Below are 49,182 nucleotides of genomic sequence, written 5' to 3' on the forward strand. Positions count from 1 at the left end.
CGCTTGCCACTGGCGTATCGTCCCTTTCGGTACATTCAGTTCTTCTGCGATTTGAGGCAGTGTCTTCGTCTGCTCCTGAATGTACCGAACGACTTGCTCTTTGAATTCTTCACTGTAATGCTGTCTTTGCTCCCCCATACCGGACACCTCATTTTCTTGTTGTATTCATTATCTGTCTGCTCTTATGAGGTGTCCACTTTTTATTCTAGCTCCAGGCAGACCGTTAGACCCAACCTCCGGGCGGGTCCCGACCACTTAACGGTCTCGCAGACCGTTAGACGCTGCCTCCCGGCGGGTCCCGACCACTTAACGGTCTCGCAGACCGTTAGACGCTGCCTCCCGGCGGATTCCGACCACTTAGCGGTCTCGCAGACCGTTAGACGCTGCCTCCCGGCGGATTCCGACCACTTAACGGTCTCGCAGACCGTTAGACCCAACCTCCCGGCGGGTCCCGACCACTTAACGGTCTGGCAGACCGTTAGACGCTGCCTCCCGGCGGGTCCCGACCACTTAACGGTCTGGCAGACCGTTAAGCACTACCTCCCGGCGGGTCCCGACCACTTAACGGTCTGGCAGACCGTTAGACGCTGCCTCCCGGCGGATTCCGACCACTTAGCGGTCTGGCAGACCGTTAGACGCTGCCTCCGGGCGGATTCCGACCATCTAACGGTCTGGCAGACCGTTAGACCCAACCTCCCAGCGGGTCCCGACCCTTTAACGGTCTGGCAGAATGTTAGACGCTGCCTCCGGGCGGATTCCGACCATTAAAAAAGGTCCACAGGAGGCAGCTCCAGCCGCCCTGACGGACCTTTTTTATTATCCTTTTACAGCGCCGGCGACGACGCCCTTGACGATGAACTTCTGAAGGAAGATGAACACGATGATGGACGGCAGCACGGCCATGACCATAGCGGTCATCGCATATTGCCAGTCGGACGTATACTGGCCGACGAACGTGTACGCCGCAAGCGTCAGCGTCTTCGTGGACGGAGAGCCGTTGACCATTAAGAGCGGGAGCAGGAAGTCGTTCCAGATCCACATGACGTCGATGATAATGATCGTTGTCGTAACGGATTTCAGCAACGGGAAGATCACGCTGAAGAACAAGCGGAAGCCCGATGCGCCGTCGATCGTCGCGCTTTCGTCGATCTCCTTCGGAATTCCCTTCACGAAGCCGTGGTAGATGAACACCGCCAGCGGAGCGCCGAAGCCCCAGTAGAGCACGCCGAGTCCCCATGTGCTGTTGTTGAGATGGAGATCTTGAGACAGACGAAGCACCGTCAGCATGATCGATTGGAACGGAATCAACATCGGCATAATGCAGATCACGTACAGAATCGCGCTAAATCGGCTTTTCGTCCTGGAAAGCTTGTAGGCGGCGATAGACGAAACCAAGATAATCCCGACAAGGCCGACTACCGTGATGATCGTATTGTTCAAGAACAACCGCGGGTAGTTAATGAACGACCACACGTAGGAATAGTTGTCGAACGCGAGCTGTTTCGGAAGAGCGACCACGTCGCTCATCACTTCGCCGAAGCTCTTGAGCGAGTTGTTGATTGCCAAAAACAACGGATATAGGAACACAAGAGAGAGGAGCACCATAACGATTTCCAGCGCGATGCGTCCTGCTTTGTTGGTTTTCATTAGGCTTCAACCTCCCGTCTCTTGAACAGAGTCAGTTGAATCAAGGTTACGATCAGAACGGCAACGAACAAGATAAGCGCTTTGGCCGTTCCGTATCCGAACATATTGTTCTGGAACGTATCTCTATAGATATCGAACGCGATACTGTAAGTCGTTCCGCCAGGGCCTCCGCCCGTTAGGGACAGGATGACGTCGAATACTTTGATGGAGTTCGTCAAAGCCATGAACACGGATATCGTAATCGATGGCGCAAGCAGCGGCAGCGTGATGCTGATGAATCTGCGGAACGGGCTGGCGCCGTCGACGGTTGCCGCCTCCTTCAGGTCTTCGGGGATCGACTGCAAGCCGGCGATGTAGATGACCATGTAGAATCCGATCGACTGCCAGATGGAGACGAGCACGATGGAGATGAAGGCGAGCCCCGGTTCCCCTAGCCAGCTGAGCTTGAAGATTCCCCACCCCGTGCTGGCCCCTAGCGATTCGAAGCCTTGCATGAAGATGAATTTCCAGATGAATCCGACGATAACGAGACTAAGGATATACGGAATGAAGAATGCGGTTCTCAACCAAGTGGAGCTCTTGAGCTTCATGTCCAGGATGACGGCAAGCAAGATCGCCAGCACGTTAACGAGCACGATGTAGAGAATCGCGTATTTTACCGTGAACCAGGCCGAATTCGTAAAGTTGGCGTCGCCCATGAAAATTTGCTTGAAGTTATCCAATCCGATGAATTTCGGATTTTTGGATATCCCGTTCCATTTCAACAAGGAGTATCGAATCGTCATGGCAAACGGAATATAGAAGGCAACGGCGATACAGATAAGCACCGGCAACGTGAATAGGCCGAACTCCAGCTTTTCGCTCCATTTTCTTCCTAACGATTTGAACATTACTAAACACCTCTCTCCGCCCTGCTTCACAAAATGGCTATATCGTCCGAATAGGACATGACGGTATGATCTCAACTATACTGTGTATTATAAAATAGACCTTTTACCGCAAAAATGGATTTAAGAAATCAATTAAGGGTAAAAAGGTGAACGGAATGAGGTTGCGATTTACGTATGGGCAATGTCGCTAAACGGCTTTTCAGATCGGGCTCCTCCCTGATCGAACGAATTTCGCGGAGGCTGGTAAACAAGCTCATCCTGTTGTTTACCTCGATTATCATTCTTGTGGTCGCGTCCTTGACGATCATCTCGTATCAGATTCTCCAGAAGGAATCCGTGGACAATAGCATCTCCAGCACGACGAACAATTTGCTCTTGGTGAATCGGAACCTGGAGAGTTATCTAAACGGAATCGAGCAGCTGTCCTTGCCGCAAATCCGGTATGACGAGCTGAACAATGCCTTGGTACATGAGGAAACGGACTATGCTTCAAGAATTTATTTGGAGGACTATTTGCGCGAGCTTTATTTTTCCCGGAAGGATCTCGAGACGATCTCGCTCTACTTGGTCGATCGGCAGAAGTATTATTCCATTACGAAGGAGAATTATAATATCACGGTACGCACGGGCTCGATTCCTGTCATAGAGGACATGCCCTGGTACAAGCAGGCATTGGACAGCCCCTCCAACAGCATCTTCCAATCGTTCGTCGGCTCGGCATCGGAGACCGGCTACGCGATCGATACGAGCAGGAGCTTCATGGCGTACCATCGGGTTCTGCGAACGATCGCGACCCGGCAACCGCAAGCGATCCTCTCCTTCTATTTCAATAAGTCCGCCGTCAACGATATCCTAAAAGACGTCCCGTTCGACGAGGGACAGCATTTGTTGTTCTTAAGTCCGGACGACGAGGTGTTCTACTCGGACGATCTCGACTATTACTCCAAAGTGAAGAGCGCCGGGTACATTGAACGTTTACCGCCCGCGCCGACCGGCCGCTTGACTTGGGAGCAAGGGGATCATAAAGATCTCGTCGTCTACAACGTTGGCGAATCGATGGGCTGGAAGCTGATCAAACCGGTTCCTTACAAGCAAATCTACGAAGCGGCGACGACAACGCGGAATTTGAGCTTCATGATCGGACTTGTGTTCTTGGTGCTGTCGGTCGTTCTCGTCACCTTCACCTCGAATGCGATTACGAGACCGCTTAAGAAGCTGTCCCACCAGATGAGCCGCTTCAGCTCCGGGGACTTCGATGCGGAAGCGAAGGTGGAAGGGCGGGACGAGATTGCTTATCTTTCCCGTCACTTCAACCAAATGGTGAAAAGAACGAACGACTTGATCAACGAGCGGTACAAAATGAAGCTGGTCGAGAAAAACGCGATCCTTAAGGCGCTGGAAGCCGAGATTAATCCGCATTTTCTCTACAATGCGCTTCAGGCGATCTCCACCAAAGCGCTGAAGAACGATCGTTACGATATCGCGGATATGGTCGATGCGCTGGCGATGACGCTTAGATATTGCATAAGCGGCAAAGACGTCGTGTACGCGAGGGAAGAGCTGAAGCATATCGAACGGTATTTGGGGCTGCAGAAGGCTCGCTTCGGCAACCGGCTGCAGGTCGCGTACGACTGGGACGAAACGCTGATGGAGCTGCAGCTTCCGAAGCTGTCCATCCAGACGCTCGTCGAGAACGCCATCAAGCATGCCTTGGAGAAGGTGTCGAGCACGGTAACCCTTACGATAACGGCCCGGATGGAACCCATCCATTTCGTCATAACTGTGCAAGACGACGGGCCGGGATTCGCAAGCGGCAAGCTCGGAGAAGTGCTGCAATCGTTCCAAGAAGGCTGGGGCGAGCGCGATCAGCACAACGAGAGTATCGGACTTGTTAATTTGAACACCCGTTTGAAGCTGCTCTATGGGGAAAATGCGGAGTTGCGCATTCGCACCGATGAATCGGGGACGGAAATGGAAATGCGGTTACCGCGGGGGAGTGGACATCATGGTTAATGTACTGATCATCGACGACGAGGAACCTTTGCGCGAAGCCATTCGCATATTGGGGGATTGGAAAGGCTTGGGCGTCAAGCAGGTGTTGGAGGCTACGGACGGGCAGATGGGTCTGTCGATGCTGGCGGAGCACAAAATCGATCTCGCTATCGTCGATATGAAGATGCCCGTCATGAACGGAACGGAGCTGCTGCAAATCATCGAGAGGGACTATCCCGATCTATTGACGATCGTCATTAGCGGATACAACGATTTCGAATATACGAGGCAAGCGATACGCTCCAAGGTCGTCGACTACTTGTTGAAGCCGGTCAATAGGGCCGATTTGAACCAAGCGCTCGTGAAAGCGGTCAATGTGCTCGAAGCGAAGCGGAAGATGGAGAACGAGTCCATCAGCAAGAACATCACGCTGAATATGTCATTGCCGAAGTTGAAGGAAAAGATCTATGTCTCGATTATCGAACGAAGCAACAACAATCCGCTAAGCGATGCCATGCTCCCTCTGATCGGGGCCGATGATCCGGCCAATCGCTTCTCCGCGGTCGTCATCCGGGTGCTGAATCTAGAAGAGATCAGCATCAGCCGGTTTCATAAGGATGTGGACCTGCTGCATTTCGCCACCGCGAACGTCATTAACGAAATCGCGGGCGATCAATTTCAATGCTTCAGCTTCGCCAACCCGAAGCAGGAGCGGGAGATCATTACCGTCGTCACGATGAACGGCGGGTATCGGGAAGATATGGTTTACCGGTCCGTTCACCGGATGAAGAAAGTCGCTACGAAATTGGCCGAGCTGTTCGGTACGCTCGTCGTCGTGGGAATCGGCGAAATCTACGACGACGTGATGGGGCTCTCGGCATCGTATGAGTCCGCCAAATCGTTCATTAACGGAATCGACCTGTTAACGCTGAATAAGGCGGTCGTCGTGAATTCCGTTACGGAGCAGACCGCGAGCCCGGATAGTCATTCGCTGGTCGGTCGCATCCCGCTTATTCGGAGCGCATTGGAGAGCGGAAGCCTGTCCCACGCGAAGAGCATCCTGATCGATTGCGTAGGAAAGTGGCGAACGAGGGATAAGATCAGCATCGGCGAAGCGGATCGGGCCCTGCAGGAATTCGTCATTCTGATGAATGACGTGGCCATTGAACTGAAAGTAGCTCCCGAAAGATTGCCGATTAACGGACGGAACGCTCTGAGGGAAGTCGGAATCGGAGCGGACTTCGCCACTTTCGATCAATACGAACATTTGTTGATGCGCTTGCTTGATTATTACGGGAACGAGATACGAGGTTCATTGACTTCCAATCGGCCTTTCGAGGCGGGGGATATTAAGGCGTATATCGACAATCATTACTTCGAGGACATTAAAATTTCTTTATTTACGGAGAAATATTTTCTAAGCAGGGAATACTTGATGAAGCTCTTCAAGCAGCAGTTCGGAGTCGGGATTCACGAATACGTACAGAAGGTGAGAATGGATAAGGCCAAGCAGCTGTTAGACGACCCGACCCTGAAGATCCAAGACATCTCGGCCATGCTCGGCTACAAGGATAAGAATTACTTCAGCAAAGCTTTTCGCAATTATTACTCCGTATCGCCAACGGAGTATCGCGAAGGACATACGACAACGGATAAAAAGTGAACAGGACGCATCCGACCACTTTTTTACCCTCAACTCTTCACTTATGTACCTTCTTATCCTTCCGCTTATTCTTTAGAATAGGCATCGTAGTCGATCATTCAACCTATGAAACGGGGGCATCACAATGTTAAAAAGATTTGGCTCGCTGTCCATGAGCTTAGTGCTGATGGCGGGGATACTCGCCGCATGCGGCGGCAGCAACAACGAGGCCAACAACGGCGCCGCAAGCCCGACCGCTACCGGAACAGCCGAAGGCGGCGCCTCGAACGAACCGGTTACGATCAACATGTTCACTGCCTCTCCCGAATATACGGACGCTTTCAACGCTTATATCGCGGAGTACAAGAAAGTAAAGCCTAACGTAACGATTAATCTTGAGATCATGCAAGCCGATTACAACACGGTCCTCAAATCGAGAATCGCTGCCGGCACTACGCCGGACGTATTCCAAACGACGGCTGGCGGAGATATCGACACTTACGCGGAATATAGCGCCGACTTGACGAACGAGCCTCTTGCGGCGGCCATGACCGATGCGGTTCGCTCGAACATGAGCTCCTCCGACGGCAAAGTCCTCGGACTTCCGGTCAAAGGCAATCTGTTCGTCTTAATGTACAACAAGAAATTGCTTGCCGACGCAGGGATCGCGAATCCTCCGAAGACGACGGCCGAGCTTGCCGACGCGATCGCGAAACTCGAAGCCAAAGGCATTACGCCGTTCGCGAACGCGTACAAGGAATGGTGGGTATGGAAGCATATCGCCCAACATTTCGTAGACGCGGCCGCCCAAGACGCCAACATCAGTCCGAAAGAGCTTGTCGATCAGTTCATCGCGGGCGACACGACGTTCAAAGACCACCCGGTTCTGTATAACAACTTCTTCGATTTCATCGATACAACGGTAAAACACGGTACGGACAAGCCGCTTGAACGCGACAGCAACGCCGAAGTAAGCGACTTCGCTTCCGGCAAAGCGGCGTTCATGACCGGTAAAGGCGCGTGGGACGAAGAAGCGATCAAGAAAATCACTCCCGACTTCCAATTGGGAATCATGGGCTACCCTGTAAGCGACAAAGCCGAGCAATCCCAGATCATCACGGGCGCCGATCAAGCGCTGCGCATTAACAAAGATTCCAAAGTCGCGAAGGAAACGATCGAGTTCTTCAACTGGCTGTACACTTCGGACTACGGCAAATCATGGTTCTCCAACGTAGCGAAAGTTATCCCTCCGATCAAGGATGCTCCGATGCCGGATCTGGATATGCCTAAGCAAATGGTAGAAATCCTTAAAACCGAAAAATCCGGAGACCTGTCGGTTAACTACTCGCTCGATACGTTCCACCAGAAGTTCGGCGAATTGATGCAAGCTTACATCGGCGGAAGCAAAAAGAAAGACCAAGCCGTCGACGAAATTCAAAAAGCATGGATTCAATTCGGTTCCTCGCAATAAACCGTTCGACTCGGCCTCCAATGCCACATAACCGTGGGGTTGGAGGCTTTTCGTTATCACATTCGTAAAAGGAAAGGGCGTAGAGGAAACGATGAGCAAACGGATCGATGTAACGGAGAACGGGCTCCACTTGAGCATCGAGATCGCGGATTCGGGGGATGTCAGACTGCTGCATTTCGGGCCGCGGCCTATGGAAGAGGGAGGGATCAAGGAAAGCCGGAAAGCGGGGTTCCGTCTAATGGAGCTGCAATTGACCGGGGAGGATCGCGCGGAGTATCATGGGCGGACGCACCGGGCCACATACCCGGGCTTGCGAATGGTTTATGAACGGCATAGCGATACCCGCAACGAGATTGGGCGCAAGTTCGAGCTGTTCCTGAAAGACCCGGTAACCGGGCTGCAAGCGGCGCAGCATTATCAGTTCTACGACGGAGTTCAGACGGTTCGTTGTTGGGTCGCGCTTAAGAATACGGGCGTAGAGACGGTGGGCGTAGAGTATGTTTCCTCCTTCGCCTTGACCGGATTGGACAAGGAGGGGGCTTGGGATCGCGATGACAAAATGGAGCTTTCCATCGCCCACAACGGTTGGCAAAGCGAGCTGCAATGGAGAACGTACAAGCTTCCCGAGCTGGGGTTATCCCATGTTATCGATAGAGGCTCCAAACGGGTGAGCTGCAGCAATACCGGCTCATGGTCCGCATCGGAGCATATTCCAATGGCGGTGCTGGAGAACAAGGAAGCGGGCGCGAGCCTATTCTGGCAAATCGAGCACAATGGATCGTGGCATTGGGAAATCATCGATCAAGTCGATTGGCTCACTTTGCTGATCAGCGGGCCTACCGAGCATGACAACCACTGGTGGAAAAAGCTGCAGCCGGGAGAGGAGTTTCTCACCGTACCGGTAGCGGTCGGCGCGGTAAACGGCGGATTCGAACAGGCCATTGCGCAGTTGACGGCTTACAGACGCCGGATTCGCAGGGATAACGCCGATAATCGCGAGCTTCGGGTTATTTTCAACGATTATATGAATTGCTTGTGGGGATCGCCGACTACGGCTAAGCTGCTGCCCTTGATCGATGCGGCGGCAGAGGTAGGCTGCGAATATTTCTGCATCGATGCCGGATGGTACGCGGCGGGAGAATGGTGGGACGGCGTAGGCGAGTGGATGCCATCGGCGGAAAGATTCCCGGAAGGAATCAAATACGTCCTCGACTATATCCGCGGCAAAGGGATGATTCCGGGCTTATGGCTGGAGCTTGAAGTGATGGGCATTAACAGTCCGAAGCTCGCGGATGCCGATGATAGCTGGTTCTTCATGCGGCACGGAGCGAGGGTCAAGGATCGCAGCCGTTACCAGCTCGATTACCGCAACCCGGCGGTTATTGCCCATTCGAACGAGGTCATTCGGCGGTTGGTCGAGGATTACGGAGTCGGCTATATCAAGATGGATTACAACATCAATGCCGGCATCGGAACCGAGATGGCGTCCGATAGCTGCGGAGACGGGCTGTTGCAGCACAATCGCGCTTACTTGGCTTGGCTCGACGGGATCTTCGAGCGTTATCCCGAGCTCGTCATCGAGAACTGCTCGAGCGGCGGCATGCGCATGGACTATGCGATGCTGAGCCGGCATAGCATACAGTCCACCAGCGACCAAGAGAATTACGCGAACTATGCGGCTATCGCCGCGAGCTCGCCGGCTGCGCTGACGCCGGAGCAATCGGCTATTTGGTCTTACCCGCTGCGGGAGGGCGATGACGAGGAGGTCGTCTTCAATATGGTCAACGCGCTGCTCCTTCGCGTGCACCAAAGCGGCCACTTGGCGGAGCTCAGCCCGCGGAGAAGGGAGCTCGTCAAGGAAGCGCTCGATTATTACAAGACGATTCGCGAAGATATCCGCGAGGCGTTGCCTTTCTGGCCGCTAGGGTTGCCTACGCAACAGGATGAATGGGTCAGCTTGGGACTCCGTCATGAGAACCGCGTTTACTTGGCGGTGTGGAGAGTCGGCGGGGACGAAGCGGAGATCCGGCTGCCGCTCGCGGATCTGAAGGCACGAGGAGCGGAGATTCGGTGCGCGTATCCGCAAGCCGCGGACACCGAATGGAGTTGGGATAACGAGCGCGGGGAGCTGACGGTTCGTCTTCCTTCGGCGAAGACTGCGCGGTTATTCGAGTTGGTCTTGAAGTCTGGCAGGCCGTTATACGCAACCTCCGGGCGGACTCCGGCCACTTAAACGGTCTGGCAGACCGCTATTGCGCGAGGCAAGCGGCCTGCCCGGAGCGGCCTGCCCGGAGCGGCCTGCCTCTCCCGCCTTCAGCTTTCCGCAATCCAGCCGCCGGCCGCTCCCCCCGAGCAGCCGGACAGCTTACGAAGCTGCTGGGGGTTGGCATTGTGCACCTTCTTGAACATTTTGGCGAAGTAGGAGAAGTTGCTGTAGCCGACCGACTGCGCGATGTCCGAGATCGGGAGCGTCGAGCTCTCGATCAGCTCCCTGGCGATCCGCATCCGTTCCTGCAGCAGGTAGTCGGTGATGCTCATCCCTTTCTCTTTACGGAACAGTCGGGAGAGGTACGCCGGATTCAGGTGGACGTACCCGGCCAGCACCTCGCGCGTGACGTTCTCGGCCAGATGCTCGGAAATGTACGCGCACAGGCGGTCGATCGTCGACTCCTCCTGAAACAAATACCGGTGCACCGTGCGAATCAGCCGGACGCCCCAATCCTCCATCTGCTCCAGCGTGCGGGGAGCTGCCTCGGCCGGGATGCCCGCGTCCTGCAGCAGCCGATACGCCGACAGCCCTTTCTTCTGCAGCAGATAATAGACCATCTGCAGAAATCCGAGATAATACGCCTGAAGCGCGCTCGCTCCGAACCGGCGATCCGCGGCCAGCTCCCGCAGGCTCGCGCCCAGCCGGGCTCCCAGCTCCTCCGCCTTGCCGTTCTCCAGCAGCAGCGTCCACGGCCCGAAATCCGGCAGACGCGGATCTGCCGCAGGCTCCGCCTCCTGCTTGCTCAGCCAGTTGAGCCGGTTCGATTCGCTCAAGTTGTTGTACTCGAGCGCGAGCAGCGCCTTGTACCTATCCGTCAGCTCGTGCAGCGGGACCGGCTCTCCGATATAACAGGATACCGAGCAGTTCAAATACGCCCCGCAGGCTTCGATATACCGCCCGCATCGCTCCCCGACGCAATCGCGCAACGCGCCTTCTTCCTCGGCAGAGACGTACAGAATCGCCGCCGCGACCCCATGCTTTGTCTGCACGACCTCTCCCCGGGAGTCCGCGACGACCATCTCCGCCACCGACTGGCGAATCGCGTACTCCATCACTTCCTCGTCCCGCGTGCTGAGCTCCCGCTTCCAATTTTCCACGCTGACCACGATCGGCAGCAGCTTCGCATCCGCCTGAAGCGCAATGCCGTACTCAGCTGGCAGACGCTCCGCGTCCCCGGGACCGGCCACGATTCGTTCGGCAAGCAGATCGTACCAGAATTTCTCGCTGAGCACCGTCTTCTTCTTGTTCCACAGCTCGTAATACGGCTTATACTGCTCCGTCAGCGCCAGCTCGGCCTTCTTCTTCTCCACCGCTTCCAGCGCCCTGCGGATCGTCTGCTCCAGAACGTCGAACTCCACGGGTTTCATGATATAGTCGAAGCTGCTCAGCTGTATCGCCCGCTGCATGAACCGGAAATCCCCGTGCGCGGTCAGGAAAATCGTCTCCAAGCCAAGAGACCGCTCGTTCACCCACTCCAGCAGCTCGATTCCGGTCCCCTTCGGCATCTCGATATCGCAGATCATGACATCGACCGGCAGACGCTCGAGAATTTTCACCGCTTCCCTCATATTGTAAGCCTCGCAGACGTCGGTTACGCCCAGTCCTCGCCAATCGATCGCATCCTTGATGCCCATGACGGCGTACATCTCATCATCCACGATAAGCACTCGCAAGCTTGTCACCTCCGGCATTATCCGCTCCGGCTTATTAGCCAATCCGACTGTTCCTTGCTCTCCGCGGGAATCTCCAGCTCCACCCATGCCCCCGAATCCTGCCCGTTGCCCAGCGACAATCTGGCTCCGATGCCGTACAGCAGATGCAGGCGGTGGTAGCTGTTGCGCATCCCCAGGTGCTGGTCGTCATTTCTCTCGAAATAGCTCCCGCTCTGCAGCTCCTCCAGAACCTCCTCCGGAAATCCCGAGCCGTTGTCGGCGATCCGGATGAGGCAGCTCTCCCGATCGATCCGCGCCTGAATATCGATATGAAACGGTTCGTCCATAAAATCGAATCCGTGCTTGACGGCGTTCTCGATGAACGGCTGAACGATCAGCGGAGGAATCGGAATGTCCCCGGCGTTGTCGCCCACCTCGATTCGGTACGTAATTCTCCCCGGAAAACGAAGCTGCTGAATGCGCAGGTAACTGTCCATATGCTCCATCTCCTCCGCCAGGGCTACGAAGGGTTGACCGGTCTTGGTCGCGAAGCGAAAATATTTCACGAGATTCAGGCACATCGCCTGAATGACGCCGTAATTTTTGATCTGGGCCAGGTTGTAGACGACGTTGATGCTGTTGAGCAGAAAATGGGGATTGATCTGCAGCTGCAGATGCTTCAGCTCCGCCTTGTGCGTGCGAATCTGTTCCTCGTAGACGTGAATCTGCAGCGTCTGGATCTGCTGGACCATATCGTTGAAGCTCTCGTTGACCGAATGAAACTCCCTGGACGGAGAGCCCGCGAGGCGGAAGGCCCAATCCCCTCTCTTGAGCGTCCTCATCCCTTTAAGCAGCTCGTTCATCGGCCGGATAATAATATGGTTCAAGTAGAGCAGGTAGAGAGACAGCAGCACGACGACGAACACCGGAATCCACGAGATGAACTCGCGGAACCGCGACAGATTTTGCAGCATCCCCTGCTCGGGGATAAAAGCGGCCAGCTTGACGTCCGTCGACGCGACCGGATGGCTGACGACGACGTAGGTGTCGTCCTCTCCCTTCAGCCTCTGGTAGTTGGCCGCGGAGTCGATGACCGGCCATCCGCTCAAGCCGCTGGCGGCCGCCCCTCCGTGGAGCAGCTCGCCCTCCAGACTCGCGAAGGCGGCAAAGCCCTCCCTGCCTAATTGAATCAACTCCAGCGGCACCATCAGATGATCGAGCCTGACCCACGCGCCGAGGTATACCCCCGAGCCGGAATCGACGATTCGCAGCAAACCGTACGTATCGCCGCAGGAGATGGCTTTCCACTGCGTAAAATAGGGGCTGCCCGGCCGCGCCTCCTCCAGACGCCCCTCCAGACACTCCCGAATTCGCAGCATCTCGTCGTAGCTCCCGCTCCGGATCTGCGTCGGAATAAAATCCCGGTGCGCGACCGAGTACGCGAACGGCGTGTCGACGCTGCTGTCGAACCGGTTGTAGCGGCTCAGGCTGTTCAAGATCCGCACCCTCGTCAACGTGTACTCGCTGGACTCCCCGTCCAGCCTGCCCAATGACAAAATATCGGCGTCGTAAGAAGCCAGATCGTACAAATAGTTCGTCTCGACGGCCAGCGCCGACTGAATCTGATTCGAATAGAGAGCGATCATGCTGCGATTCGATTCCGCCGCCTGCTCCCGCACCGAATTCGAGGCCATGTAGTTGCTGTAGAGCAGCAGGCAGACGAGCGGCAGCGCGATCGTGACGAAGCCGACGATTAGTTTGTAGCGCAGAGAGCGTTTGGGATTCATCGTTCGGCCTCCTCGATGGATCGGGAAACTAGATTTCTTATGCCGTAATTATGTCATACTCCGCCCCTGCGAGAAAAGGAAGGAGGAGCTGGAAAACTTGCTCCAGCCCCGCTTTCAACCTTGTTTATTTTCCGTTGGCCTTCGCCCATTCATCCAGTTGACGCTGCGTCTCCTGCAGCACCTTCTGGTAGCCGGCCGCGTCGCGCTTCGCCTTGAACTTCGCGATTGTCTCCTCTACGTCGACCGCTCCGGCGCGCAGCACGGCTCCGAACTCCTTCTCGACATTGCCGATCGCCGCCATCTCCGCCTTGACCGGAGTCTCGTCGAACGTAAAACCAAGTGCGATAGAACGCTCCGCGCTGTCGTTGAATTTGCCGAACTGCTCCCATTTGTCCGGATCCTCGTTCGCCCAGAGGTAGGAGTTGAACTGGTTGCCGAACATCCAGCCGCCCGGGCTCGGGTAGCCTTGGCTTTCCGCGGTGACGCCTTCCGGATAATCGATCACGTTATCGGTCACTTTGACATAGTGCTTGCCTTCGATCCCCCAATCCAGCATATTGAGCAGCTTGGCGTCGGTATACAGCAGGTTCAGGAACATCATTGCGCGCTCGGGATCTTTGGACGTGCGGGAAATCGCCAGCATCGCTCCTTGCGCTTCGCCCGTCGTCGTGTACGGCAGCGCCGTCTCCACCTGCACGAGCGGTACGCCTGTCGTAACGGTCATCTCCTTGTCCTTGCCCGGCTTCAGCGATTGGCCGATGGCGAAGGCTTTGCGGGCTTTGATCATGTTGATTGCCTGGTCGCTGTCGTCGGAGGTGACGACGTCCTTGTCAAACCAACCGTTCAAATTCCACTGACGCATCCGCTTGAGGAAATCGATGAACTTCGGATCTTCCAGATCGTCGACGACTTTAAGCTCTTTGCTGTCGCGGGAGATTTTACCGTCGTAGTTGGACGCATGCCACGTGTTGGAGAAACGGTTGCTGACGATCGGCACCACGTCAGGCTCGTTGGCCTTGATCGTCTTGAAGATATCCTCCATCTCCTCCAGCGTCTTCACGCCGGAGATGTCGAACTTGTATTTGTCGACCAGATCCTTGTTCAGCAGGAAGCCGAAGCCCTGCGCGAACTCTTTCTTCGTCGGCACGCCGTACAGCTTGCCGTTAATTTGCGCGCCTTTGATAAAGTCGTCGCCCAGCACTTGAGGAATGTCCTTCCCGTGGCTCGCGACCAGGTCGTTCAGCTCCAGGAATTGTCCCTTGGACACGTCCTGGGCATATCCGTACCAGCCGGCGGTGAAAATCAGGTCGAACGTTTCGCCCGATATTTTCATCAGATTCGTCTTGTCGGTCCAGGAGCCCCAGTCGATCGGTTTCAGTTCAACGGTAGCGTTGATTTTCTCCGTCAAATATTTGCTCATTTCCTCCTGAACGTCAGCCATATCGCGCTGGGCCGAGCCCGGATAGACCAATGTGAGCTTGTACGGCTCCAACCCCGCAGCTCCCGAGGATGCAGATGAGGACGGATTGCCGGATGCCCCGGCTTCCTTGGACGGCTGGCTCCCTCCACTGCTGCTTTGTCCGCACGCGCCTAACGTCAATGCGGTTGCCAGAACCAATGAGCCCCCGGCGATCAGTTTCTTCTTCATGCCCCATCATTCCTCTCGTCTCATTAAGTAAGTCCTCTATATTGAAACTGAGCAGCCGCGCTATCAGCCTTTCACAGCGCCGCTGGTAATGCCGCTAATGTAGAACCTCTGGAAGAACGGATATGCGAGCAGCAGCGGAGCGACGCCGATAATGGCCAGCGCCATGCGCACCGTCTCCGTAGGCATCTTGGCGATCAGATCGCCGACCTGGCTGGAGGTATCCGCCTTCATAATCAGAAACTGCACATTGTTGAGCGTCTTCGTCATCAAGTATTGAATGTTCATGAGCTCCGGCTTGTCGATGAACAGCATGCAGTTATACCAGTCGTTCCAGTAGGCCAGCAGGTTAAACAGCCCTATCGTCGCTATAATCGGCGCCGACAACGGCACGACCAGCTTGAGGAAAATCGTCAGCTCCCCCGCCCCGTCGATCGTGCCCGATTCGATGATCGACTCGGGAATCGTATTAGCGAAAAAGCTGCGCATAAGCAGGACATTAAAGGCGCTGAGCATCAGGCCGGGGATGATCATCGCGAGCAGCGTGTTTTTCAGCCCGAACATCATCACGTAGGTCATATACCACGGAACCATCCCGCCGCTGAACAGCATCGTAAAAAACAGGATAAAAGACAGCGTACGGCGCATGGGCAGCCCTCTGCGCGACAGCGGGTAGGCGAACAGGGACGTAATCAGCAGGCTGACGGCCGTTCCGATCAGCGTGACCGCAATCGTCACGCCGTAGGAGCGAGCGATCTGCGCGAAGTCGTTGAACAGGAACGAATAGGCGGCGAAGTTGATTTTGCTTGGCAGGATGGAATAGCCGTTCTGAACGATTGAGCTCTCATCCGTAATAGAGACCATGAATACTAGCAGGAACGGGAATATCGATACGATCGCGAACGCTCCGAAGAACAGATGAATGAAGGAAACGCGCGCAAAGCTCATACGATTCATCTAAAGTGCGCCTCCTCGGATTAGAATAGAGCGTCGTTCTTGCTGATTCTGCGGACGGCGAAGTTCGCGCCCAGGATCAGGAAGAAACAGACGACGGATTGATAGAATCCGGCCGCGGCCGACATGCCGATGTCGCCCAGCTTCACCATCGCCCGATAGACGAACGTGTCGATCGTATTGGTCGTCGGCATCAATGGGCCCGAGTTCATCGTCACTTGATAGAACAAACCGAAATCCGAACGCATAATCGAGCTGATCGCCAGCAGCGTCATAACGATAATAACGGGAGCGATCAGCGGCAGCGTGATGCTCGTCATCTGCTTCCATTTGCCGGCTCCGTCGATGATAGCGGCCTCGTAATATTCCTTGTCGATGCCGATAATCGCGGCGAAGTAAATGATCGCCAGAAACCCGACGCCCTTCCAGGCGTTCACAATCACGAGAATGTACGGCCAGTGCTGCGGTTCGTTGTACCACGAAATGGAATCGAAGCCGAACAAGCTGGAAAGCTGCCGATTCACCAACCCGTTGTCCGCGTTCAGAAAGCTGTAGACGAGATACGCGACAACAACCATCGAGATGATGTGAGGCAGCAAGAAGGTGCTCTGATAGAAGCGGGCGACCACTTTCTCCTTGATCTCGTTGATCAGCAAGGCAACGGTCAAAGCGAGCACAAGGTTGACGATGATAAAGGCGACGTTGTACAAAATCGTATTGCGAGTAATCAAGTAGGCGTCCGGAGAGTTGAACAGAAACTTGAAGTTATCCGTTCCGACCCACGGGCTGCCCCAGATGCCTTGGACGTAATTCAAGTTTTTGAAAGCCAGAATGACTCCGTACATCGGAATGTAGTTGTTCACGAACAGGTAGACCAGACCCGGAAGCGTCATCAACAGCAGCATCTTGTACTTCTTTATTTGTCTCAGAAAATGGCGCGAACGGCTCGCAGTTGCATGGGTTGCCGCAGGTTTCGTTCGACTGGCAGACGCAAGCGCTTCCATCAGGTTCATCCTCTCTCGTTGCGTAACTCATGAGCCTATTATAGGGATGCTTCGAGGCCGGCCACTACTAAGATGATGACTTCCCGATGAAACGGATGTGACTTGTTGCGCAGAATGCGAAAGCGCTTGTTGACGGGCAGATTCGCCGCTCTTATGCTTAGGGTGTCGCAAGCGGCTGAACCTTGGTTCACCGGATATAGATTCCTATAACGGACGCGAGGAGCGGATCATCACATGAAACTCTCGGACCACGTAAAAAGAGTATTTATTTTAGGAATGGACGGGGCGGGCAATTTCGTACAGCAGGCCGACACCCCTTATCTGGACGCATGGCTGAAGCGCGGTGCCTATACTTACAATGCTCAGGCCGAGATGCCGACCATCAGCGCGGAGTGCTGGGGCTCCGTCCTGCACGGCGTAACGCCCGACAAGCACGGCCTTGACAACGATAAAGCGGCTTCGGAGGCATATTCGATCCAATCCCCCTATCCTTCCCTGTTTCGGTTGGCTAGGGAACAGCTGCCTGACGCTAAGCTGGCCGCCTTCTCCGCATGGGCCCCGATCAATTCGGGGATCATCGAGGATAACATCGGCGTTCATAAATTCTCTCTGTCGGACGAGAGACTGACCGAGGAGTTGCTCGCCTACATCGGCGTCAACCCCGACGTGCGGCTGCTGTTCCTCCAGCTCGACGAGCCGGACGGAGCCGGTCACTGCTACGGCTACGGCCCGGATTCCCCGGACTACCTGGCCGCGATCAAGGGCTCGGATGAACGGATCGGGCGCGTGCTGGAGAGGTTGGAGGCGCTTGATCTGGTCGCAGACAGCCTTATCGTGCTGCTGACCGACCACGGGGGCGGAGGCGAAAACAAGCACGGCCACGGCAGCCCGCATCCGATGGACCGCAACGTGTTCTGGGGCTGCATCGGCCCGGGCATCCGTCAGGGGGTTCTCCCTGGCAGAGTGTCCATTACGGATACGGCGGCAATCGCGGCGTTGGCGCTGGGACTAGAGACGCCGGGTTGGGACGCGCGGCTGCCGGAAGGGCTTCTGGACGAAGACGCGGAGGCGGACGGCGGAAAGGCGGAGACCGACAATGGCTAAAGCTCTGCGCTTTCGCGAGGACGGGACCTTTAAGATCGTGCAATTCACCGACCCGGAGTTCTCGGCGGAGAGCGAAGAAGAGCGCGCGATGGAAGCGATGATGCTCTCCATCCTGGAGGCGGAGCGTCCGGATCTGGTCGTCTACACCGGCGACGTCATCGCCTCGGCGGGACATCCCGACCCGGCGGGCGCGTTCCGCCGCGCCTGCTCGGTTCCGGAGCGCGCGCAGATTCCGTGGACGGCCGTCTTCGGCAATCACGACTCCGAAGGCGCCATCACGCGGGAGCAGTTGCACGCCCTTCAGCTTACTTATCCTTTGAACTATGCCAAGCCCGATCCTCAGGGCGTACACGGATCGGGGAACTACGTACTGAGCGTGAAAGGGCGGGACGGGAGGGACTCCGCGGCCCTGTACTTCCTGGATTCCGGCAGCTATTCTCCGCTGGAGTACAGCCGAATGGGCTTCTACGATTGGATACGCCGCGACCAGATCGACTGGTACGCGAGGCAGTCCTATCGGCTGACCGACGGCAACGGAGGCGTTCCGCTGCCTGCGCTCGCCTTCTTCCACATTCCGCTGCCCGAGTACAACGACGTCTGGGACTTTAGCGTCTGCTACGGGGAGCGTCACGACATCTGCTGCGCCCCATGGATCAACTCCGGCTTGTTCGCGGCGATGATCGAGATGGGCGACGTCATGGGCACCTTCGTCGGGCATGACCACGGCAACGATTATTGGGGCGATTGGCGGGGCATCCGCCTCTGCTACGGGCGCACGACGCGCAACGCCTATCTGGATCGCCCCTTTATGCCGGGAGCCCGCATTATTTCTCTGCGCGAAGGCGAGCGAAGCTTCGATACCTGGATCCGCCTCGCCGACGGCGCCGTGCTGGCCGACCAGCCTCTCCACCAGCCGACGGGACGTTTGCCTGGGCAGAGGTAATTCATTTCTTTAATTCTGCTGCGCGGCGGGCCAGACGAACCCCCTCATAGGCAAAGAGAGCGCCGAAGCTTCGACGCTCTCTTCTCTTTATTGCCCCGTAATCGCAATCATCATAATTCCCGTCACGACGGCTGCCGAAGCGACGAGCCGGCGGGCCCCCTGCGACTCTTTCAGCACGAGCAGCCCCAACAGCGTCCCGAATACGATTCCGACCTCCCGGAGCGGAGCTACCGTGGAAACGTCGGCCGTTCTGGCCGCGAACAGGAACAACAGATAGGAGCCCGGGGACAAAATCGCCCCCAGCCAGAGAATGTTCCGATGACGGCGGACAACCGCCTTCAGCCTGCTCGGCTTCAATACGGACGAAGTCAATCCCAACAAAAACCCGATGTTCGTCACCTCAAGCAAGGCAAGCGGGGACATATACCCCAGATTCACCTTGTCGACCAGCGTATACGTCGTAATGCATAACCCGACTCCGACGGCCAACAGAATGGGTCTCACGGAAGACGCCCCCGCACCCGTATCCTGCCGCCGCCCGACCATGACGACAAATCCGATCAGCATGCAGCCGATTCCGATCCACCCCCACATCGGCAGCGATTCTCCAAGCAGCAGCACCCCCGCCGCGGGCGTAAGCAGCGTCGGCATCCCGCGCATGATCGGGTAGACTTGCGACAGATCCCCCGCCTTGTACGTTTGCGCGAGCAGAAACGCATAGATGCTCTGCATCAGCAGCGACACGCCCATGAACAGCCATTCGCGCGGTGAAAACTGGTTTCCGGACAGCTCGTTGATCAGCACGGGCAGCAGCACGATCGTCGAAGGAGCGTAGATCGCCCATAGAAACACCGGTTTGTCCGTGCTTTGCTTGGCGAACATATTCCACACAGCATGAGCGAGTCCGGAGCATAGGACGAGAACGATGGAGACTGCAACCATGATGCATAACCCCGCCTTCAACACTTTTGTTAACGCTATGTTAACACATAAAACAAATTAAAAACAATATAAAGCAAGCAAATACAAGTTCATAAGTGATATAAACTTCTTGGGTCGATTGCGCAGCATACTAAAAGCCCCGGCATTTACCGGGGCTTGTCCATCTTTTTCTGTTTTGCGATTTCCATATGAGTATGAATGGTTTCCATAATCGTAAAGAGATCGTGATGACCGAAATTGGGATATCGCCGCTCTTCCGTTACCCCGACGGGTTTATGGTGCATATGGTCGGGTTCTGTTGTTGTCTGAAGCTGCTTTTGCCCATGGGGTTCATTATGCCACTTCCATTGATTACCCCGCTGGTATTCCCAATCGTACTGATACTTCTTTTTTCTGCCCGTCTTGATATCGATGAGTTCAAATACCGTCATATAGGTGTTGTCAACGAATTGGATTGTCTTGCGAACGAACGCCCCCTGCTTGGCTCCTCTCCGAAAAACCCATCCTCGATCGAAGCGATCAGATCCGGGAAAGACCGCTTCAAGAACTCGAAATTCGTCCCATAGAGATCAGCGTTATTTCGCTTCATTGATTTCCCTCAACTCATCGAGAAGCGCAAGCCAGATCGAGGCATCTCGTTCCTCTGGGGCGGTACGCTCCGCTTTTGCTCCCAACGTCATCTCGTACGTACCGCCATGCTTCTTCATCAATCGCGAGATTTCATCCAGTACAGTATCTCGGTGGTTGCCTGCGGCCCCTTCTCCCGATTGTTGCTCTTGCTGTTGCCGCTCGTACATTGCCACGACTTCCTGGAGCCGAAGCACCTCTCCGGTACGCATCACGAAAGATAATGACTCCGGAATACGATTGTGACGATTCTTACCCTCCCGCTTGTAGCCGAGAAATCTGCCCTCATCAATCCATTTGTTGATAGCTTGAACTGATACGCCGAAAATTCTGGCGAGTTCACCGGTCGAGTATGCTCGCACTGGTTGTGCTTGATCAACGGTTTCTGCGATGAAACGAATCAGTTCAGGAAGATCCTTTCGGTATTCAACTCGCTTTCGCGGGTTAGTTACTAGAATATAATCATGCAGCATATTGCTGAAGGCTCGGTAAAATTCGGGGTCCGCTTGTTTGATCGCACGCTCCAGCACTTGTTCACTCTTCTCTATGACCAATTCACGTTCCTGTTTTGTAGACATGAACATCACCTCGTACCCCCATTTTACAGAAGTTAAACCAAAACTTCAACATAACTTAAATCAAAACTTAAACCATTCTATGCAACATTATCCCCAGAAATGATTCAAGTATGATCCTTCGATACGATCAGCTCGTTTAACCGCAAAAAAAGAGCCGCTCCGCCAAAGTTGCGGAAGCAGCTCTTCTTCGTGCAATATGCCCTAGTCCCGGCTGGCGATCTTGGCCAACAGGCGAAGCATCTCGATGTACAGCCAGACGAGCGTCACCATCAGACCGAACGCTCCGTACCATTCCATATATTTCGGTGCGCCCTGTTGCGAGCCGTTCTCGATGAAATCGAAGTCGAGCACGAGGTTAAGCGACGCCACGACGACGATGACGAGGGAAATCCCGATGCCAATCAAGCTGTTGTCGTGCAAATACGGAATCGTGATTCCGAAGAAGCCGAGCACGAAGCTGGCCAGATACAGCAGCATGATGCCCGCTGTCGCCGCGAATACGCCGAGCTTAAAGTTCTCGGTCGCCTTGATGATCCGCGCCTTGTACGCGAGCAGCAGAGCGACGAAGACGCACATCGTCAGCAAGGAAGCCTGCAAAGTAATGCCGTTGTACAGCGACTCGTAGTTGGCGGACAACGCCCCGAGGAAAACACCTTCAAGCGCCGCGTAGACCGGCACCAGATAAGGCGCGGTCGTTGCCTTGAAGCTGATGATCAGCGCGACCGCCAAACCGCCGATCGCTCCTCCGATCATGTACGGAACCACGTTCTGTCCGTTGAAGAACATCGACCACGTCACGAAAGCGGCGCCGAGCAGAATCGCCAGCGTAATGAACGATTTGTTCACCGTGCCGTCTATCGTCATTCGGTCCGTTCCGCCGTAATGTCCCGTTTTCTCGAACGCTTTATCGCTTAAAGTCGGATTCCCGCTGCGTCCAATCATTCCAAACCCACCTTTTCCGTAAGATTATTCCAATTATAGCACTTGTCCCCGTTCGGCTTCCATAGCAAAAGCACTTGAGCCGGCAGCCTCTCTCCAGTACGCGTCTAGGCGATAATCTTCGTCTTCTTCGCGTTCTCCGTCGACCTGTGGATGATTCCGCTAAGCGGACGCTTGAGCGCAAGCGCCAGAATCAGGCTGAGCGCGATGAAGACGACAAGCGCGAGAATATCTTTCAGCGCCGTCTCCCACAGAATACCGCCGACCGCCTCCCTCAGCAGGCTGATCGCGTAAGTGAACGGCATGAACGGGTTCAATGCCTGGAAGAACGGAGAAGTCGTGCTGATCGGGAACGTGCCCCCTGAGCTGGAGAATTGGAACACCATGAACACGATCGCGATGCCTTTACCCACATTGCCGAACACGGACAGCAACGTATACGTGATCGTGACGAATACAAGGCTCACCAGCATGGCGAACAACACGAACTCGGGCGGGTCGGCCACATAAGCGTCCAGAATGAAAATGTCCCCCAGCGTAATGAACAGCGCCTGGCAAAGTCCGATCGTCGCGAAAGTCCCCAAGCGTCCCACGAATAGCTGATACGGTTTATAGCCCTCCCGATTGTCCGGCTCCGTCTTGAGCAAGGAGATGAGCAGCGTCGCGCCGACCCACAGAGACAATACGCAGTAAAAAGGGGACATCGCCGAGCCATAATTCGGAATCGGATATTTGCGGTTCTCCTTGATCAGCACGGGATTAGCCAGAAACTCGCTCTCTTTCCGAATGTCGCCCTTCAGCAGCTTAGCCAGTTCCGCGAAATGGTTGTCCTCCTCCACCTCGCGCAGCTTGTCCGCCGCCGTGCGCACCGCACGTTCCAGCTCCGGTAAGTCGTCCCTGACCAGCCCGGCCACCCGGTGTACGCCGGACTCGATCTCCGGCAGCTTGACGCGAACGAAGTCGGCCAGCTTGGACAGCTCCCGCTCCGCTTCGGGCAGATCGCTGCGAACGAACGCGGCGGCTTGATCGAGCTTTCTTCCGATAGCCGGAAGCTCGTCTCGCACGAACGGAGCCGCGAGGTTAACGGCCTGCTCGAATGCCTCCGCCTTCCGACCGAAAGCTTGCGCCAGCTCGTGCACCTTCTCCCGAATCAGCGGCAGATCCCCTTGCAGCTTATTCAGCTCCCCTTGCCCGAAGTTCAGCCCGGCCTGCGCGTCCGCCAGAATCGCTTCGATGTCAGGAAGCCTTGCCTGCGCGTCGCGCAGCAATTCGGCGGACGTCCCCGCAGCTTCCGTCAGCTTGCCGAGCCCTTGCGCGATCACCGGAACGATCTCGCTGTCGTAACGGGCCAGCACGACGCCCAGCGCCTCGCTCGTCTCCTTGGACAGCGCGTTCAGCCGCTCAACGGGCTCCTTCATCGGAGCTTTGCCGTTCTCCAGCCCGGATGCGATCGCGCCCAGAATTTCCGCCTGCCGGTTCATCCGCTCCGCCGCGGACCGAATGCGCTGCGACGCATCGCTCAGAGGCTGCCCCGGCAAGTAGCCGTTGATCCGCTCCAGCAGTTCCGCCGTCCGCCCGAGCGCTCCGGACGCCGCAGCCAACCGGTCTCGGACCGCGCGCACCTCTTCCGCGGTCGGCAGCTTCTCGGGATCGACGGCGAGCAGCCGACCCGTCAGCAAAGTCACGGAATCGGCGGCTTGCTGCGCCAGCATCAGATTCTGCTTCACGAGCGGAGCAACCGTCTCGAACGCCCCGGCGTTCGCCGCCAGAAACCCGTTAAGCGCGTCCGCGAAAGCGACGCCCTTGCCGGCAATCTCCGCCGCCCGAGGCAGCGCTTCCTGCGCCGCAGCGACGATGTCCATTGCCTGAGCGGCTTTGTCCGAAGCGAGCGCGATCGCTTCCGCGATCCGGTCGAAGTTGCCTTCCAGCCCGGCCACCCGGTCCGCCGCTTGCCGGATCAGCGGCAGCTTCTCCTGGATAGCCAGCACCTCCGAGGCTAACGCTTCGACTTTCGGCCAGTTGCTCTGAAGCTTGAGCAGATGATCCGCGGCTTGTTCGATCTCCGGCAATCGGGCTTCAACTTCCGTAATCATCTGCGCTTTATCCCTTATATCCGGGAGTTTCCCTTCCAGCTCCAGCACTTTCTGCCCGGCTGCCCGAATTTCCGGAAGCTTGCTCTCCAGATCGAAGATGCCTCCCTCGATTTTGCGAATCGTGGGCAATTGCTCTTCGACCTGGACGCCGACCTCCTGAAGCTTCGTCAGCAGAGCCTCGCTGACCGCTTCCGCGAAGCTTTCGTTGATCTGCTCGGCGATCGCGGACACGCCCGAAGACGTAATCTTGGGCGCGACCGCATTGATTTTCTCGTTGACGGTATAGACGACCTCGGGCCTGTCGAGCCGGCCTTGGGCGATTCCCGTAATCCGTTCGGAGAAGTCGACGGGCACGAGAATGCTCGCGTAATACGTTCCCTTATCCACCCCGCGCTCGGCTTCCTCGCGGTCGACGAACGTCCAACCCAGCTTCGGATTGCTCCGCAAATTGTCGACCAGCCCTTCTCCGATGTTCATGCTTCTGTCCAGCACGGTCGCTCCCCGGTCCTCGTTCGTGACCGCGACCTTCACGCCGGAAGTGTTCGCGTACGAGTCCCAGACCGACTTGATGTTCACCCAGCTATACAGGCAAGGAAGCAGGATGATCGCCACAATCAGCAAAATCCCCGTAGGCACCTTGAAAATGTTCAGCCAATCCGTCGAGTAAATTTTCCATATGGCACGCATAGACTTGTCTCCCACCGTTTGCATTCTCATGATGTTCTGACTTATCGTACCATATTTTGCTTCTTTATAACCCGGTCGCCGCAGATCGTTACCCGGAAGCCCCCCGCTCGATCAGATTCCTGGAGGAGAAGGCAAAAAAGAGCAGGAACGCTCCGCACATCGCCGCAATAAACCCGAACCCGCCGAAAATATCGTATTGCGAGGAGTAGTAACCGAATCCCAGCCCGGACAGCATCAGCACGGCGTTTTCCCCCAACGATTGAAAAGATCCCATCGTCGCCCGCATGTCGGAACCGATCCTGTGCTGCAAATACCCCGACGCGATCGGCTCGATCATTCCCGCGAACAAGCTGACGAGAAACAGCGCCGCCAATCCGTCGTAATCCCTGGACCAAGCCAGCCAAGCGAAGCTGACCGTCATCGCGCCCAGAATCGTCAACAGCATCGGCCGCGTGCCGAACCGCTCCAGAAGCTTGTAGGCGAACAGGCTGCCGGGGAGCCGGAGCAGGAAAATCCCCGCCGAGAATACGCCGAACAGAACGACCGGAATGCCCAGCCTGTCGAGGTGCGTCTGCCAGAACTCGTCGACGTAATTGACCGCCGCTCCCATCGTCATGCCCGACAACAGCACGAGAGCGACCCCCGGGTTGGACCGGAAAAAGCGCAGAGAGGTCGTCACATACTCCCCGATCGGAATCGGACGTTCCGGCTTCCGGCTTTCCTGGACGGGTTCGGCCAAAGCGGCCGTCAAGAACAAGGACACGGCCATCGCGCCGAGGGACAGCCAATAGTTGAACTCGAAGCCGAACCGATCGGCCAGCAGGCTTCCGCTTAATGCGGCCAAGATCGTCGCGGCAATGTCCAGCGCGTTTAAGCGGCCCAGGATTTTCTCGAACTCCCGCTCCCTGCGCTCAGCAAGCAGCGTGTCATACAGCAGCGCCGTCTCCGCTCCGCTAGTCGCCGCGTTGCCGATCGCAGCCAGAAACACAACAAGCGCGAAATGCCAAAATTCCGTCGCGAAAACAAGAATCAGAAACTCCAGGCAGCCCATCAGCGCGGTGACGACGATCAGGCGCTTACGTCCCCATTTGTCGGCGATAATGCCCGTCGGCAGCTCGGATAGAACGATGGTCGCGGCGAAAATCATCTCCGCATAGACGACCATCTGGATCGTCATGCCTCTTTGTTCCCAGAACAGTCTCTCTATGACGTAGGCCGGAATCAAGTGTTGAAAAAAGCGAATGGCATACAGTAAATGTACGTTTCCTATGCGCAGCATGGCCGCATTCCTCCTGTTATTCGGTTCGAGTCTATACAAGCTCTCGCCGAATGGAGGGGCGCGCGCGGCGCATCCGGTTAATGATTAACAGGGAGGTCTGGCGTATACCATAGGATCACTCCTTGCTTGTTTGAACTTCTTCGTTGCCTTTATTATACTCTTAGCTGCTTGGCTGCCCAAGCCGTTAGCGGGAAATTGCGAATGCAAATGAACTCCGCCGGCTCCACAAAAAACAAAGCCCCGGAAAAACCGGGGCTTTGTCAAACGAGCTGATCTCCTCGGAAGAGGTGATTTATGCCAGTGGAAACCGTACTCCATCCGCTCCCGTTAAGCAGAAGCCATTGCGTGGGCTTCGAGAGCGAGAAGCTCGGCTTGCCCGCCTTCAACGAACCATTCAGCCTCCATGCCGCTTCCTTCCGGGAAGATCAAGTCGGTCATCGCGATCTCCCCTTCGCCCGCGATAGCCTCGACCGAGCATCGGTCGATGAGCAAGCGAATCTCGACGCTACCGCCTTCGGGCAGCAGCGCGGCTTCGTGCCGGCAAGCGAATTGCGGATGAAAGTCCGCCGCACCCGATGCGGTACGATCGATATACAATGCCTGTTTGCGGGCGTCGTAGCCGATGATCGTCTGGCCGCCGCCAGGATGCCGCAGCCGGATGCCCATGACATCGGCGTCATTCGGCTTCCAGACGGTCCGGATGTCCAGCCCTTCGCCCCTTACGCCCGGAGCGAAGGGCTGACCCGGAACGAGCCGGATATGCCGCCATTGACGGCCGTCCCGCCGCAACCGCAGCAACTCCCGCGCCGGGGATTGGAAGAGGCGGATTCCCTCCTCGCCGCGTCGCAGAGACAGCTCCCGCGGTACGGTCATCGCGCCTCTCCAGCCCTGGGTCGGCGTAAGGTTCGCGTATTTCCAATTGCTCATCCAGCCGATGAGCAGACGTCTTCCGTCCCCGACCGGAACGTCGGACCAGGTCACGCCCGCGTAATTGTCTCGGCCGTGATCGAGCCACAGCACCCGCTCCGGCAATTCATCGTTTGCGAACGTGCGGCCGTCGAACCTTCCGATGAAATATTGCGTTCTCGACCCTTCCGGGCAGTCGGGATGATCGCCGATGCTAACGATGAGCACCCATTTCCTCTCTTCCGATCCTTCCACGGGGAGTTCGAAGAGATCGGGGCATTCCCAGACGCCGTCATGGGAACCCTCTTTTTCTCCGAAGGAGCCCGTATAGGACCATTCGAGCAGATTCGTGGAAACGTAAAATCGTACATGATCGCCAGCGGCAATCACCATCACCCAACGTCGGCTTCCCTCGTGCCAGAAGATTTTCGGATCGCGGAAATCGGGCAGCGGTTCCGAAAGCACCGGATTTCCCGCGTACTTGCTCCAACTCCGCCCCTTATCCCTACTGTAGGCAATGCTCTGTCTCTGCCTGGGGTTGCCGGTTGACGGGTCCGAGTCGTGATGCGTGAAAACCGCGACCAACCCCGAGCCGCCGCCGAACAGCCCCGAAGTGTCCTCTCGATCGACGACCGCACAGCCTGAAAAGACAGCTCCCTGTTCGTCCGGTTCAAGGGCGATCGGAAGATGGCTCCAATGCACGAGATCTCGGCTGACCGCGTGCCCCCAATGCATCGGCCCCCAAGTCATCCCACCCGGGTGATGTTGATAGAACAAATGATACTCGCCCTCATAGTACACCAAACCGTTCGGATCGTTCATCCAATGGGACGGCGGCGTAAAGTGAAACAACGGCCTATACGAATCCTCATGCATCGGCTGCGACACCGTTAATCCCCCTCTGCCCTTCTTGCCTGCGTATTCGTTTACCTGGATGGCTCCAGAATGCCGAATTCGGCGCACCGGACCTCCCCGCTCTCGACGAACAGCCCCGCGCTTCCCGGCTCGAAGTCGTAGGCTCTGGCAGCGAGCGCCGTATCGTTCGCGTAGATGACGATGACGTTGCCGCTTGCGATAATCGTAAGCTCCGCTTCGCGGACGTCGCCGCAATCGAAATACCGCTCTTCGATGAAATGGTGATCGTTGTCGAACTTGTTCGAGCGGTCGAACACAAGCCGCCGGCGCCGGGGCTCGATTCGCACTTGGCACCATTTGTTCAGCTTGTCGCCGGACGTCCGAAGCATGAGGCCGCAAGCGATCGTCTCTTCGGACCAGCTTAGGCGTGCCCGGATCAGGCATTCGGCCGGCATCGGCCCAAGCTCCAGCCAGCCAAAGCCGTAGGGCTCCCTGCCGATCGTCTCTGCATTGACCGTCCATTCGCCGAGCCTAGGCGTCGGCTTCAGCTCCGACATATGCCGGAAATGTCCGCGAATCGTCTCCGGCGGCTTCACGCCGAGCAGCCCGTCATCCCGTTGAATCAGTTCATGCACGAGGACGCTTCCGCCCCACTGATAATGCTGCTTGTCGTCCATGTTCGCCCGAATCGCCTGCCAACCGACCAAGTACCGGCGACTGCCGTCGGACACGGTTTTGGCCGCATAGAAGGCGCGACCGTCGAACATGTCGTCCGGGGCGGGCGTGATCCAAGGCCCCTCTGGGCTGCGAGCCATTCGGTAGCGGGTCTCCCACCAACGCGTATAGTTCGAGAACACCATGTACCACCAATCGCCGATCCGGAACAGATCGTGGCATTCGTGGGTTTCGAACGTCCGCGGCGCGTAAATCGTATCCCCATGACGCCAATGATCCAGATCGTCGGACCGCATCACGTGCGTACAGCCGCCGCGACGGAACAGTCCGTCTTTCTCGGTCGCGGTGACGACCAGCCAATACTCGCCCGCTTCCTCGTTCCGGAACGGTTGCGGATCGCGCCAGTGCAAGTTGCCGTAGCATTGCTTGTCGGGCCTTACGAAAAATCCCGGGTCCTTGCTCCAATCCTTCAGGTCGCTGCTGATCGCGCGCATGAGCACCTGCTCGTTAAGGTCGCCCTCGCGATGGAGGTTGCCCTCGTTGAAGCCGGTATAGTAAAAGTGGAACACGCCGTCCTTCTCGATCACGCCCCCTGTGCCGATATGCCAGTCCTGATCTTCGGGGCTTCCGCAAGCGATTGCCATCCTCGGCTCGCTATATTGGATGAAGTCTGTCGTCGTCACTTCGTAGATCGAATATTTATGCAAATAATAGAGATAAAAGACGCCTTCGTGGTAGAACGGCATAAAGTCGCCGCACGTGTCGAGCCCGAGCATTTTCGGGCGTTCCGTTTCCGGCATGAAAAACAGCTGTCGGTTCCCGCTCATCGTCTTGTTCCTTCCGGTTTGAAATGGTTTCGATCTGCGCTACGGATGTTACTGACCAAACGTTTCAGTATACCACTCGTTGACTTCCGCGGTAATCTGATCTCCTCCGAGCTTATGCCAATCCGCCACGAATTTGTCGAAGTCGGACACCGGCGCGCTTCCCGTAATGATTTTCACGAAGTTCTCCGCCTGAAGCTTGTCCAACGTCGCCCCCTTGCGGCTCATCGTGGCCGTCGGCAGGCCGTACCAGGCCGAATGCTCCATCAGGTCGTTGCTCCGGTAATGGTCGATGACCTTCCACGAGCCTTCGGGACCGAGAAACTTGTAGTAATTCCAGCCGAGCGGATCGCTTTTCTTATCCCGTCCGTTATCGATAAAATGCTTGATCGTGTCGTAGTACCGGATCGCTTCCGGATGAATGTTCTCCCGCTTCTCGGCGCCCTCGATGACCGACTTGATCTGCTGGTAATACATGTTGGGCTTATCCACCGAGGGATCGAGGCCTCCGAACGCATACGCCGCGAAGTTGATGCCCGAATCCGGATCGACCCCGAACTTGTTCAGCGTTTCCAGCGTCGTCGACTTGTTGTTGATTTTCTCCTGGAACAAATTGATGATCTTTAGCAGCGCTTCGGGATGGTGCACATTGGCGCTGATGGCAAAATAGCGCTCCAACGTGACGTGCGTCGCGGGCTTAGCCGGACGTGCGTCGGCGGACACGATCGGCACGGAAATCCATTCCGCGTCGGGGTTGTTCACGATTGAGTCCTTCAGGGTTCCCCAAGGAAGTCCCTCTCTGCCGTATAGAAGGCCGATTTTCCCGGAGGCAATATCTTCCCCGACTTTCTTCCAGTCCTTGACCCCGAACTCCACATCGATCAGATCTTCCTTGAACATCTCGCGCAGTTTAGCCAAGGCTTCTTTCATGCCGGGTCGGACCGCCCCGTATGCGATTTTGCCGTCCTCTCCTTTCACCCACGCCTTGGCATACGCGTGGTAGGCGGCCAGAAACCCCTCGAAGCTGCCCGTTCCGCTTTCCAAATCCTTCTGGAAGCCGATGCCGAACGTATTCTTGACTCCGTCGCCGTCCGGATCGTCGTTGCGAAAAGCTCGGGCAATTCGGATGACGTCGTCTAAAGTCCGCGGCTCGGACAAGCCCAGCTTCTTCAGCCAGTCGGCACGGATCCAGATCATATCGGCCGTACCGTCCGAACCTCCCGTCTGCGGTATGCCGTACAATTTGCCTTCTACGTAGGCGGTTTTCAACTGCATTCCGCCGTCCGCATTCAGGGTGGACTTTAGCGTGTCGGACGCGTACTTGTCGAAGTACGGCGTCAGATCGGCCAGCTTGCCCGCTTTGGCCAAGGCGAAGTAATCCTTCGCCGGCAGCGTCATGAGGTCCGGCAGATCATTCGAGGCGATCGTCATCGTCACCTTCTGCTGGAAGCCGTCTCCGGCCACCGCCCAGTCATAATGCAGCTTGATGCCCAGCTCTTCCAGGTAGGCTCTCGTCCATACGTTGTTGCCGATATCCTCTCCCGGCAAGAATCGTTCGTCACCGTACAGGTTTTTCATCGCGGACAGTTCGATCGGAGGATCGTATTTGCCCAAAGGCCCATCTTCCCCGGCGACCGGCTTAGCCGCCTCTCCCGAAGCTATGGAAGGCTCCGACTGCCGAGCTTCTTCTTGTTTGCCCGAACATCCCGACACTACCGACGCCAGCATGGCGGCCGTCAGCAGTAATGCCCACTTGTTTGACCCTTTTTTCGCCATTCTGCTATCCCCTTTATCTCTTATGTGATGATTATCCTTTCACGCTTCCCAACAGCATGCCTTTGACGAAAAAGCGCTGCAGGAACGGATAGACGAACAAAATCGGAACCGTACAAGCGAAGATCATGGCGGAACGCAGCGAGCGGCCCGTCAATTCCAACAAGGACGGATTGTTCGCGAGCGAAGCGGAACCGAGCTGCGATAGGTCCAGGTTCGTCACGATCGTTTGCAGATAAGTCATTAGCGGGTATCGGTCCGGGAGGTTCATATAAATGAGCCCGTCGAACCAAGCATTCCAATGGCCGACCAGAATGAATAGCGTCACGGTCGCCAGGGAGGGCAGCGACAACGGGAGATAGACGCTCGCGAGAGAGCGAAGCCAGCCCGCTCCGTCCGTCAAGGCCGCTTCCTCGATTTCTTTGGGAATGCCGCGGAAGAAATTCAGCATGAGCAATACGTAAAACATCTGAACCGCTTCGGGCAGGATCAGCGACCAGACCGAATTGATCAGTCCAAGTTCGTTGACGACCAGATAAGTCGGAATCAGCCCGCCGCTGAACACCATCGTCACCAAGAAAAACCAGACATAAACCCCCCGGAACCTGAACACGTTCTTTTCTTTGGACAGCGGATACGCGACGAGTATCGTCAAGCCGATATTGACCGCCCAGCCCAGCGCCACCCTTTCAACGGTCATGCTCAGGGATTTGTAGAACTGCGGATTGTCGAACACGTACCGGTACGAGGCCAACGTAAACTCCTTGGGCCAAAGGCCGACCAGATTGGCCTCCACGACGGAGCGCGAGCTGAAGGACACGGCGATCAGATTGATGACGGGCACCAGGCACAGAAACGAGGTTGCGGCCAATATCGCGACGTTGAATACTACGAAGACTTTTCTGGATAGTGAGGATTTCATCGTTCGTCCCCCCCTTTTTTCGTCCTAATGGATTTTAGAAAACACGGTAACCAGCCAGCTTGTCGGCGAGCCGGTAGCCGGACACGATCAGGACGAAAGAGACGGCCGACTTGAACAGTCCTACCGCGGTAGCCGGTCCGAATTGAACGTCGACAATCCCGATCCGGTACACCAGCGTATCTAGAATGTCCCCGGTGCTGTACACCTGCGGGCTGTACAGATTGAAGACTTGATCGAATCCCGCCTGCAGCACGTTGCCGATGCCAAGCACGGTGAGCAGGATCATAACCGGAGCCAGCGCCGGGACGGTAACATGAAGCGTCTGCTTCCATCTTCCCGCTCCGTCGATAATCGCCGCCTCATACTGGGTCTGGTCGATATTCGTAATCGCAGCCAAATAGATGATCGTCCCCCAGCCGAATTCCTTCCACACGTCGGTAACGACCAGCGTGTACGGGAAGGAGGCCGGATCGCCCAAGAAAAAGACAGGCTTGATCCCCATGCTGCTCAGCACGTTATTAACGATACCCGAGGACGGCGACAGGATGTCGATGAGGACGCCCGCGAGCGCCACCCAGGACAGAAAATGCGGCAAATACATGACGGTTTGCACGGATCGCTTGAAGACGCGTCCGCCCAATTCGTTGAGCAGAAGCGCGAACGCGACGGGCACGATCAGATTGCCCGCGATTTTCATCGTGGCGATGAAAATCGTGTTCCAGAGTACGCCCCCGAAGCCGGGCAACCCGAAAATATAGGTGAAGTTGTCCCAGCCGACCCATTCCTGCCGATAGAAGCTTTCTACCGGATTGTAGTCCATGAACGCGATCGAGATGCCGCCGATGGGAATATACTTAAACAGGATCGTAATGACGACCGCGGGCAGCAACATCAGATGGAACGGCATTTCCTTGAGCGTTTTTTTTCTTGTTCTCAGTCCTCCCCGATTCATTGGGTTCACCTCACTTTGCATGGAATGACGTCTTTCCGTCTTTTATTATGAAACCACTTACATGGGCTCGTACATTCAACAATAGCGACCTTTGCTGTCATTTCTTTACCTTGCCGCAAAAAAATAAACCCCTCTCGAAGAGGGGAGCAAAGCTAGAATGGTCGATCCCGATACTCCTGCGGCGTTTGTCCGACCGACGATTTGAACGTTTTGACGAAATAGGTGGGATTGTCGTAGCCGCATTTGGCCGCGATCTCGTAGATTTTCAACCGTGTCCCGGAAAGTAAGGATTTGGCCAGCTCTATCCGGCATTCCGAGATGTATTCGTGCAGCCCTACGCCCGCGTGCTTCTTGAACAGGCGGGAAAGATAGGTCGGGTTGAAGCCGGTAGCCTGAGCCAGCGCAGACAAAGACAAGTCCGAGGACAGGCGATGGTGAATATGCTCCTTGATGCGGCCGACCGTCGCTTCGGCGCTCGGCGGCTTGCGTTCCTCGTCCAGCCTGCCCAGCCGACGGGCGATCGCGAGCAAATAATCGGCTTTCTCCTGCCATCCGGAGAGACGGTCCGGAGCGAACAGCAGCGACAGGTCGATCTCGGGCGTGAGAAGCGGCATCCGTTTCGACCGGTTCAGATGAGACAAGATCGCGCGAGCAACCGCCAAATACAGCTCGAGCGCCTGGAAGGACTGGGGATATCGAACTTTGCGCAACGACGCGCACAGCAGCTCCATCTCGCTCTCGAACCGATGGTACTGCCCTTGCTCCAGGTACAGCTCCAAAACATCGATCTTGCGGTACAGAGTGGCAAGCATCGTAGACAAATCGTGCTCTTCCTCCGACGTCATCCTCTCTTCGCGAAAGTCCCCTTCTACGACGATGCCCTCCCGTTCGGCAAGCGCGTGATTGGAGAACGCCCTCTTCAATGCTTCGTATTTGGCGTGAACCTCAATCCAACCGACTGGCCCGGAGGCGACCGCGAAGGATAACACGCAGCCAGTCTGTTCCTTGAGTGCAGCCCGGGCATGCTCAAGCAGATGAACGAGCCGCGAGGAACGGTCGTCCGGCTCCCCTTCGAGCGCGACATACCAGAGAAAATCCTGAGAATGGGTCACGCTAGCGATCAGCTCAGGCCGCAGGTGGTGATCCAGCAGACGCTCGACGACCGACTGAACCGTCTTGTCGTTCGGCACTTCGGTGCCGCCGCCTACGACGCGTCCGAGCAGCAGAACGACCCTCTGCTTTGGACTCAGCTCTTCGCCGATGCCGGCCAACGCCTCTTCCAGCTTCACCGGATCGGTCAGATTGCCTACCGCCGCATCGAGCAGAAACCGGTGCCGCGCGCTAGGGAGCACGGCGGACAGCCGGGAACTGACTTCAAAGTATTCTTCCGATTGCCGCCGCTCCCGCTCCATCCGTTCGATGGCGCTCTTGACCGTCTGGACCACCTTGCCGTCCCCTTCCGTCTTGAGGATATAATCGACGGCCTCCTGCTTGATCGCCTGATACGCATATTCGAAATGGTCGTAGCCCGACAAGAAAATGAGCTTGACCTCCGGGTTTATCGCCTTGAGCTTTTCCGCCATCTCCAATCCCGACATCTCGGGCATTCGTATATCGGAAAGCACGATGTCCGCGGAATCCTGCTCAAACTGCCGCAAAGCGGCAGACACCGTATACGCAGTCCGTACATCCAATTGAAGCTGCGTCTCTTCCTCGAAGAGGAATTTCAGCCCATCCGCGATAATCGGTTCATCGTCCACGATCAGCAAAGTATAGTGCCGCTCCCCCATAGCTGCTCCCCCTCTTCCAAATTCGGTATCGATATGGCCACGCATAGTCCGCCCAGTGCCGACCGGGACACTCGAAGCCCCGACTGGCCGTCAAAGTAAATGCGCAGCCGCTTGTCGATGTTCGTAAGCGCCGACACCTCGCCGTTCGGCCCGCCCTCCCCGAGCAGCGCATCGATTCGCTCCAACGCCTCATCTTCGATTCGGCCGCTGTTTTCCACCAGGATCACGAGACAGCCTTGGCGCCGCTCGAAGCCTACGCGCAGCCGGCCGGGCTCGTCCGGGGTCACGTGCTCGAAGACGTAGTTGAACACGTTTTCCAGCAAGGGCTGCAAAATAAGGCGCGGCAAGCGCACTTGCGCCCATTCTTTCGGAAGCTCGCCGAATTCGGTGACGATCCTGTCCCTGAACCGATAGCTTTGGATCGCCGCGTACACTTTCGCGTGCCCGAATTCTTCCGAGAGCCTCTTATCGTCCTGCCCGTCCCTCGTAATGTACTCGAAAAATTTGCCCAGATGCTCACAGAAGGTAATGCTGTTCTCATAGTCCTTCATCTTGATCATCCGGTACAAGACGTAATAGCTGTTGTAGATGAAATGAGGGTTGATCTGGGCCTGAAGCTGCTTCAGCTTCGCGTGGCTGAGCAGCAGTTGATGCTTCAGATCGTTCTCCACCAAAGCGTCGATGCGGCTGACCATGTCGTTAAAACAACGGTACAAGGACACAAAAGGTCCGTTGCCCGCGATCTGGATCCGATGCTTCAGATTGCCGTTCCTGACCTGCCAGAAGGCGTCCTCCAGCAAGATTTTCAATGGATAATAAGCGCCCCGATAGGAAAAGAGAACCCCGATCCCTATCAGCAACAGGACGACGCCTAGAAAGCAATATAGAATAACAAAGGTTCGGTTCATCAGCCCTTCGTTCACATTGTCGATATACAACCAATACAGATCGGCGTTTAGCGCGTTGGACGTGCTTGCGATCAGCTTGTACGATTCGTCGCGAAGCAGCTCGCCCTTCGAGATTCTGTCGCTTTCCGGCAGCCGAATCTTCGAAGAGTTTTCCGTCCGGGACAGGATCTGGCCGCTTCCCAGATCGACGAGCACGACGACGTCCTCGTTCGTCAACTGCGCGTACTCCAGATTCTGAACGATCGCTTCCTTATCCAGCTCGACGACCAGCAGACAGTCCGTGTCCGCTCCAGTCGATCCGGCATCGGTTGTCAGCGCTTCCACCATGAGCAGGCGTCCCTTGTCGGAAAATAGCAAGCCGTGCCCCACATAGCGGCCAACCATCGAATCCCATCGCTTCCGGTCGAGCGGATCGATGCCGTCCGACCCGATCGACCGTTCGATCGAGCGAAAATAAAGGGAGACGTCAGCAACCAGTCGGCTGCTGCCGCGAAGCGTATCGAGCTCTTTCTTGACTCCCTCGATCATCCGGTAGCGATCGAAGACGGAAGCGGTTTCGTAAAAGTACCGGATTTGATCCACGTTCTCGTTCAACATGACCCTGTACTGCATTTGTTTGATCGAGCCGATTTCCTTCTCGAAGCTGTCGGTGACGAACCGCAGCCTGTCCACTTGCTTATCGTGAATGACTGCAGAATAATATTGCTGGCTGCGCCAGAACAGAAGCGAGCCGAACAGGATGCTGACGACGAGCAGCGCCGCCGCGAAAATCAATATTCGTCTGTAAACCAATTTGAATACCAGCCGTTCGCTTTGCCGCTCCGTCTGCGACAGCATGCGCCCCACTCCCTCTTGTCCTTCGAAACACACTAGCTATCGTAACGCCTGACGGAGCATTCATCAAGCCGAGGGGAAGCGGGATTATTTAACACCAGATCTCTTCGCTCATTCGTACCCCTCCAAGTTTCTGCGATACAGACGGGAAGGACGGTGCCCGGCCTTTCCGTATAATGGTCCGTCCCGGCGACGAGATCGGCCACTTTGCGCCGGAAGGCTGATCTACTACGACTTGATCGAGCCGCCGCCATTATCGCCGGCGTCGTATTCACGCAAATCAGGCTGTTCCCGTCGTCACGAGGAGCCAGACGCTCTCCCCCGCGAGGAGATCGCTTTAACGTCCGCTTGCGCGTCGGGCTCGGTCCCCAGCGGCTCCAAGAAGTCCTTTCCCGGGCTACCCGATATCCTCCGCGGCCGCCCGCCCCGCCGTCCTTCCCGAGAAGAGGCAGCCGCCGAGGAACGTGCCTTCCAGCGCCCGGTAGCCGTGCATGCCGCCGCCCCCGAACCCGGAAGCCTCTCCGGCCGCGTAGAGACCGGGAACCGGCTGGCCGTCCGCTCCGAGCGCCCGCCCGGACAAGTCCGTCTGCAGACCGCCCAGCGTTTTGCGGCTGACGATATGCAGACGAACGGCGATCAGCGGGCCGTTCTTCGGGTCGAGCAGCTTGTGCGGACGCGCCACGCGAATGAACTTATCTCCTTTGTAGTGCCGCGCTCCGCGGAGCGCGGTTATCTGCAGGTCTTTCGTAAACGAGTTGTCCATCTCCCTGTCCCGGGCCAGCACCTGCCTCTCGATCTCCTCGAAGCCGAGCAGCCCTTCTCCCGTCAGCCTGTTCATCCCGGTCACCAGTTCCCCGAGATTGCCCGCCACGACGAAGTCCTCGCCCTTATCCAGAAAAGCCTGCACGGGGGCCGTAGGCCCCGGAAGCACCCGGGACAGCACCTGCCTTACGCTCTTGCCCGTCAGATCCGGATTCTGTTCCGAACCGGAGAGCGCGAACTCCTTCTCGATAATCTTCTGCGTCAATATAAACCAGGAATAGTCGTAGCCCGTGCGCCGCAGCGTCTCCAGTGTCCCGAGCGTGTCGAAGCCGGGGAAGTTGGGCGCCGGCAGTCTCCTGCCCCTCGCATCGAGCCATAGGGAAGAAGGTCCGGGAAGAATGCGAATGCCGTGGCTCGGCCAGATCGGGTTCCAGTTCCGGATGCCTTCCGTGTAGTGCCACATCCGGTCGCGATTCACGATGCGTCCCCCCGCCTCCTCGGCGATGCCGAGCATTCGCCCGTCGACATGGGCGGGAACGCCGGACAGCATCTGCTTCGGAGGCTGCCCGAGCCGGGCCGGCCAATTCGCCCGCACGAGATCGGGGTTGCCGCCGATGCCGCCGCTCGTGACGAGCACCGCCCGCGCGTAGCACTCGAACTCTCCGACGATCTCGCGGGAGCTGGCCTCCCCTCTGGCCGCATCGCTCTCGACGAGCACGGAACCGCTTACACCGACGACCGCGCCTTGCTCGCGAATCAGGCGATCGACGCGATGACGAGGCAGATAGACGATCCTGCCGCCGTCCCGATGTTCGCGAACGCGCCGCTCGAACGGGGCGACGATGGCCGGCCCCGTCCCCCATACGATATGGAACCTGGGCACGGAATTGCCGTGGCCCTCGGCCAAGTACCCGCCTCTCTCCGCCCAGCCAACGATCGGGAAGAAGCGTACGCCCATGCCGTGGAGCCAAGCCCTCTTCTCGCCGGCGGCGAAATCGACGTAGGCTTCCGCCCACTTCCGTCCCCAGTGGTCTTCATCGGCTCTGTCGAACTCCGCGGAGCCCATCCAATCCTGCAAGGCCAGCTCCTTCGAATCTTTGACGCCCAGACGGCGCTGCTCCGGGGAATCTACCAGAAACAGCCCTCCGAAAGACCACCACGCCTGCCCCCCGAGCGACGCTTCCGGCTCCTGGTCGAGCAGCAGCGTTTTCTTCCCCTTGTCGGCAAGCTCGGCGGCTGCGACCAATCCCGCCAGTCCCGCTCCCACCACGATCGCATCGAATTCCCTCTCCATGGACCATCCTCCTATTGGCGATTATTGCGCTTATTCAAGGTGATCGGATCGTCATGATGCGCCATCGTTCTTCTTCAACCCTTCCCGGATGAAGTCTGCCAGCAGATCGATTTTGCCGATGTTGCCGTCGGTATTGTTCAGGACCAGATCGCATTCGGCCAATGCCGCGATCTCCTGCTCGTATGAGCTCAACCGGACGCGAATCTCCTCCGATCCGTGACCTCTCGCCTCAAGCCGCCTTCGGCATTCCTCCTTGCCCGACTTCACGCCGATCAGCAGCGTCCTGTCCCGGAACAGCTTCCGCAGCTTGCCCGCCCCGGCCTGATCCAGAATGACGGAACGCGCGACTCCTCCGCGAATGACGTCCTCCGCGAGCTGCAAGGGCGTCCCGTACAAATTACCGTGATATTCCGTCATCTCTACCATTTGTCCCCGGTCATGCAGGCGCTGCATCTCCGACCGGCTCTTGAAGAAGTAATCTATTCCGTCGGTCTCCCCATCGCGCGCTTGGCGCGACGTCCACGTGACGATCCGGGGCAGCCCGAGCCGCGCCTGGATCGTGCTTTTGCCGGAGGCGCTCGGCCCCTGAAGCACTACAAGCGATATCGACATATTGGCCTCCCCTAACGTTAATTCTTATCTCTTCCACTATACAATCTTTTCCGGCGAAATGCAGGTAATGAAAGGAATCGAATCGGGCAAAAAGGAGAAACGGGAGGAACCGTCGAATGATTACGTACTATGAGGCCAATACACGATTCCAAGTTGCTTAAATCCGCCGCGGCGGTCGGCTTGTTTCTCGCATTCCTGCTCGGATTACGATGGTTCTGGTCCGAAATTTTCTTCACTCCGCAGCACCCGAGCCCGGTTCAGGGCACGCTCGATCTGCGGGGCTGGGACTTTAGCGCCAATCCCTCTATTCCGCTTGACGGAGAGTGGACGTTCTACCCTTCGGCTCTGGTCGACCGCGATAACGAAGCGATGCAGCCCCACAGCGCGCGCAGATTCATTCCGGTTCCGGCAAGATGGAAGAAAGTCGGAATAGAAGGCTTCGACGGCGCCTACGGCTATGGGACGTACAAGCTGCGCATTCTGATCGATCCGGATCCCGAGCTGGATCTCAGCTTCTGGTTTAGGGGCGTCTCGACCTCTTCCCGCGTGGAAATCAACGGCGGCAAGCCCGAAGAATTCGGCAAGGTGGGATCGAGCAGGGAGACCTATGTCCCCGACGAGAGAACGTATATGCTTACCTATGAAACGAAGGGCGTCGAAGAGATCGCAATGTTCGTGCAAGCGGCCAACTTCGATCATTTCTCCAGAAGCGGAATCGCCCGAACTATCCGGATCGGCGGCCAGGACGCCGTCGATACCGAACGCTGGTACTCGATCGGCTTTCAGCTCGTCACCTTCGCGATCCTGCTCGTGCACGGCCTGTACTCCTGCATCCTGTTCGCGTTCAGCCGCCGGGAAAAAGAATTTCTGATCTTCGCGCTGCTGCTCTTCGCGGCCGGCATGACGGTCGTCACTTCCGATGAAATTATTTTGCTTAACTGGCTGCCGATCAACTATACGTGGATGATCAAAATCCGGCTTCTCTCATATACGTCGCTATCCGTGCTTATTCTGATAATGGGTAGAATTTTCGCGGGACGCACAGGGAAATCCGCGGTATACCGGATTTTCTTCGGATCGTTCATCGTCTACGCGCTGTTCGTCTTGCTGGCGGACGTTAGGCTTGTCAGCTTCAGCTACTGGCTCAGGATCATGACCTTTTATTATACGGTGCCTCTGGCGGCATTCACCTGGATCACCATAAAGATGATGCTTGAGCGCAAAAAAGACGTCATCTACCTGCTTCTTGCCATCGTCAGCGTGCTGTCCAGCGTCATCTGGGGCATCATCGATTCCTCCAAGGACAGTACGACCGTCTATTACCCGATCGATATTATTGTTGCCATCATGGCGTTCTCGGCTTACTGGTTCAAGCGTTACTTCAGGAACGCCGAGGAGAATGCTCGTCTGAACGTCCAGCTCCGGGAAGCCGACAGGCTGAAGGATCAGTTTCTGGCCAACACCTCTCACGAGCTGCGGACTCCGCTTCACGGCATGATCAATGTCGCTCGCAGCGTCGTAGAGCGGGAGCAGCCGTCGCTCGGCAAGCGCAGCGTCGAGGACATGGAGCTGTTGATCACGGTCGGGCGGAGGATGTCGCACTTGCTCGACGACTTGCTGGACGTAGCCAGGCTGCAGGAGAAAAGGATCGTTCTGAGGCAAGAGCCGCTATCCGTCGCTTCAGTCGTTTCCGGCGTCGCTGCAATGCTCCGTTTCATGGCCGAAGGCAAGCCCGTCCGTCTGGAGACCGAAATTCCCGAGACGCTGCCCCGCGTGATGGCTGACGAGAAAAGAATGGTGCAAATCTTGTTCAACCTGCTGCATAACGCCTTGAAATTTACGGACGAAGGAACGGTGAGGGTATCGGCTGCCGCCGAAAACGGGCAAATCGTCATTCGCGTCAGCGACACCGGAGCCGGGATGGACGAAGCGACGCGCCAGCGGGTATTCCTTCCTTACGAGCAAGGAAGCCTCGGCATGAACGAAGCTGGAGGCATCGGGCTTGGCTTAAGCATCTCGAAGCAGCTCGTGGAGCTCCATGGCGGAGATTTGACCGTAAGCTCCGAACCGGGCGTCGGTTCCGTGTTCCGCTTCTCGTTGCCGATCGCCGATTCGCCGGCCGTCGATTCGTCGGCGCTGGCCGTCCGACGCGGCATCGCGGACGAAGGTTACCGGGAAACGGCCGCAGCCCTCTTGAGCGAGACGATACCGGAACCTTCGGCTTCCGCCGCTTCACCGGGAGTCTTCGAAGCCGGCTATGCCAACATCCTTGCCGTGGACGACGACGCGATCAACCTGAAAGTGCTTGTCGGCATTCTCGCGAACGAACCGTATAACATCGTCACCGCGACTTCCGCCCGCGAAGCGCTGGAACGGCTCGGTTCCCATACATGGGATCTGATCGTCGCGGACGTGATGATGCCTCAGATGTCCGGTTACGAGCTGACCGAGAAAATCCGGGAGCGGTTCTCGATGTCGGAGCTCCCCGTCCTGCTGCTCACCGCTCGCAGCGGACCCGCCGACATTCAGGCCGGTTTTCTTGCCGGGGCCAACGACTACGTTACCAAACCGGTGGAAGCCACGGAGCTGAAATACCGCATTCGGGCGCTGACGACGCTGAAGCAATCCGTGAGCGAACGACTGCGCATGGAAGCCGCGTATTTGCAAGCGCAGATTCATCCCCACTTCCTGTTCAACGCCCTGAACTCGATCATGGCGTTAAGCGACGAAGATACGGCCAAGATGCGCAGACTGGGGGACGCCTTCACCTCGTACTTAAGAATCAGCTTCGACTTTCTCAATGCAGGCAAACTCGTCGAGCTGTCTCATGAGTTGGAACTTGTCCGCTCTTATCTGTATATCGAGAAGGAACGGTTCGAAGATAAGCTGAACATCGTCTGGGAAGTCGAACCGAACATGAGACTGACGCTGCCCCCGCTCACGATTCAGCCTTTGGTGGAAAACGCGGTTCGGCATGGGATCTTCGGACAGATTCGAGGAGGAACCGTGCAGATTCGCATTGTCCGTCAAGACGGCACCGCGCTGATCGAGGTTTCCGACGACGGAGTCGGAATGGACGACGACAAATTAAGCCGCTTGCTGGATTGGGCGGATCGGAGCAAAGGGATCGGACTGTCCAACACGAACCGAAGATTAACCCAGCTGTACGGGCAAGGCTTGTTCATCCGGAGCCGCCCCGGCGAAGGAACGACCGTTTCGTTCCTCGTTCCGGAGCGGAGTTAACACGTACGCGAAAGGCCCTCGTGTTCCGCTATTCCATGGAACGCGAGGGCCTTTGTCTGCCACAGTGGCTTAATGCGAGACTTTCAGCTTCTCGATGTCCGGGCCGGGCAGGCCTGTCACTTTGGCGATCAACTCGAGAGGCAGGCCTTCTTCCAGCATTCGGGACGCGACTTCGATCTTGCCTTCGGTCATCCCTTCCATCTTGCCCTCGATCTTGCCTTCGTTCAGCCCCTGCATGTAGCCCTTCCGCTCGTACGAGCTCATCAGTCCCATCAGCGGTTCCTCCTTATCGGGATATTCTTTTATAAACTCCGCCTGAACCTGTTTCTGCTCGGTCTTGGTCGATTTCATATAAGTTTCGAAGAACAACGTCATTAAGGATAGTTTAGCAAGGTTTTGCTCGCTTTGGAATATCATGCGCAGAAAGGCCATATACACCTCCTTGCGCTCCTTGCGCCTATACCCCATGCTGCTGAGCAGTGCGGCCGCGACCGGATTGTCCGAGCGCGCGAATGTCCTCCAATCCTGCCGGCAGAGCTGGAGGGCGTAGTAGTCGAACCTCAGCACTTCCTTGAACGGCAGCTTCCAGCGAAACGAGTCCGGCTCGACCGCCCTCGACCGGTGGCTGAACACGGCGATCGGCACGATCGGCTTGCGATGCTTCTCGTACAGTCTCGCCGCGTAAATAAACATCCGCTCGGCGAACTCCTCCTCCCGATACGACTGCGGCTCCAGGTGCACGAGAATGAATGCCTCCTCTTCCCTTAGACGCGTCTCGACGAGCAGGTCGACCCGCCCTTTTTTACCGCCCGTCAAATCAGTCACGACCTCTTCGGACAGGAACGCGACATGCTCGAAATCGAGCGCCTCCGCCACCTCCGGGAAAAACAATTCGATAAATTCCTTGAAAAAGGTACGCAGCAGCGTCTTGAACAACCGATCGTGATCGATCTCCATGGCCAACTCCCCCTTCATGCGGCCGGAAAAACAAAAAGCCGCCCGGCATTCCCACAAGGGAATGCGAGCGGCGTGTTCTTCACGGCCGAAATAGATTTTAGTATCGCTATTCTAGCATACTACGTCCTGGCTGTCTTGCCTTATCCGGCGGAACTATCTCGCCAAGTACCCTCCGTCGACGGGAAGGATGATCCCTGTGACGTAGTCGGATGCGGCCGAGGACAGAAAGACGCTGGCACCCGCCAAGTCGTCCGGCTTGCCCCATCTTCCGGCCGGGATGCGCGCATTCACTTGCGGCAGACGCGTGTCGTCCTGCAGCAAATCGGTATTCATCTCCGTCGCCATATAACCCGGTGCGATCGCGTTCACCTGAACGCCGCGGCCCGCCCACTCGTTGGACAGCGACTTCGTCAACTGGGCGATGCCGGCTTTGCTGACCGCGTAAGCGGAAGCGTTAAAGCCGCCAATGAAGCTGAGCATCGACGCCATATTGATGATTTTGCCGCTGCCCCGCTCGACCATGATCGCGCCGGCTAATCTGCACAGTTGGTACACCGCGGTGATGTTCAGCTCCAGCACCTTGTCCCAGCTCTCGACCGGCAAGTCGAGGCAAGCTCTGCGGTCGTGCATGCCCGCATTGTTGACGAGAATGTCGACCGTTCCACCCAGCACAGCGACGGCTTCCCCGAAGCTGCGCTCCAGATCGGCGCGGTCCATCAGATTGCCCTTCACCGCATGAACGGCCAGCCCTTCCGCTTGCAGCTCGGAGGCGGTCTGCGCCGCCGCGTCCGAGATGTCGAGGATCGCCACCTCCGCGCCCGCCGTCGCCAGCGCCGTAGCGATGCCCCGGCCGAGCCCGCGGCTTGCCCCGGTGACGATTGCCTTTTTCCCGGTGAGATCGAATAAGTTCAAGTTTGCCATAGCGGTTCATCGCCTCTCTATGATTGGATTACCGATGCACGATCATTTTCTTCCGAGTGTAAAACTCCACGCCGTCGCGCCCGTTCGCATGAAGATCGCCGTAGAACGATTTCTTGTAGCCGGAGAAAGGGAAAAAAGCCATCGGGGCGGGCACGCCCACGTTAACGCCCAGCATCCCCGCGTCGATCGTATCGCGGAACTCGCGGATCGCGCTTGAGCTGTCGGTATAGATGCAGGCGCCGTTGGCGAATTCCGAACGGTTGGCCAGCGCAACCGCCTCCTGCAGCGTATCGACGCGCATGACGGACAGCACCGGGGCGAAAATTTCGTCCTGCCAAATCTTCATCTCCGGATTCACGCGGTCGAAGATCGTCGGCCCGACGAAGTAGCCTTCGCCCCGCGCCGCTTCCGCTTCGCGGCCGTCCAACACAAGCTCGGCCCCTTCCGTCTCGCCGCTCTGGATGTAGCCCAGCGTGCGGGCTTTGTGCGAATCGCGGATGACCGGCCCGAGGAACATGTTCGGCTCCAGCCCGTTGCCGATCGACAAGCCCGAGGCCGAACGCCGGAGCGCTTCGACCAGCCTATCCGCTACGTCTCCCACGGCGACGACGACGGAGCAGGCCATGCATCGCTCTCCGGCGGAGCCGAACGCGGCGTTCGTAATTTCTTTGACGGCCAGCTCCAGGTTGGCGTCGGGTAGGACGATCGAGTGGTTTTTGGCGCCGGCGAGCGCCTGCACGCGTTTGCCGCCAGCCGCTCCCGTCTTATACACGTACTCGGCGACGGGCTGCGAGCCGACGAACGAGATCGCGTTGATGCCCTCGTTCGCGAGCATCTCATTCACGACGTCATGCGCGCCGTGCACGATGTTGAACACGCCGGCCGACAACCCCGCTTCCATCAGCAGCTCCGCCAGCCGATTGACCAGCAGCGGCGTTCTCTCCGACGGCTTGAGCACGAACGTATTGCCGCAAGCGATCGCGAGCGGGAACATCCAGCAAGGCACCATCATCGGAAAGTTAAACGGCGTAATGCCACCAACGACACCAAGCGGGTACCGGTACATGGACGACTCGATGCCCGTGGCGATGTCCGGCAGCGTGCTGCCCATCATCAGCGTGGGGGCCCCCGCCGCGAACTCGACGCACTCGATGCCTCTGAGCACTTCCCCGTAGGCTTCTCCGTAACTCTTGCCGTTCTCCGCCGTGATCAGCCTGGCCAGCTCGTCCCAATGCTCGACCAGAATCTGCTGATACTTGAACAGAATGCGAGCCCGCTTCGGCACAGGCTCCTTGCGCCATCTGCGGGAAGCTTCGGCCGCCGCCCGGACGGCCGCCCGCACGTCCTCTGCCGTCGAAAGAGGCACGTAAGCCAGCGTCTCTCCCGTTGCCGGATTCGGTACCGCCTCCGTCCGGTCCGATGCCGATTCCACCCATTCGCCGCCGATAAAGTTGCGCAACACCGTTGGATTGTTCATAGATGATTCCCCTCCTGGAAATGTTTGGATCACGCCTGCTTGACCATAACCGCTTCAATCTTGTCGTTCGTCGGCATCGCGTCGGAGCAGCTGTGGCTCGATACGACGATCGAGGCGGACGCGCTGCCGTACTCCAGACAGCGCGCGATGTCCCATCCCTGCATCAGCCCGTAGATGAACGCTCCGGCGAAGGAGTCGCCCGCTCCGAACGTCTTGATGACCTGCGCCGGAAATACGCCCGCTCGGTACACGCCGCCGTCCTTGGCGAAGGCGATCGAGCCGTCTCCGCCATGCTTGACGACGACCAATTTTGCCTCATGCCCGAACCATTGTTTGGCCGTCGCGAAATCCTCCGTCCCCTCCGCCCCTTCCAGCAGGTCGAATTCCTCCCGCCCTCCGAGGATGACGTCGCATTGCGCCGCCGCCATGCGGCAGTACGTATAGATCTCGTCTCTCGAAGCCCACGTGTACGGACGGTAATCGATATCGAACAGAAGAACGGCCCCGTGCTTGCGGGCCAGCTCGATCGTGCGGAACACCGCTTCGCGGGACGGGCTTCTCGCCAGCGCCGTGCCGCTGATCATGACCGCTTTCGCTTTCCGAACGTACGCCTCGTCCACATCGCCCGTTTCCAGATTGAGATCCGCCACGTTATCCCGGTACATCAGGATGCTGCATTCCGTCGGAGATTTGATCTCCGTGATCGCCAGCCCGGTAACGCTGCCCGGTCGATCGGTCACGACGCCGTCCGTATCTATCCCCTCCTTGCGCAAGTAATTCACGATAAACCGCCCGAACGCATCGTCGGCCACGCGCCCGATAAATCCGCCCCGCAGTCCGAGCCGCGAAGCCGCGATCGTAATGTTCGCCGGCGACCCGCCCACGTACTTCGTGAACGTCTGCGTCTCCTCGAGCAGCCGGTTGATCTCGTTCGCGTTCAAGTCGATGCACAGCCGTCCGACCCCGATCAAATCCAGCTCCTTGTCGGACCGAAAAACGATTCCATTCATAAGTTGTTCCCTCCTCGTTTTGCCTATCTAATCGATTAGCTAATCGATTAGATAGAGCTGTAAAAAAATCCTCGCTTACCGATCTCCTCATCGTCTGCCCTCCAACCGCACAAAGCGGCGGAAGGACAATCGAAACTTCGACGAGGTCAGGCCCGCTCACCGCCGCAAGTGCCGCGCACGATCAGCTCCACCGGCAGCACGACATTTCGGGCGTCGCGATTCGCATCCGAGATGCGATCCAGCAGAAGCTCTGTCGCCCGACGTCCGAGCTCGTAGCGCGGAATGCGGACGGTCGTCAGCCGCACGGAGCGGAACGCCGCAAGAAACAGATCGTCGAAGCCCATCACCGCCACGTCCTCGGGAACCCGCAGCCCTCGGTCAGCCGCCGCGTCCAGCGCGCCCATGGCGCCGATGTCGCTCATGTTGATGACGGCGGTCGGCCGCTCGCCGGGCGGCATATCCGCATAACCGAGCATTCTCTCGTAACTGGCCGCATATCTCGCTTCGCCGGACAACACCCACTCCGGCGGCACATCGATGCCGGCTTCCTCCATCGCCTGCCGATACCCCGCCGCGCGAAGCTCGCTGATCGGCGAGCCCGCAACGCCGGACATAAACGCAATGCGGCGATGACCCAGTCGAAGCATATGCCGGGCCGCCATCAATCCGCCTTCGAAGTTATCCGACTCGACCAGGTCCGCCTTCAACCCTTCGAGACGGCGGTGCGCCAGTACGAGCGGGAAGTTCCGCTCCAACAGCGATTGCAGCAGTTCCCGATCGGCTTCCAATGCGGAGGTGACGATCAGCCCATCGATCTTCCCTTCGCGGGCTTGCGCGACGGCCTGCCTCATTCGCTCCGGCTGATCGTTCGTGTTGATCATGTGCACGGCATAGCCGTGCTTCTGCGCCTCGTCCTCGCATGCCTTGGCGAGGTCGGGATAGAACGGGTTGGAGATGTCGGAGACGATCAGGCCGATCGTCCGGCTCTCCCCGGCGCGCAGCCCGCGAGCCGCGGCGTTGGGCGCGTAGTTCAGCTCGCGAATGGCGGCCAGCACCCGCTCCTTCTTCTCCGGACTGACGTAGCGGTTATTGTTCAGCACATAGGATACGGTCGCCACGGATACGCCCGCGTGCTTGGCGATATCTTTGATCGTACTCATCCGCAGCCTCCGGTCTAATCGATTAGATGTAGAGGAAGTATAGCATATGACCGTCGCGGGGAACAGCCCCCTGCGCCTATCCGCCTCCCATGTCCACACTCGCTGAATCGCGTAGAGGTTCTCTCCTGTTCAGCCAGCCTGCGATCCAACCGCTTACTTTTCCCGCCTAATACGCTCCTTGCGCACCGCTTCCCACAGGCCGTTCAGATAGACGGCTCCGAGCGCCCGGTCGTACAGGCCGTAGCCCGGTTTGCCTGTCTCGCCCCAGATCATCCGGCCATGGTCCGAGCGGATCGGCCCCTCGTAATCGAAGTCGCTCATCGCCCGAATGACCTCGTACATATCGATCGAGCCCGTGGAGGACAGATGCGCCGACTCCTGAAACGACTTCGGCCCGGTCAGCTTCACGTTGCGCGCATGAACGAAGTTGACGCGCCCTCTGCGACCGAACTCGCGCATCAGCTCCGGAACGTCGTTGTTCGCGCTGGCGCCGAGCGATCCGCTGCACAGGCACAGACCGTTGACCGGACTATCGTACAGCCCGATCATGCGTTCCAAGCTGGCTCTGCCCGTCATGATGCGCGGCAGACCGAAGATCGGCCAAGGCGGATCGTCCGGATGAATCGCCATTTTGATCCCGGCTTCCTCCGCGACCGGCATAATCTCCCCCACGAAGTAAGCCAGATTGTCCCACAGCTTCTCCTCGTCCACGCTCTCGTATTGCGCGAACAGCTTCTGAAGCTCGCCAACCTCGTAGCTGCTGTCCCAGCCCGGAAGACTGAGCTCTCCCGTCAGCGGATTCATCCGCTCGACGACCTCTTCCTCGTAGATCAGCGCCGTCGAGCCGTCCTCCAGCTCGTAGTCGAGCTTCGAGCGCGTCCAGTCGAACACGGGCATGAAGTTGTAGCAGACGACCGGCACGCCGGCCTCCCCGAGATTGCGCAGCGTCGTCTTGTAATTGGCGATGTAGCGATCGCGGGACGGCAGCCCCAGCTTGATATCTTCATGCACCGGAACACTCTCGATGACGGCCAGTTCCAGACCCGCGTCTTCAATGCCTTTCTTCAATTTCAGAATCGTTTCGAGCGGCCACGCTTCGCCGACCGGCACGTCGTACACCGCCGTGACGATCCCCTTCATACCCGGAATTTGGCGAATGTAC

Annotated in this window: 35 protein-coding genes and 1 pseudogene; 7 read left to right on the top strand and 29 right to left on the bottom strand. The window is 57.3% G+C overall.

Going from position 1 to position 49,182, the window contains the following annotated elements; genetic code table 11:
- The 3 genes from ACESLM_RS16030 to ACESLM_RS16040 all read right to left on the bottom strand — a co-directional run.
- Positions 1-138 (bottom strand): transposase (locus ACESLM_RS16030; RefSeq protein ID WP_372632624.1); only part of this gene is annotated, 138 nt, incomplete at its 3' end.
- A 678-nt stretch (positions 139-816) separates the two neighbouring features.
- Positions 817-1,647, bottom strand: coding sequence for a carbohydrate ABC transporter permease (locus ACESLM_RS16035; RefSeq protein WP_372632589.1), 831 nt, complete (start codon positions 1,645-1,647; stop codon positions 817-819).
- Positions 1,647-2,537, bottom strand: a complete 891-nt coding sequence (locus ACESLM_RS16040; protein ID WP_372632590.1) for a carbohydrate ABC transporter permease — start codon at positions 2,535-2,537, stop codon at positions 1,647-1,649. Before ACESLM_RS16040 ends, ACESLM_RS16035 begins: the two co-directional genes overlap by 1 nt.
- 174 nt (positions 2,538-2,711) lie before the next feature.
- Here ACESLM_RS16040 and ACESLM_RS16045 point away from each other — a divergent pair, with 174 nt between their 5' ends.
- The 4 genes from ACESLM_RS16045 to ACESLM_RS16060 all read left to right on the top strand — a co-directional run bounded on the left by ACESLM_RS16045 (position 2,712) and on the right by ACESLM_RS16060 (position 9,875).
- Positions 2,712-4,550 carry a sensor histidine kinase gene (locus tag ACESLM_RS16045; RefSeq protein ID WP_372632591.1) on the top strand — a complete coding sequence of 613 codons (1,839 nt, stop codon included), beginning with the start codon at positions 2,712-2,714 and terminating at the stop codon, positions 4,548-4,550.
- The gene (locus tag ACESLM_RS16050; RefSeq protein WP_372632592.1) at positions 4,543-6,192 is read left to right on the top strand and encodes a response regulator transcription factor; all 1,650 of its coding nucleotides are present in this window, start codon (positions 4,543-4,545) and stop codon (positions 6,190-6,192) included. Before ACESLM_RS16045 ends, ACESLM_RS16050 begins: the two co-directional genes overlap by 8 nt.
- A 124-nt stretch (positions 6,193-6,316) precedes the next feature.
- The gene (locus ACESLM_RS16055) at positions 6,317-7,642 is read left to right on the top strand and encodes an ABC transporter substrate-binding protein (protein ID WP_372632593.1); all 1,326 of its coding nucleotides are present in this window, start codon (positions 6,317-6,319) and stop codon (positions 7,640-7,642) included.
- Between the two features lie 91 nt (positions 7,643-7,733).
- Positions 7,734-9,875: a glycoside hydrolase family 36 protein gene (locus ACESLM_RS16060; RefSeq protein ID WP_372632594.1), complete on the top strand. Its 2,142-nt coding sequence runs from the start codon at positions 7,734-7,736 to the stop codon at positions 9,873-9,875.
- An 80-nt stretch (positions 9,876-9,955) separates the two neighbouring features.
- On the opposite strand, the gene ACESLM_RS16065 is transcribed toward ACESLM_RS16060, so the two are convergent.
- From ACESLM_RS16065 to ACESLM_RS16085, 5 genes are all read right to left on the bottom strand, one after another.
- On the bottom strand, positions 9,956-11,671 hold the full coding sequence (locus ACESLM_RS16065; protein WP_372632595.1) for a response regulator: 1,716 nt from the start codon (positions 11,669-11,671) through the stop codon (positions 9,956-9,958).
- Positions 11,602-13,350, bottom strand: a complete 1,749-nt coding sequence (locus tag ACESLM_RS16070) for a sensor histidine kinase (protein ID WP_372632596.1) — start codon at positions 13,348-13,350, stop codon at positions 11,602-11,604. The genes ACESLM_RS16065 and ACESLM_RS16070 overlap by 70 nt, the downstream gene beginning before the upstream one ends.
- Positions 13,351-13,474: 124 nt before the next feature.
- Positions 13,475-14,998: an ABC transporter substrate-binding protein gene (locus ACESLM_RS16075; RefSeq protein WP_372632597.1), complete on the bottom strand. Its 1,524-nt coding sequence runs from the start codon at positions 14,996-14,998 to the stop codon at positions 13,475-13,477.
- Positions 14,999-15,061: 63 nt separating this feature from the next.
- Positions 15,062-15,952: a carbohydrate ABC transporter permease gene (locus ACESLM_RS16080; RefSeq protein WP_372632598.1), complete on the bottom strand. Its 891-nt coding sequence runs from the start codon at positions 15,950-15,952 to the stop codon at positions 15,062-15,064.
- Positions 15,953-15,972: 20 nt separating this feature from the next.
- A complete protein-coding gene (locus ACESLM_RS16085) occupies positions 15,973-16,854 on the bottom strand; it encodes an ABC transporter permease (RefSeq protein WP_372632599.1) in 882 nt (293 codons plus the stop codon).
- A gap of 333 nt (positions 16,855-17,187) precedes the next feature.
- Between ACESLM_RS16085 and ACESLM_RS16090 the strand changes: the two genes are divergently transcribed.
- Both ACESLM_RS16090 and ACESLM_RS16095 read left to right on the top strand, forming a co-directional pair.
- On the top strand, positions 17,188-18,057 hold the full coding sequence (locus tag ACESLM_RS16090) for an alkaline phosphatase family protein (protein WP_372632600.1): 870 nt from the start codon (positions 17,188-17,190) through the stop codon (positions 18,055-18,057).
- Entirely contained in the window at positions 18,050-19,000 is a 951-nt protein-coding gene (locus ACESLM_RS16095; protein ID WP_372632601.1) for a metallophosphoesterase family protein, read from the top strand. The genes ACESLM_RS16090 and ACESLM_RS16095 overlap by 8 nt, the downstream gene beginning before the upstream one ends.
- An 87-nt stretch (positions 19,001-19,087) precedes the next feature.
- Here ACESLM_RS16095 and ACESLM_RS16100 read toward each other — a convergent pair whose 3' ends face one another.
- From ACESLM_RS16100 to ACESLM_RS16170, 15 genes and pseudogenes are all read right to left on the bottom strand, one after another.
- A complete protein-coding gene (locus tag ACESLM_RS16100) occupies positions 19,088-19,942 on the bottom strand; it encodes a DMT family transporter (protein ID WP_372632602.1) in 855 nt (284 codons plus the stop codon).
- Positions 19,943-20,088: 146 nt separating this feature from the next.
- Positions 20,089-20,415: pseudogene (locus ACESLM_RS16105) on the bottom strand (toxin-antitoxin system TumE family protein); the annotation flags it as partial.
- Positions 20,416-20,517: 102 nt separating this feature from the next.
- A complete protein-coding gene (locus ACESLM_RS16110; RefSeq protein WP_372632603.1) occupies positions 20,518-21,147 on the bottom strand; it encodes a hypothetical protein in 630 nt (209 codons plus the stop codon).
- A gap of 201 nt (positions 21,148-21,348) precedes the next feature.
- Entirely contained in the window at positions 21,349-22,089 is a 741-nt protein-coding gene (locus ACESLM_RS16115; RefSeq protein ID WP_372632604.1) for a Bax inhibitor-1/YccA family protein, read from the bottom strand.
- 104 nt (positions 22,090-22,193) lie between these two features.
- On the bottom strand, positions 22,194-24,866 hold the full coding sequence (locus ACESLM_RS16120; RefSeq protein ID WP_372632605.1) for a YhgE/Pip family protein: 2,673 nt from the start codon (positions 24,864-24,866) through the stop codon (positions 22,194-22,196).
- Positions 24,867-24,954: 88 nt separating this feature from the next.
- Entirely contained in the window at positions 24,955-26,145 is a 1,191-nt protein-coding gene (locus ACESLM_RS16125; RefSeq protein ID WP_372632606.1) for an MFS transporter, read from the bottom strand.
- Between the two features lie 327 nt (positions 26,146-26,472).
- Positions 26,473-28,014, bottom strand: a complete 1,542-nt coding sequence (locus ACESLM_RS16130) for a glycoside hydrolase family 32 protein (protein ID WP_372632607.1) — start codon at positions 28,012-28,014, stop codon at positions 26,473-26,475.
- The gene (locus ACESLM_RS16135; protein WP_372632608.1) at positions 27,978-29,408 is read right to left on the bottom strand and encodes a glycoside hydrolase family protein; all 1,431 of its coding nucleotides are present in this window, start codon (positions 29,406-29,408) and stop codon (positions 27,978-27,980) included. The genes ACESLM_RS16130 and ACESLM_RS16135 overlap by 37 nt, the downstream gene beginning before the upstream one ends.
- A gap of 48 nt (positions 29,409-29,456) precedes the next feature.
- Positions 29,457-31,181: an extracellular solute-binding protein gene (locus tag ACESLM_RS16140; protein WP_372632609.1), complete on the bottom strand. Its 1,725-nt coding sequence runs from the start codon at positions 31,179-31,181 to the stop codon at positions 29,457-29,459.
- Positions 31,182-31,212: 31 nt separating this feature from the next.
- Complete coding sequence (locus ACESLM_RS16145; protein ID WP_372632610.1) at positions 31,213-32,100, bottom strand: carbohydrate ABC transporter permease; 888 nt, start codon at positions 32,098-32,100, stop codon at positions 31,213-31,215.
- Positions 32,101-32,134: 34 nt separating this feature from the next.
- The gene (locus tag ACESLM_RS16150; RefSeq protein ID WP_372632612.1) at positions 32,135-33,052 is read right to left on the bottom strand and encodes an ABC transporter permease; all 918 of its coding nucleotides are present in this window, start codon (positions 33,050-33,052) and stop codon (positions 32,135-32,137) included.
- A 152-nt stretch (positions 33,053-33,204) separates the two neighbouring features.
- Entirely contained in the window at positions 33,205-34,842 is a 1,638-nt protein-coding gene (locus ACESLM_RS16155; protein WP_372632613.1) for a response regulator, read from the bottom strand.
- On the bottom strand, positions 34,815-36,587 hold the full coding sequence (locus ACESLM_RS16160) for a sensor histidine kinase (protein ID WP_372632614.1): 1,773 nt from the start codon (positions 36,585-36,587) through the stop codon (positions 34,815-34,817). Before ACESLM_RS16160 ends, ACESLM_RS16155 begins: the two co-directional genes overlap by 28 nt.
- Positions 36,588-36,981: 394 nt before the next feature.
- Positions 36,982-38,640, bottom strand: coding sequence for an FAD-binding dehydrogenase (locus ACESLM_RS16165; protein WP_372632615.1), 1,659 nt, complete (start codon positions 38,638-38,640; stop codon positions 36,982-36,984).
- A 51-nt stretch (positions 38,641-38,691) separates the two neighbouring features.
- Positions 38,692-39,252 (bottom strand): guanylate kinase, encoded by a 561-nt coding sequence (locus ACESLM_RS16170; protein ID WP_372632616.1) that lies wholly within the window; start codon positions 39,250-39,252, stop codon positions 38,692-38,694.
- Between the two features lie 129 nt (positions 39,253-39,381).
- Here ACESLM_RS16170 and ACESLM_RS16175 point away from each other — a divergent pair, with 129 nt between their 5' ends.
- Positions 39,382-42,495, top strand: coding sequence for a hybrid sensor histidine kinase/response regulator (locus ACESLM_RS16175; protein WP_372632617.1), 3,114 nt, complete (start codon positions 39,382-39,384; stop codon positions 42,493-42,495).
- Between the two features lie 69 nt (positions 42,496-42,564).
- Here the strand turns inward: ACESLM_RS16175 and ACESLM_RS16180 are convergent, their stop codons facing one another.
- From ACESLM_RS16180 to uxuA, 6 genes are all read right to left on the bottom strand, one after another.
- Entirely contained in the window at positions 42,565-43,452 is an 888-nt protein-coding gene (locus ACESLM_RS16180) for an Rpn family recombination-promoting nuclease/putative transposase (protein WP_372632618.1), read from the bottom strand.
- Positions 43,453-43,605: 153 nt separating this feature from the next.
- Positions 43,606-44,373, bottom strand: coding sequence for an SDR family oxidoreductase (locus ACESLM_RS16185; RefSeq protein WP_372632619.1), 768 nt, complete (start codon positions 44,371-44,373; stop codon positions 43,606-43,608).
- 28 nt (positions 44,374-44,401) lie between these two features.
- Entirely contained in the window at positions 44,402-45,850 is a 1,449-nt protein-coding gene (locus ACESLM_RS16190) for a CoA-acylating methylmalonate-semialdehyde dehydrogenase (RefSeq protein ID WP_372632620.1), read from the bottom strand.
- Between the two features lie 29 nt (positions 45,851-45,879).
- A complete protein-coding gene (gene iolC / locus ACESLM_RS16195; protein ID WP_372632621.1) occupies positions 45,880-46,860 on the bottom strand; it encodes a 5-dehydro-2-deoxygluconokinase in 981 nt (326 codons plus the stop codon).
- Between the two features lie 146 nt (positions 46,861-47,006).
- A complete protein-coding gene (locus ACESLM_RS16200) occupies positions 47,007-48,020 on the bottom strand; it encodes a LacI family DNA-binding transcriptional regulator (RefSeq protein WP_372632622.1) in 1,014 nt (337 codons plus the stop codon).
- A gap of 153 nt (positions 48,021-48,173) precedes the next feature.
- A partial coding sequence (uxuA, locus tag ACESLM_RS16205; protein WP_372632623.1) for a mannonate dehydratase occupies positions 48,174-49,182 on the bottom strand: 1,009 nt, incomplete at its 5' end.

The organism is Cohnella sp. (assembly GCF_041641335.1).
GTDB lineage: Bacteria > Bacillota > Bacilli > Paenibacillales > Paenibacillaceae > Cohnella.

Excerpts from the sequence above, each read along its gene's own strand:
- ACESLM_RS16035 (WP_372632589.1), bottom strand. The coding sequence starts at position 1,647 with ATGAAAACCAACAAAGCAGGACGCATCGCGCTGGAAATCGTTATGGTG.
- ACESLM_RS16040 (WP_372632590.1), bottom strand. The coding sequence starts at position 2,537 with ATGTTCAAATCGTTAGGAAGAAAATGGAGCGAAAAGCTGGAGTTCGGC.
- ACESLM_RS16045 (WP_372632591.1), top strand. The coding sequence starts at position 2,712 with ATGGGCAATGTCGCTAAACGGCTTTTCAGATCGGGCTCCTCCCTGATC.
- ACESLM_RS16050 (WP_372632592.1), top strand. The coding sequence starts at position 4,543 with ATGGTTAATGTACTGATCATCGACGACGAGGAACCTTTGCGCGAAGCC.
- ACESLM_RS16055 (WP_372632593.1), top strand. The coding sequence starts at position 6,317 with ATGTTAAAAAGATTTGGCTCGCTGTCCATGAGCTTAGTGCTGATGGCG.
- ACESLM_RS16060 (WP_372632594.1), top strand. The coding sequence starts at position 7,734 with ATGAGCAAACGGATCGATGTAACGGAGAACGGGCTCCACTTGAGCATC.
- ACESLM_RS16065 (WP_372632595.1), bottom strand. The coding sequence starts at position 11,671 with ATGGGTGGAGCTGGAGATTCCCGCGGAGAGCAAGGAACAGTCGGATTG.
- ACESLM_RS16070 (WP_372632596.1), bottom strand. The coding sequence starts at position 13,350 with ATGAATCCCAAACGCTCTCTGCGCTACAAACTAATCGTCGGCTTCGTC.
- ACESLM_RS16075 (WP_372632597.1), bottom strand. The coding sequence starts at position 14,998 with ATGAAGAAGAAACTGATCGCCGGGGGCTCATTGGTTCTGGCAACCGCA.
- ACESLM_RS16080 (WP_372632598.1), bottom strand. The coding sequence starts at position 15,952 with ATGAATCGTATGAGCTTTGCGCGCGTTTCCTTCATTCATCTGTTCTTC.
- ACESLM_RS16085 (WP_372632599.1), bottom strand. The coding sequence starts at position 16,854 with ATGCTGCTGTTGATGACGCTTCCGGGTCTGGTCTACCTGTTCGTGAAC.
- ACESLM_RS16090 (WP_372632600.1), top strand. The coding sequence starts at position 17,188 with ATGAAACTCTCGGACCACGTAAAAAGAGTATTTATTTTAGGAATGGAC.
- ACESLM_RS16095 (WP_372632601.1), top strand. The coding sequence starts at position 18,050 with ATGGCTAAAGCTCTGCGCTTTCGCGAGGACGGGACCTTTAAGATCGTG.
- ACESLM_RS16100 (WP_372632602.1), bottom strand. The coding sequence starts at position 19,942 with ATGGTTGCAGTCTCCATCGTTCTCGTCCTATGCTCCGGACTCGCTCAT.
- ACESLM_RS16110 (WP_372632603.1), bottom strand. The coding sequence starts at position 21,147 with ATGTCTACAAAACAGGAACGTGAATTGGTCATAGAGAAGAGTGAACAA.
- ACESLM_RS16115 (WP_372632604.1), bottom strand. The coding sequence starts at position 22,089 with ATGATTGGACGCAGCGGGAATCCGACTTTAAGCGATAAAGCGTTCGAG.
- ACESLM_RS16120 (WP_372632605.1), bottom strand. The coding sequence starts at position 24,866 with ATGCGTGCCATATGGAAAATTTACTCGACGGATTGGCTGAACATTTTC.
- ACESLM_RS16125 (WP_372632606.1), bottom strand. The coding sequence starts at position 26,145 with ATGCTGCGCATAGGAAACGTACATTTACTGTATGCCATTCGCTTTTTT.
- ACESLM_RS16135 (WP_372632608.1), bottom strand. The coding sequence starts at position 29,408 with ATGAGCGGGAACCGACAGCTGTTTTTCATGCCGGAAACGGAACGCCCG.
- ACESLM_RS16140 (WP_372632609.1), bottom strand. The coding sequence starts at position 31,181 with ATGGCGAAAAAAGGGTCAAACAAGTGGGCATTACTGCTGACGGCCGCC.
- ACESLM_RS16145 (WP_372632610.1), bottom strand. The coding sequence starts at position 32,100 with ATGAAATCCTCACTATCCAGAAAAGTCTTCGTAGTATTCAACGTCGCG.
- ACESLM_RS16150 (WP_372632612.1), bottom strand. The coding sequence starts at position 33,052 with ATGAATCGGGGAGGACTGAGAACAAGAAAAAAAACGCTCAAGGAAATG.
- ACESLM_RS16155 (WP_372632613.1), bottom strand. The coding sequence starts at position 34,842 with ATGGGGGAGCGGCACTATACTTTGCTGATCGTGGACGATGAACCGATT.
- ACESLM_RS16160 (WP_372632614.1), bottom strand. The coding sequence starts at position 36,587 with ATGCTGTCGCAGACGGAGCGGCAAAGCGAACGGCTGGTATTCAAATTG.
- ACESLM_RS16165 (WP_372632615.1), bottom strand. The coding sequence starts at position 38,640 with ATGGAGAGGGAATTCGATGCGATCGTGGTGGGAGCGGGACTGGCGGGA.
- ACESLM_RS16170 (WP_372632616.1), bottom strand. The coding sequence starts at position 39,252 with ATGTCGATATCGCTTGTAGTGCTTCAGGGGCCGAGCGCCTCCGGCAAA.
- ACESLM_RS16175 (WP_372632617.1), top strand. The coding sequence starts at position 39,382 with ATGAGGCCAATACACGATTCCAAGTTGCTTAAATCCGCCGCGGCGGTC.
- ACESLM_RS16180 (WP_372632618.1), bottom strand. The coding sequence starts at position 43,452 with ATGGAGATCGATCACGATCGGTTGTTCAAGACGCTGCTGCGTACCTTT.
- ACESLM_RS16185 (WP_372632619.1), bottom strand. The coding sequence starts at position 44,373 with ATGGCAAACTTGAACTTATTCGATCTCACCGGGAAAAAGGCAATCGTC.
- ACESLM_RS16190 (WP_372632620.1), bottom strand. The coding sequence starts at position 45,850 with ATGAACAATCCAACGGTGTTGCGCAACTTTATCGGCGGCGAATGGGTG.
- iolC (WP_372632621.1), bottom strand. The coding sequence starts at position 46,860 with ATGAATGGAATCGTTTTTCGGTCCGACAAGGAGCTGGATTTGATCGGG.
- ACESLM_RS16200 (WP_372632622.1), bottom strand. The coding sequence starts at position 48,020 with ATGAGTACGATCAAAGATATCGCCAAGCACGCGGGCGTATCCGTGGCG.